This window comes from Bacteroides ndongoniae (genome assembly GCF_900108345.1).
In the GTDB taxonomy this organism is placed as follows: domain Bacteria; phylum Bacteroidota; class Bacteroidia; order Bacteroidales; family Bacteroidaceae; genus Bacteroides; species Bacteroides ndongoniae.
This window is the reverse complement of sequence record NZ_FNVV01000013.1, coordinates 1-57,671: the sequence shown is the minus strand read 5'-3', so window position 1 is coordinate 57,671 and position 57,671 is coordinate 1. Positions and strand designations below refer to the sequence as shown.

The 57,671-nt window shown below is 47.7% G+C and carries 55 protein-coding genes, 3 pseudogenes and 1 riboswitch (1 of these 59 running past the window's edge); of the genes and pseudogenes, 30 read left to right on the top strand and 28 right to left on the bottom strand.

The window, feature by feature from the left end; genetic code table 11:
* From BQ5591_RS04380 to BQ5591_RS04320, 13 genes are all read left to right on the top strand, one after another.
* On the top strand, positions 1-1,333 hold the 3' portion of the coding sequence (locus BQ5591_RS04380) for a hypothetical protein (protein ID WP_004320531.1). 245 nt of this gene lie to the left of the window's left edge; only the last 1,333 of its 1,578 coding nucleotides appear in the window; its start codon lies off the left edge, out of view; it ends in the stop codon at positions 1,331-1,333.
* A 3-nt stretch (positions 1,334-1,336) separates the two neighbouring features.
* Entirely contained in the window at positions 1,337-2,725 is a 1,389-nt protein-coding gene (locus BQ5591_RS04375; protein ID WP_004320533.1) for a toprim domain-containing protein, read from the top strand.
* Positions 2,722-3,219 (top strand): PH domain-containing protein, encoded by a 498-nt coding sequence (locus tag BQ5591_RS04370; protein ID WP_004320535.1) that lies wholly within the window; start codon positions 2,722-2,724, stop codon positions 3,217-3,219. Before BQ5591_RS04375 ends, BQ5591_RS04370 begins: the two co-directional genes overlap by 4 nt.
* Positions 3,200-3,889 (top strand): hypothetical protein, encoded by a 690-nt coding sequence (locus BQ5591_RS04365; protein WP_004320537.1) that lies wholly within the window; start codon positions 3,200-3,202, stop codon positions 3,887-3,889. Before BQ5591_RS04370 ends, BQ5591_RS04365 begins: the two co-directional genes overlap by 20 nt.
* Positions 3,890-3,902: 13 nt before the next feature.
* Positions 3,903-4,586: a hypothetical protein gene (locus BQ5591_RS04360; RefSeq protein WP_004320540.1), complete on the top strand. Its 684-nt coding sequence runs from the start codon at positions 3,903-3,905 to the stop codon at positions 4,584-4,586.
* Positions 4,587-4,599: 13 nt separating this feature from the next.
* Entirely contained in the window at positions 4,600-5,265 is a 666-nt protein-coding gene (locus BQ5591_RS04355; RefSeq protein WP_004320541.1) for a hypothetical protein, read from the top strand.
* A 25-nt stretch (positions 5,266-5,290) separates the two neighbouring features.
* Positions 5,291-6,121: a M23 family metallopeptidase gene (locus BQ5591_RS04350; RefSeq protein ID WP_004320543.1), complete on the top strand. Its 831-nt coding sequence runs from the start codon at positions 5,291-5,293 to the stop codon at positions 6,119-6,121.
* Positions 6,122-6,144: 23 nt separating this feature from the next.
* Complete coding sequence (locus tag BQ5591_RS04345; RefSeq protein ID WP_004301295.1) at positions 6,145-6,426, top strand: hypothetical protein; 282 nt, start codon at positions 6,145-6,147, stop codon at positions 6,424-6,426.
* An 8-nt stretch (positions 6,427-6,434) separates the two neighbouring features.
* Positions 6,435-8,234, top strand: coding sequence for a hypothetical protein (locus BQ5591_RS04340; RefSeq protein ID WP_004320545.1), 1,800 nt, complete (start codon positions 6,435-6,437; stop codon positions 8,232-8,234).
* Between the two features lie 27 nt (positions 8,235-8,261).
* Positions 8,262-10,523, top strand: coding sequence for a MutS N-terminal domain-containing protein (locus BQ5591_RS04335; RefSeq protein ID WP_004320548.1), 2,262 nt, complete (start codon positions 8,262-8,264; stop codon positions 10,521-10,523).
* Between the two features lie 12 nt (positions 10,524-10,535).
* Positions 10,536-12,092 carry a glucosaminidase domain-containing protein gene (locus tag BQ5591_RS04330; protein ID WP_004320549.1) on the top strand — a complete coding sequence of 519 codons (1,557 nt, stop codon included), beginning with the start codon at positions 10,536-10,538 and terminating at the stop codon, positions 12,090-12,092.
* Between the two features lie 272 nt (positions 12,093-12,364).
* Positions 12,365-12,973, top strand: coding sequence for a hypothetical protein (locus BQ5591_RS04325; RefSeq protein WP_004320554.1), 609 nt, complete (start codon positions 12,365-12,367; stop codon positions 12,971-12,973).
* Between the two features lie 5 nt (positions 12,974-12,978).
* On the top strand, positions 12,979-14,667 hold the full coding sequence (locus BQ5591_RS04320; RefSeq protein WP_071148615.1) for a zincin-like metallopeptidase domain-containing protein: 1,689 nt from the start codon (positions 12,979-12,981) through the stop codon (positions 14,665-14,667).
* A 52-nt stretch (positions 14,668-14,719) separates the two neighbouring features.
* On the opposite strand, the gene BQ5591_RS04315 is transcribed toward BQ5591_RS04320, so the two are convergent.
* The 4 genes and pseudogenes from BQ5591_RS04315 to BQ5591_RS04300 form a co-directional block, all read right to left on the bottom strand.
* Positions 14,720-15,094 (bottom strand): hypothetical protein, encoded by a 375-nt coding sequence (locus BQ5591_RS04315; protein ID WP_004320558.1) that lies wholly within the window; start codon positions 15,092-15,094, stop codon positions 14,720-14,722.
* 14 nt (positions 15,095-15,108) lie between these two features.
* Entirely contained in the window at positions 15,109-15,363 is a 255-nt protein-coding gene (locus BQ5591_RS04310; RefSeq protein WP_004320560.1) for a hypothetical protein, read from the bottom strand.
* Positions 15,360-15,827, bottom strand: coding sequence for a hypothetical protein (locus BQ5591_RS04305; RefSeq protein ID WP_004320562.1), 468 nt, complete (start codon positions 15,825-15,827; stop codon positions 15,360-15,362). Before BQ5591_RS04305 ends, BQ5591_RS04310 begins: the two co-directional genes overlap by 4 nt.
* 426 nt (positions 15,828-16,253) lie before the next feature.
* Positions 16,254-16,735, bottom strand: a pseudogene (locus BQ5591_RS04300) (hypothetical protein).
* A 514-nt stretch (positions 16,736-17,249) separates the two neighbouring features.
* Positions 17,250-17,441: riboswitch (cobalamin riboswitch) on the top strand.
* Between the two features lie 157 nt (positions 17,442-17,598).
* Here BQ5591_RS04300 and BQ5591_RS04295 point away from each other — a divergent pair.
* The 11 genes from BQ5591_RS04295 to BQ5591_RS04245 all read left to right on the top strand — a co-directional run bounded on the left by BQ5591_RS04295 (position 17,599) and on the right by BQ5591_RS04245 (position 30,900).
* Positions 17,599-18,567, top strand: a complete 969-nt coding sequence (locus tag BQ5591_RS04295; protein ID WP_004320565.1) for a DUF4465 domain-containing protein — start codon at positions 17,599-17,601, stop codon at positions 18,565-18,567.
* Positions 18,568-18,850: 283 nt separating this feature from the next.
* Complete coding sequence (locus tag BQ5591_RS04290; RefSeq protein WP_005794072.1) at positions 18,851-19,831, top strand: IS30-like element IS4351 family transposase; 981 nt, start codon at positions 18,851-18,853, stop codon at positions 19,829-19,831.
* Positions 19,832-19,852: 21 nt separating this feature from the next.
* On the top strand, positions 19,853-21,628 hold the full coding sequence (locus tag BQ5591_RS04285; RefSeq protein WP_005944261.1) for a PKD-like domain-containing protein: 1,776 nt from the start codon (positions 19,853-19,855) through the stop codon (positions 21,626-21,628).
* An 8-nt stretch (positions 21,629-21,636) separates the two neighbouring features.
* Entirely contained in the window at positions 21,637-23,691 is a 2,055-nt protein-coding gene (locus BQ5591_RS04280; RefSeq protein ID WP_071148614.1) for a DUF4971 domain-containing protein, read from the top strand.
* A gap of 84 nt (positions 23,692-23,775) precedes the next feature.
* Positions 23,776-24,855, top strand: a complete 1,080-nt coding sequence (locus tag BQ5591_RS04275) for a glutaminyl-peptide cyclotransferase (protein WP_004320571.1) — start codon at positions 23,776-23,778, stop codon at positions 24,853-24,855.
* A complete protein-coding gene (locus BQ5591_RS04270; RefSeq protein WP_004320573.1) occupies positions 24,852-25,352 on the top strand; it encodes a transposase in 501 nt (166 codons plus the stop codon). Before BQ5591_RS04275 ends, BQ5591_RS04270 begins: the two co-directional genes overlap by 4 nt.
* Complete coding sequence (locus BQ5591_RS04265; protein WP_004320575.1) at positions 25,349-27,427, top strand: TonB-dependent receptor; 2,079 nt, start codon at positions 25,349-25,351, stop codon at positions 27,425-27,427. Before BQ5591_RS04270 ends, BQ5591_RS04265 begins: the two co-directional genes overlap by 4 nt.
* 4 nt (positions 27,428-27,431) lie before the next feature.
* The gene (locus BQ5591_RS04260; protein ID WP_004320576.1) at positions 27,432-28,571 is read left to right on the top strand and encodes an ABC transporter substrate-binding protein; all 1,140 of its coding nucleotides are present in this window, start codon (positions 27,432-27,434) and stop codon (positions 28,569-28,571) included.
* A complete protein-coding gene (locus BQ5591_RS04255; RefSeq protein WP_004320577.1) occupies positions 28,572-29,552 on the top strand; it encodes a FecCD family ABC transporter permease in 981 nt (326 codons plus the stop codon).
* A complete protein-coding gene (locus BQ5591_RS04250) occupies positions 29,549-30,307 on the top strand; it encodes an ABC transporter ATP-binding protein (protein ID WP_071148613.1) in 759 nt (252 codons plus the stop codon). The genes BQ5591_RS04255 and BQ5591_RS04250 overlap by 4 nt, the downstream gene beginning before the upstream one ends.
* Positions 30,304-30,900: a DUF2284 domain-containing protein gene (locus tag BQ5591_RS04245; protein WP_004320579.1), complete on the top strand. Its 597-nt coding sequence runs from the start codon at positions 30,304-30,306 to the stop codon at positions 30,898-30,900. Before BQ5591_RS04250 ends, BQ5591_RS04245 begins: the two co-directional genes overlap by 4 nt.
* Positions 30,901-30,980: 80 nt before the next feature.
* On the opposite strand, the gene BQ5591_RS04240 is transcribed toward BQ5591_RS04245, so the two are convergent.
* The 7 genes from BQ5591_RS04240 to BQ5591_RS04210 all read right to left on the bottom strand — a co-directional run bounded on the left by BQ5591_RS04240 (position 30,981) and on the right by BQ5591_RS04210 (position 37,448).
* Positions 30,981-32,381, bottom strand: coding sequence for an OmpA family protein (locus BQ5591_RS04240; protein ID WP_005680020.1), 1,401 nt, complete (start codon positions 32,379-32,381; stop codon positions 30,981-30,983).
* A 54-nt stretch (positions 32,382-32,435) separates the two neighbouring features.
* Positions 32,436-33,893, bottom strand: a complete 1,458-nt coding sequence (gene mobV, locus BQ5591_RS04235) for a MobV family relaxase (RefSeq protein ID WP_007482776.1) — start codon at positions 33,891-33,893, stop codon at positions 32,436-32,438.
* A gap of 217 nt (positions 33,894-34,110) precedes the next feature.
* Complete coding sequence (locus tag BQ5591_RS04230; RefSeq protein WP_005680022.1) at positions 34,111-34,956, bottom strand: helix-turn-helix domain-containing protein; 846 nt, start codon at positions 34,954-34,956, stop codon at positions 34,111-34,113.
* Positions 34,946-35,536 carry a hypothetical protein gene (locus BQ5591_RS04225; RefSeq protein WP_005680023.1) on the bottom strand — a complete coding sequence of 197 codons (591 nt, stop codon included), beginning with the start codon at positions 35,534-35,536 and terminating at the stop codon, positions 34,946-34,948. The genes BQ5591_RS04230 and BQ5591_RS04225 overlap by 11 nt, the downstream gene beginning before the upstream one ends.
* Entirely contained in the window at positions 35,527-35,928 is a 402-nt protein-coding gene (locus BQ5591_RS04220; protein WP_005680024.1) for a hypothetical protein, read from the bottom strand. The genes BQ5591_RS04225 and BQ5591_RS04220 overlap by 10 nt, the downstream gene beginning before the upstream one ends.
* Positions 35,925-36,371, bottom strand: coding sequence for a hypothetical protein (locus tag BQ5591_RS04215; protein ID WP_005680025.1), 447 nt, complete (start codon positions 36,369-36,371; stop codon positions 35,925-35,927). The genes BQ5591_RS04220 and BQ5591_RS04215 overlap by 4 nt, the downstream gene beginning before the upstream one ends.
* A gap of 27 nt (positions 36,372-36,398) precedes the next feature.
* A complete protein-coding gene (locus BQ5591_RS04210) occupies positions 36,399-37,448 on the bottom strand; it encodes a hypothetical protein (RefSeq protein WP_005680026.1) in 1,050 nt (349 codons plus the stop codon).
* A 238-nt stretch (positions 37,449-37,686) separates the two neighbouring features.
* Here BQ5591_RS04210 and BQ5591_RS04205 point away from each other — a divergent pair, with 238 nt between their 5' ends.
* On the top strand, positions 37,687-38,298 hold the full coding sequence (locus BQ5591_RS04205) for a recombinase family protein (protein ID WP_005680028.1): 612 nt from the start codon (positions 37,687-37,689) through the stop codon (positions 38,296-38,298).
* A 263-nt stretch (positions 38,299-38,561) separates the two neighbouring features.
* Positions 38,562-38,855: an HU family DNA-binding protein gene (locus BQ5591_RS04200; protein ID WP_255204174.1), complete on the top strand. Its 294-nt coding sequence runs from the start codon at positions 38,562-38,564 to the stop codon at positions 38,853-38,855.
* A gap of 87 nt (positions 38,856-38,942) precedes the next feature.
* Here the strand turns inward: BQ5591_RS04200 and BQ5591_RS22145 are convergent.
* A pseudogene (locus BQ5591_RS22145) lies at positions 38,943-39,074 on the bottom strand (single-stranded DNA-binding protein); the annotation flags it as partial.
* 80 nt (positions 39,075-39,154) lie between these two features.
* Here BQ5591_RS22145 and tnpA point away from each other — a divergent pair.
* The 3 genes from tnpA to BQ5591_RS04185 all read left to right on the top strand — a co-directional run bounded on the left by tnpA (position 39,155) and on the right by BQ5591_RS04185 (position 41,629).
* Positions 39,155-39,511: an IS66 family insertion sequence element accessory protein TnpA gene (tnpA, locus tag BQ5591_RS04195; protein WP_004319780.1), complete on the top strand. Its 357-nt coding sequence runs from the start codon at positions 39,155-39,157 to the stop codon at positions 39,509-39,511.
* Between the two features lie 3 nt (positions 39,512-39,514).
* Positions 39,515-39,880, top strand: a complete 366-nt coding sequence (tnpB, locus tag BQ5591_RS04190; protein ID WP_004312010.1) for an IS66 family insertion sequence element accessory protein TnpB — start codon at positions 39,515-39,517, stop codon at positions 39,878-39,880.
* A 75-nt stretch (positions 39,881-39,955) separates the two neighbouring features.
* Positions 39,956-41,629 (top strand): IS66-like element ISBf10 family transposase, encoded by a 1,674-nt coding sequence (locus tag BQ5591_RS04185; RefSeq protein ID WP_004312011.1) that lies wholly within the window; start codon positions 39,956-39,958, stop codon positions 41,627-41,629.
* Between the two features lie 383 nt (positions 41,630-42,012).
* Here the strand turns inward: BQ5591_RS04185 and BQ5591_RS04180 are convergent.
* The 15 genes and pseudogenes from BQ5591_RS04180 to BQ5591_RS04105 all read right to left on the bottom strand — a co-directional run.
* Positions 42,013-42,270 (bottom strand): annotated as a pseudogene (locus BQ5591_RS04180) (single-stranded DNA-binding protein); the annotation flags it as partial.
* A gap of 683 nt (positions 42,271-42,953) precedes the next feature.
* On the bottom strand, positions 42,954-43,211 hold the full coding sequence (locus tag BQ5591_RS04170; RefSeq protein WP_005680032.1) for a hypothetical protein: 258 nt from the start codon (positions 43,209-43,211) through the stop codon (positions 42,954-42,956).
* Positions 43,195-43,554, bottom strand: a complete 360-nt coding sequence (locus BQ5591_RS04165) for a hypothetical protein (protein ID WP_005680034.1) — start codon at positions 43,552-43,554, stop codon at positions 43,195-43,197. Before BQ5591_RS04165 ends, BQ5591_RS04170 begins: the two co-directional genes overlap by 17 nt.
* Positions 43,555-43,565: 11 nt before the next feature.
* Positions 43,566-43,742 carry a hypothetical protein gene (locus BQ5591_RS04160; protein ID WP_005680036.1) on the bottom strand — a complete coding sequence of 59 codons (177 nt, stop codon included), beginning with the start codon at positions 43,740-43,742 and terminating at the stop codon, positions 43,566-43,568.
* Positions 43,743-43,761: 19 nt separating this feature from the next.
* A complete protein-coding gene (locus BQ5591_RS04155) occupies positions 43,762-44,055 on the bottom strand; it encodes a hypothetical protein (protein WP_005680037.1) in 294 nt (97 codons plus the stop codon).
* Between the two features lie 932 nt (positions 44,056-44,987).
* Positions 44,988-45,164 carry a histone H1 gene (locus BQ5591_RS04150; RefSeq protein ID WP_004293509.1) on the bottom strand — a complete coding sequence of 59 codons (177 nt, stop codon included), beginning with the start codon at positions 45,162-45,164 and terminating at the stop codon, positions 44,988-44,990.
* Between the two features lie 178 nt (positions 45,165-45,342).
* A complete protein-coding gene (locus tag BQ5591_RS04145) occupies positions 45,343-46,620 on the bottom strand; it encodes a phage integrase SAM-like domain-containing protein (protein ID WP_004293508.1) in 1,278 nt (425 codons plus the stop codon).
* A gap of 329 nt (positions 46,621-46,949) precedes the next feature.
* Positions 46,950-48,197, bottom strand: a complete 1,248-nt coding sequence (locus BQ5591_RS04140) for a uroporphyrinogen decarboxylase family protein (RefSeq protein ID WP_071148612.1) — start codon at positions 48,195-48,197, stop codon at positions 46,950-46,952.
* Between the two features lie 136 nt (positions 48,198-48,333).
* Positions 48,334-50,595, bottom strand: a complete 2,262-nt coding sequence (locus BQ5591_RS04135; RefSeq protein WP_159434431.1) for a glycosyl hydrolase family 95 catalytic domain-containing protein — start codon at positions 50,593-50,595, stop codon at positions 48,334-48,336.
* Positions 50,596-50,705: 110 nt separating this feature from the next.
* Complete coding sequence (locus BQ5591_RS04130; protein ID WP_071148610.1) at positions 50,706-51,731, bottom strand: L-rhamnose/proton symporter RhaT; 1,026 nt, start codon at positions 51,729-51,731, stop codon at positions 50,706-50,708.
* A gap of 15 nt (positions 51,732-51,746) precedes the next feature.
* The gene (locus BQ5591_RS04125) at positions 51,747-52,439 is read right to left on the bottom strand and encodes a vitamin B12 dependent-methionine synthase activation domain-containing protein (protein ID WP_071148609.1); all 693 of its coding nucleotides are present in this window, start codon (positions 52,437-52,439) and stop codon (positions 51,747-51,749) included.
* Positions 52,432-53,436 (bottom strand): uroporphyrinogen decarboxylase family protein, encoded by a 1,005-nt coding sequence (locus BQ5591_RS04120; RefSeq protein WP_071148608.1) that lies wholly within the window; start codon positions 53,434-53,436, stop codon positions 52,432-52,434. Before BQ5591_RS04120 ends, BQ5591_RS04125 begins: the two co-directional genes overlap by 8 nt.
* A 2-nt stretch (positions 53,437-53,438) precedes the next feature.
* On the bottom strand, positions 53,439-54,107 hold the full coding sequence (locus BQ5591_RS04115) for a cobalamin B12-binding domain-containing protein (RefSeq protein ID WP_071148607.1): 669 nt from the start codon (positions 54,105-54,107) through the stop codon (positions 53,439-53,441).
* Between the two features lie 27 nt (positions 54,108-54,134).
* Complete coding sequence (locus tag BQ5591_RS04110) at positions 54,135-55,184, bottom strand: alpha-L-fucosidase (protein WP_071148606.1); 1,050 nt, start codon at positions 55,182-55,184, stop codon at positions 54,135-54,137.
* A 33-nt stretch (positions 55,185-55,217) separates the two neighbouring features.
* Positions 55,218-55,541 carry an L-rhamnose mutarotase gene (locus BQ5591_RS04105; RefSeq protein ID WP_071148605.1) on the bottom strand — a complete coding sequence of 108 codons (324 nt, stop codon included), beginning with the start codon at positions 55,539-55,541 and terminating at the stop codon, positions 55,218-55,220.
* A gap of 162 nt (positions 55,542-55,703) precedes the next feature.
* Here BQ5591_RS04105 and BQ5591_RS04100 point away from each other — a divergent pair, with 162 nt between their 5' ends.
* A complete protein-coding gene (locus tag BQ5591_RS04100) occupies positions 55,704-56,579 on the top strand; it encodes an AraC family transcriptional regulator (RefSeq protein ID WP_071148604.1) in 876 nt (291 codons plus the stop codon).
* A gap of 333 nt (positions 56,580-56,912) precedes the next feature.
* Here BQ5591_RS04100 and BQ5591_RS04095 read toward each other — a convergent pair whose 3' ends face one another.
* Positions 56,913-57,533 carry a NanQ anomerase/TabA/YiaL family protein gene (locus BQ5591_RS04095; RefSeq protein ID WP_083380882.1) on the bottom strand — a complete coding sequence of 207 codons (621 nt, stop codon included), beginning with the start codon at positions 57,531-57,533 and terminating at the stop codon, positions 56,913-56,915.
* Between the last annotated feature and the right edge of the window lie 138 nt (positions 57,534-57,671).

Here is a 57,671-nt window from a genome sequence, read left to right as displayed (position 1 = left end):
GGGCAAGGACTTCTATATGCCCAAGAACTTCGTCCATGCCCGCAATGCCAACGGTCGTGTGGCTATGGGGCTGCACGGCTACCGCATCGTCATCGGCGAGTACGGGCGCATGGGGCGTATGGGAATGCCCCCGCCGTTCCTTGGCTGGACACCTCGCAACCAGTTGGGCTTCCACCTTCGCAGGGTCGGCGGCCAACTGTTCTTTCCGGGGCCGTCCATCGTACCCGAACGCCCCGACGGGCGCATGAAGCCCGGCGAACTGCAATCAGGCGGTTACGGCTTCTATTACAAGGGGCATCAACAGGAGCAGCCCGTACAGCAACGGGATGTGCTGCAGGACTTGCAGGCGGCTATCACGCCGATGGTCAGCCGTCCACGCAGCAAGGAACCGGCACGGCCGTACAAGGAGCTTATAGCCTCTCCGGTCTATTTCTCCAACGAGAAATGGGCGGAGTGCCTTGCCTCGCACGGTCTTGTCGTGGATGCGGAAAAGCAGACGCTGACCGTGCAGTCGGAAAGCGTCCAAGCCGATATGGTCTATGACCTGACGGAAGAGGAAGTGAGGACACTGGTTGCCGCACCCATCGAGGAGCAGCCCGTAGAGAAACGTCTGGAACTGCTGAACGGCATTATCGGGGCTGACTTTTCCGACAAAGTGACGATGGAGGCTCTCAACAGCGATCAACGCATCGCTATCGGTCTGCATCCCGAAGTACAGCAGGATTTGAAACAACGCCAACGGCAGGAGCAAGAGGCTTTTATGCCAGTGAAAACCTCGCTGCAACAGCAAGAGGAATCCGTACAGGGAAATATCGGTGCGGTAGTGGACGGGCGTGACCTCCAGTTTTTGAATGAAAACAAGGGATGGTATCGGGAAGAGAAACACGGGCGGGAAGTCGAAGTGAGCCAGATAGCCGTTCAACCGGCACAGACCGAGGGGAAATACAGGATGACCGCCGTTATCGACGGTCAGGCTATCAGCCATGAGATAACCCAACGGGACTACGACAAGTTCCTTGCTGTGGATGACTATCACCGGATGAAGCTCTTTTCCAAGATTTTCAGCGAAGTGGACATGAAAACACGCCCGGAAGCACAGCGGGGTCTCGGCACGAAAATCTTTGCCGCCCTCACCGCAGGTACGGTAGTCGCGGCGGGTGTCGCACACGGCATCCACCATCACTGCCATGCCCCGGAGTTCTACGGCGAGTGTTTCGGCGGTCCGCCACGCCCGTACTTCAAGCCGGGTGTCGATACGCCGAGGGATGTGGCCATCCGTTGTTTCGAGGCAGAGATGAACCGTGAAATCAATGATATGAGAATGGGGAGGTAAACCATGAGAGAGGGCGAACTGACTTATGACGATTTTCTGCGCAGGCTGAACATTCAGGACGTGCTTATCGACGCGGGCTATCACCTGAACCGGCGTGACGGCCTGCGCTATCCCTCGTATGTCCGGTTGGACAGCGAGGGGCGGCGCATCCGCAACGACAAATTCATTGTCACGCAGCAAGGGAAATGTTGTTTCAAACCGCAACAGCAGAAGTCGTATAACATCATTTCCTTTATCAAGGAGCATCCGCATTTTTTCGCGGAATACCATGCCGGTGTGTCTCCCGACCGACTGGTAAACCTTGTCTGCAACCGGTTGCTGAACCATCCCGTCGCTGACCGGGATACCCGGATTATCCAGCCTAAACGGGATGTGAAGCCGTTTGACATGGCGGATTACGACATTCACCAGTTCAATCCGCAGGATCGGGCGACACAAAAGAAGTTCTATCCGTTCTTCAAGCATCGGGGCATCGACCTTTACACGCAATACGCCTTCCACCGGAACTTTTGTCTGGCGACGAAACACCGTGAGGACGGCATGAAATACACCAACCTCGCCTTTCCGCTGACCGTTCCGAAAGATACGGGACAGGTTGTCGGTCTGGAAGAGCGAGGGCGCCCTCGCATGGATGGCAGCGGCAGTTATAAAGGGAAGGCGGAAGGGAGCAATTCGAGCCAAGGGCTATGGATTGCCAGCCCAGCCAAAACTACGCTTACCGAAGCCAAGCATATCTACTGGTTCGAGAGTGCATACGACGCGATGGCCTATTACCAGCTTCATCAGGCCAACGACAAGGATTTGCGGAAAGCGGTCTTCATATCTACCGGCGGTAACCCGACGGTGGAACAGATGCGGGGTGTCCTCACGCTCTCGCTTCCTGCCAAGCAACACATCTGTTTCGATACCGACCTTGCGGGAATCGAGTTTGCCAAGAACCTGCAACAGGAGATGTACCGGGCTGTCCGTTCCACCATCGAGGAGACACCGGAGCGGAAGCCTTATCTGGATTCCGTCGCTGACGGCAAGAACCTCGATGAAGGAGACATAGACCTGCTGCCCGACGCTTTGCGGTCGAGCTACGGGAAATATGAATCCGCATGGGAAGAAGCCATGTCGATGCGTTCGAGCGGCCTGTGCCATCCGGACGACATACGGGAACAGACGGATATCATGAACGGAAATTACAAGGAGTTCCGTGAAGGATTGCGGGAGTTCCTCGGTCTGGACAAGGCGAATGACGCCTCTTTTGTCCGTGAACAGCCTACCTATCCCAACAAGGACTGGAACGAACAGCTTTTGGCCGGGCAGAAACAGGAAGAGACGGTCGATGAGACACAGGCGAGAGAACAGTCACCGGAAGAGGAACAACAAACACACTTTCGCCGATGATGACCGATGCACCCACAGGACATTTCCAAAGCATCGTGCTGCAACCGCACGCCGGACAGTTCGTCATCGACGAGCTGCCCGCAATCGTATTGTGCTGTGCAGCATGGGTGTACGGTGGCATGGAGGGACTGCCTCTGACAGCTCTTGCCGTATCGGTTGCCGCATTGCTTTCTTTGGCATTGCTGTACCGTTTCATCTATCTGCGCCGGACACGCTACCACATCGGTAGCGAGCAGCTTATCAGCAGGCATGGGGTGCTGTCCCGGAAGACGGACTACATGGAACAATATCGTATCGTGGACTTTGTGGAACACCAAAGCCTCATGCAGCAGCTTTGCGGCCTAAAGACGGTACGCATCTTCTCGATGGACAGGAATACACCCCGGCTTGATTTGGTAGGCATCAGACACAACTTCGATGTGGTAACGCTTATCCGGGAACGGGTCGAGTATAACAAACGAAAAAAGGGAATATATGAAATCACGAATCATTAGTCTGGTCATTTTTGCCCTCTGCCTGATGCCACACTGGGCAAAAGCCCAAATCACGGCGTCCAATCCGTTGGAATGGATGGCGTTGGCCGAGGGCAACGAGGTTATCAATGACCAAATAGAGAAACAGATAAATGGTCAGACGAAGACAGCTATGCTGCAGAACAGCATCGCCGCCGAGTTTAACCGCATCCACAAATGGGAGAAGCAGTACAACAGTTATCTCAAGACGGTAAGCGGCTACGCTTCATCGCTGAAAGCCTGCACCCATCTCTACAACGACGGCGTGAGAATCTTTCTCACGTTAGGGAAATTGGGCAACGCCATCCGAAACAACCCGCAGGGCATCATCGCCTCCATGAGCATGAACAATCTGTATATCGAGACGGCAACGGAACTGGTATCGGTCTTCACGCTCCTGAATGACGCAGTGGCCAAGGGCGGCAAAGAGAATATGCTCACGGGTGCGGAACGCAGCAAGACCTTGTGGGCGTTGAACGACAAACTTTCGGTTTTCAGCCGGAAGCTGCACCTGCTCTACCTGAGCATACGGTACTATACCCTCAATGACGTGTGGAACAACGTGACGGCCGGGATGCTCGACCGCAACAACGGAGAGGCGGCACGGATGGCCATGTCCCGTTGGCGCAGGGCTGCCGTCCTTGCACGATAAAATCAGGTGAATGATGAAACGGACGATTTGGATAGGCATCTTATTGCTGTGCATCGGTATCGGCAAGGTTCGGGCACAGAACGACCCCGTGCTTGCCGGGATGATCCTGCTCTATACCGACAAGGCGGAAAAGGAGCTGAAGAACCAGGAGAAGGTCATGCTGATACAGACCACCGGACACCTGTGGACGAAAGAGGAAGTGAAAGCCACGACCGACCTGCAACGGGAGTTCAACAACTATTTGGACTCTTTCCGGTCGATAATCTGCTACGCAGCGCAGATATACGGTTTTTACCACGAAATATCAAGGCTGACGGACAATATGGGAGACTTTACCAGACAGGTAAGCCGCAATAGTCCCAACGCGCTGGCCGTTGCTCTCTCCACGCAACGGAACCGCATTTACCGGGAACTGATTATGAACAGCGTGGAGATTGTGAATGACATCCGCATGGCGTGCCTGTCAGACAACAAAATGACGGAGAAGGAGCGCATGGAAATCGTATTTGGCATCCGTCCGAAGCTCAAGATGATGAACAAGAAACTGCAACGGCTGACCAAGGCGGTGAAATACACGACGATGGGCGACATCTGGCGTGAAATCGACGAGGGGGCACGCCCGGCAGCCGACAAACGGGATATCGTGGAAGCCGCCAAAAGACGCTGGCGGCAGATAGGAAGAAATGTAAGACCTTAAAAACAGACAACGTATGGGCGTTTGGAGTACACTATTGAAATATGGCGGCAAGGCCATGAAAGGTGTCGGTACGGCTACAGCGACTACCGGCAAAAGTATGGGTAAGGCAGTGCTGCACCCTTCGCAGACCTTGCGTGGCGCGGGTCAGGCCGTCAAGACGGCGACCATCGGCGGTGCGGTCGGTTATGTGGGCTGGGAGAAGCTGACCACCGACAAAAGCGTGGTGCGTATCGTGAGCGATGCGGTCATCGGCGAACCGGCAACGAATACCCTCGCGGAGACGGCGGACGGAGTGCGTGAACTGACGGGCAAGGCCGGGGAAGCCGTCAGTTCGGTCAGCGGTGCGGTAACCGGCATCGACAACAAGCTGAACGGTGTGTCGAACTTTTTGCGCCAAGCCTCCGGTGGCGGAGGCCTTGATATGTTCGGCAACTTTTTCCGTAACCTCGGCAGCGGCAACGTGTCGGGGCTGAGTATTGCCGGGCTGGTTGCGGCGGCGTTCCTCATATTCGGACGCTTCGGCTGGCTGGGCAAGATTGCCGGCGCATTCCTCGGCATGATGCTCATCGGCAACAATGCGGGTGTCTTCCGAACGCCGGAGACAGAAAACGTGCAGCGCACCCGGACGCCCGAACTTCCGGCAGAGGAACAGACGCATGGCGGAGGGATGAGAAGATAGGGATATGAATCAATAGGTAAACAGCATGAAATATACAGAAGAAATGATCCTGCAATCCGATAGCGGTTATTGTATGCCTTTCGAGGAACAGCAGGGCAAAGACGTGGAGCTGTCGCTCGGCTACGGCGAACAGACCGACCCGGCGACGGGCGAGAAATTCTTTCATCACGGCATTGACTTCAACGTGCGGTGCTATATGCTTTCTGCCCTCGCCAGCGGCATTGTGTCGGGCGTGGGCAACGATTCCGGACACGGCATCTGCCAGACCATCCGCTACGGGGAGTATGAGGTGACATACGGAAATCTGTCCAATGTCTTCGCTCAATTCGGACAGCGTGTAAAGGCCGGACAGACGGTAGCTTTGAGCGGTGACAAACTGCACATGACCGTCCGCTTCAAGGGCGAGGAACTGAACCCGCTGGAGTTCCTGACGATGCTGTACGGGAACATACAGGCAATGCGTCAGGCCGGCGGACACGAGACAGACTATTTATCCGGCTTGGAGATGGAACTGAAAACCGATTATGAACGGGACAAAAGGGAGATAGAGGAACTGATGCTGCACTTCCTGCCGCACTATATGGAGGATTTGCGGCATGGAGCATACACCTTGCCCCGGAATACGGAGCAGTCGCTACGCCACATCTTCACGGTGGGCGCGATGAAGGAGTATTTCTACGAGAATATGCCGAGCATGGCCAATCCGCTCGGACTGGGACACAAGGCCATGCCGCTGGCCTGCAAGGTGCAGAACCTCCTTATTGCGGATTTCCTGCATTACCTCGCCCTGCGGCATGATGTGTACCTCTCCACTGCGAGCAGCGACATAAAAAAAAACTCCATGACGAAGCCCTGACCTATGGCGGCATCATAGACCCGTTGGCGGAACTGGACATCGACATACAGAGCTTCGACATACCGAGGCTTGTCACGGTCTATCCCGACCGGGCGGGTGTGCGCTGGTGGACCAAGGCATGGTTCAACAATCGGGAAGAGGGCGAGACATCCGTCGAAATCGAACGGGAGCAGGCGATACGGTTCATGCAGGACAACATCGAAAAGGACGCATGGCTGGAAGAGTTCTTTCCCCGGCAGATGGAGGTTTACCACAACGCCATCGAGCAGACGAAAGAACAGCTATTGAAACAGATAAATATATAATACACAACATGGATGGAATCAGACATAGCCGGCAATTCGCGGAAATAGAACGTCTTGTGAGCGATTATTTCCATTGCCATCTCGCTCCCGTCATGTCGAAAACGCAGGCTTTCCTCACGAAGAAGCAGGGCGAGGAAATGAGGGAGTATTCCACCTCATTGGGCGGCATACTCAGCGCAATGGCGTCTGCGGCACAGCCGATGGGCGACCCGTACCAGGTACTCAAGGTTACGGGCGAATGGAACTCGAAGACGACGGAGGACTACATCGGAATGTGCAAGGCGGAGATTACCGGCTCCAAGGAGATACAGCAAGACCTCGCATACATGGCCGGGCAATGGCGCGATACCGTCGTGCGGGAAATCGGGCGTGAACGGTACAACGAACTGTCGGAACAATTGGGCGGTGACCTTGCCTACGCCTATATGGACTACCGGGTAGAGGAACTGATGATCGACCGGCTGGTCAAGGAGCGAATGCCGAAATCGTCAGCCGACTACATCATCCGCAAAGCCGCAGAATCAAGCTTGCTCGGACTTTCGCAGACCTTGAACCGCTCGCCGCTTGCTGAGGAAATCGAGGCACGGGGCGAAGCGGCCTACCGTCCGAAAGGATGGGAAAAAGGTGCGGGTCGGGTATTGGGCGCAACGGCGGATGCCGTCATGATGGGTGGCGCAGGTTCGTGGGCGACATTGGCAAAGTTTGTCGGGGCGGACGTGGCTATCTCGGCAGTCGCCTCACGCTTCGAGCCTGAAAAGTCGCCCAAGCTCTCTGTGGAGCAATGTATCAGCAAAGGTGTGTTCGGTAGCGAACGGAACGTGTTTACGGACTTCCGTAAGGAGGCTGCAACAGTACAGACGGGTGATAGTGCGCTTATTGTGGCGGCCAACGAGCAGTTGAAGAAAAAAATACCTGTGATGAACTTTAATTTTTTGGAGTGGATGCAGACACCAAAGTTTACCCCTTTCCAAATGTCCGAAAAGCCCGGACACCCTGAAAAGAAAAATGAACGTGCCGAACGGTACAAGGATGTGCCGCTCATCGTCGCTCCCGGACAGGAAGAAGCCTATTTGAAGCATTTGGAGAAATATAAGAATGCAACGGCTGTAAAATCCACAAAGGAATCAACACAGCCGGAAATGGAACAGAGGGAAAAAGTGGAGAAAGAGGAACGGCAGGTGGTTATTCCACATGAGGAAGAAAAGCAAGAGAGAGAGGCTGTGCAGACCAACACGAACGGATGGAGCGGATTGCTCGGTACATTGGGATTAGAGGGATTGGGCGATATCACGGGCAACCTCGGATATGTCATGGCCATGCTGCCCGACATCCTGCTGGGAGCTTTTACCGGCAAGACGCAATCGTTGCGCTTTGGGGACAACCTGTTGCCGATAGCGAGTATTGTGGCCGGTCTGTTCGTGCGTAACCCGCTGCTGAAGATGCTCCTTGTCGGTCTGGGCGGCGCGAACTTGCTGAACAAGGCTGGACACGAGGCGTTGGGGCGTCCCATGCCGTCCGCCGACGTGCATACGGAAAACCAGTACCGCCGTTATCCCGACGAACCGCTCAATTCCCGTATCGTAAACCCTGTACTGCAAGGCAGCACGCTCATCGCCACGATAGACCGTGTGCCTTGTACCATCCAGCTCACGCCGACCGTCGCGGAGGCTTACCGTGCAGGGGCATTGCCGCTGAACACGCTGGCGAACGCCGTGCTTGCCAAGAGCGACCAGTTGCGCCATATTGCCTCGCAGAATTACGACGACGGACAGCGGGAGACGATTGTGCGCACACGGGGCATCCAATAAATCCATGAACAATAAAAGCATGATGATATGAAAGAAAAGTCGCAAATCGAAAAAAAAGCCGAAGAAAAGCAGACGGAACTGCTGTCTGCCGCACTGGGCGGGGCATCGAACGCCGGCGGCCATTGGCTCAACGTATCGGGCAAGGGATTTCCCCGGCTCTATCCGCAAGGGGTCTCGGCCAGCCCGTTCAATGCCCTCTTTATGGCCTTGCATTCGGACAATAACGGATGCAAGACCAACCTGTTCACGCTTTACAGTGAAACCAAGGCACGGGGGGCTGCGGTACGGGAGCATGAGCAGGGCGTACCGTTCCTGTTCTATAACTGGAACAAGTATGTCAACCGGAACAATCCGAATGAAACCATCGACCGTACCGCCTATCTCCAATTGGACGAAGAGCAGAAGGCACAGTTCAAGGGTGTCCACAACCGAGAAATCCGCACGCTTTTCAATATCGACCAGACGACGTTGCCCTACGTGGACAAGCCGGCTTACGAGGATGCGGTAAAGCAGGACGGCAGTGTTCAGGAAAGAGGATATGCCGAGGCGGACAACCGCAGGTTGCGCACTCGGTTCAACGACTTTCTATTGAAGATGCGGGACAACCTCGTTCCCGTGCGCTCGGACGGTAGCGGAGTTCCTCATTACGAGACGGACAAAGATGCGGTCTATATGCCGCGCCAAAAGGATTTTGAGCATTACCACGATTATGTGCAGGAAGCCTTGCGGCAGATCGTGAGTGCCACAGGACATCAACAACGACTTGCCCGTGAAGGCATGGTCATGAAGAATGGTGTGGCTCCGTCAGAGGATGCGGTAAAATATGAAAGGTTGGTTGTGGAACTGGCTTCGGGTATCAAGATGTTGGAACTGGGACTGCCCGCGCGTTTGTCCGATGCAAGCCTGAAGACGGTGGATTACTGGTGTCGGGAGTTCAAGGAAAACCCGTGTATAATGGACGCTCTCGAAAGCGACGTGAACAATGCGCTTGATGTTATCCGAAAAGCGGAACGGGGCGAGAAAATTGAGTACGCCACCCTGCGAAACAGACGGCAGACCACGACCATGCAGGAACAGATGCCCAAGCATTACTTTGTGGCGAATGAAATCCGCCAGCACCCGGACAAGGCGGCGAAAAGCATCGTCCTCGTCATCGACCGGGAGGCGAAATCGGCGGATGTCATTTTGCCGGCAGGAGCTTCGACCGAGGCGAACAACGAGATTCCCGGCATGAACAAGGGGCGTATCGAACGGGCATTGCAGAAAGAGGGTATCGAGCAGGTGCGTTTCTATAATACTGACGGTGCATTGGGTTACAGACCCGATGACAGCTATTTCAATGAAAAAATGGTGACACTGGCCCGGTTAAGGAACTACACGTTGGAAAAGCTCTCCACGCTGGACGTGTCGGAAGCTGTCAGACGGGCGAATGAGGTCGGGTTCGATGCCGTGCAGATGATTCAGGATGACAAGAACCGTTGGGCACTCTATATCAAGCCGGAAAACAAGGAGGGGTACAGCGTCTATCCCGACAAGGAGGATGTGAACCGTTTTTTCTCCACGCTCAAGCAGGCGATGGACAACATCGACAAGGTACGGATGGAGCTGGCGCACAAGTATTATGCACTGGCGGAGGTCAAACCCGACCTGAAAGTGGATTTGTTCGGCAGCGATACGCCGGAGATTGACCTGAACCGTATTCAGCGTGTTGCCATCTTCAAGACCAGGCAGGATGGAATCCAGTGTGTGGCAACCATCGACGGACAAAAGCTGCAGCCCCGCAGCGTCACTCCACAGCAGTGGCAACGGATGTGGGTGGCGGAAGACCGTGACGGCTACAAGCGGCATTTGGCGGCTACGCTGTTTGCCGATGTGCTGCAAAAGGGACAATCCGTCGGGGAACAGAAAGCGGAAGAGCAGGTACGGCAACAGAATGAGGTGGTGGCGGAAAATCGGTCGGAAGAGACGAATGATGAAAATATGTCTCCGAAACGGCAGTTTTGGGACAACCTCAAGGAAAAGCATCCCGACGCCCTGTATCTGATTCGTGCAGGAGAAGTCTATCGGCTTTATAATGAGGATGCGGCAAAGGGAGCTGATATATTGGGGATTACGATGAAGAAATATCCGGAACGTGGATTTTCGGCTTTCGCAGAGTTCCCAAGGACGCAACTGGACAGCTATCTGCCCAAACTTGTCCGTGCTGGTGAGCGTGTCGCCATCAGTGAGATAGAGCTACAGGATAAACGGCAGGACGAGCAGGAAACACATAGGGGTATTCATAGATAAGGAGTGACGATTATGACCAAGAATCAGGAATATGCACTGCAATACGCAGATTATGCGATGGCACAGATGCGAAGGTATGGCATCCCGGCTTCCGTCACATTGGCGCAAGGCATACTGGAAAGCAGCAACGGACAGAGCCGTCTGGCAAGGAACGAGAACAACCATTTCGGCATCAAGGCAACTTCCTCGTGGATTGCCGAAGGCGGCAAATACGGAATCTACACCGATGATAAGCCGAATGAAAAGTTCTGCAGCTATGACAGCGTGGGTGATTCATACGAGCATCATTCCCGCTTTTTGAAGGAGAACAGCCGCTATGCCGGTTGCTTCAAACTCTCCCCGGACGATTACAAGGGCTGGGCACAAAGCATTGAGAAAGCCGGTTACGCCACAGGCGGCAAGTATGCCGAGAACCTGCAGAAAATCATTGAGCAGAACGGCTTGCAGAAGTATGACAGACAGGTGATGCAGGAGATGACGGCACAAGGCCGGCAGTTCGGGGTGGAACACAATCCGCTCCAGACTTCCGAGAGTGCGGAACATGGAACGGGGTATTCGTTCCCGGTGGAACGGGAGGAATTTCTGTTCATTACCTCTCCGTTCGGAACACGGCAAGACCCGTTGGACAGCACAAAGCAACAGATGCACAAGGGCGTGGATATCCGTTGCAAAGCCGACGCGGTACTGGCTACGGAGAGCGGCGGCAAGGTCGTGGCGGTAAACCAGAACAAGAATACACCCGGCGGCAAGTCGCTGACGGTGGAATATGCTCGGACGGACGGCAGCAAGGTACAATGTACCTATATGCACCTCAAGGAGATTTCCGTCAAGGTCGGCGATACGGTACAGGCAGGCGGACGGCTTGGCACATCGGGCAATACGGGGACACGGACGACCGGGGAACATCTGCATTTCGGTGTGAAGAATATCTATGCCGACGGGACGAAACGGGATATAGACCCTGCGGCGTATCTGGCTGAAATCGCACAGAAAGGACATATCAAATTGCAAATGCTGCACAACGGAAATGACCTGCTCGTCAAATACAAGGCGGCGGAAGATACCGTGCCTGAAAAGAACCTTTCGCCAGACGGATGGATGAAAAAACTCCTTTCGTCGGAGGATAGCGGTGTGGGAATATCGGGATGCAACGACCCGATTGTGGAGATGGCGATGACCGCTTTCGCCTCCCTGATGCTTTTAGCCACACAGATTGATAACCGGGAGGAAGAGGAACAGAAGACGGCGATATCCGCCGCGATGGATCTTCGTACCATCGACCTGAAGCCGTTGTTGCCGAATATGAAGAACTGCGACCTGACTATCGGCGAGAACGGCAAGGCCATTCTGAAAGCGGACAACGGGGAACTGCATGTCTCGCGGGAGCTGACCGCTTCCGAGCTGAACCGGTTGTCTGCCACGTTGAACAACGGTACACTCACGGAAGAGGCCAAACAGATGCGTGTAACCGGTATGCTGAATACGGTTATCCTGTCGGAAGCGGCCTCACAGAATTTTGAGCAGGGGATGACCCGGCAACAGGGACAAACGGAAAACCTGCGAAGATAAAGGCATGGCGATATGATAAAATGCGTGATGATACAGCTATGCAAGTGTCTGGCGGGAGTTTCCCTCCTTGCGTTGCACCTCCGGTTCTGCTACCTGCTGTTGGGATGGATCGGGACGCTCGTTGTCGTGGGCGTGCAATTAGCCATCGCCGGATGGATGGTCTGGGCGATGATACGCGCACCCGACTGACCGCACTCTACAACAGTTCAACATCAATCAACCCATGTATCACTTGTCCGGATGATCCATGTATCATTAAAGACAAAAAACAGATGATTAAATGTAATGTTACGGTATGCGGCGTTATCGGCCGCGATGCGTCGGTTCGCAAGAATAAAGAAGAGAAAGAATTTCTGGTGTTTCCGCTCCGGGTACAGATTCCGGCGACGGGTGGCGGGCACACTATCGAGGTGGATGTCCGCAAGGAGGGCTGTCAGGAGGAAGCCGCCGGTTATCGGAACGGCTCCCGTGTAGAAGTGAGGGGTACGATGTATCTCAAACGCCGGGGCGACAAGCTATATTTCAACCTGTTCGCCGATGAAATCTGCAATGCCGCTACGGATGATGCGGATTGCGTCAAGGGCGAGCTGGTGTTTCGTGGTAAGGTCGGCCAGAACATCGAGGAAAAAAGGGATAAGAAAGACCAGCCTTATACGGTGTTCTCGGCGTTTAGCGCAGAGAAGGTCGATGACGGCTTCGAGTACCAGTGGGTGCGCTTCTTCTGTTTCGGTAAGGAGCGCGAAGCGTGGTTGCAGCCGGGTGTAAAGGTGGATGCCAAAGGTGAAATGAACCTGTCGGCACACAACGGGAAAATCAACCTTTCCTGCAAGATGGAGGAACTGACGCAATATGTGGCGGATTCGTCTAACTATAATCAATAAGGGTTATGGCCGGTTACAGAAAGAAGAATGCCGACGGACCGAACAGCGAGGACAAGGCTCTTGACCTGTTCGCCGAAATGATGATCGAGAAAATCGAGGGCATTCAAAAGGACTGGAAAAAGCCTTGGTTTACGGAGGGTACGCTACAGTGGCCCCGCAACCTTCACGGGCGCGAGTACAACGGGATGAATGCTTTTATGCTGCTTTTGCACTGCGAGAAAGAAGGGTACAAGATTCCCCGTTTCTGCACGTTCGATTGTGTTCAGAAGCTCAATAAGCCCGGAAAGGATAGAGAGGAACTGCCGCGTGTCTCCGTGCTTCGTGGTGAAAAATCCTTTCCGGTCATGCTCACCACGTTCACTTGTATCCATAAGGAGACTAAGGAGAAAATCAAGTATGACGATTACAAGAAACTCTCCGATGACGAAAAGGAACAATACAATGTCTATCCGAAGATGCAGGTGTTCCGGGTCTTCAATGTCGCGCAAACTAACTTGCAGGAAGCGAGACCGGAGCTGTGGCAAAAACTGGAGCGAGAAAATTCGCGTCCGGCAATCGAGGAGGGCGAGCATTTCAGTTTTGCCCCAGTCGATACGATGATAAGGGATAACCTGTGGATTTGTCCGATTACGCCGAAATATCAGAATGACGCCTACTATTCCATCACGAAGAACGAAATCATCGTACCCGAAAAGGAGCAGTTCAAATCGGGAGAATCGTTCTACGGGACACTGTTCCACGAGATGACGCACTCCACCGGAGCGGAAAACGTACTTGACAGGTTCAAGCCGACTACTTTCGGTTCTCCTGAATATGCCCGTGAGGAACTGGTGGCAGAGTTAGGCAGCGCACTGGTCGCACAGCGTTACGGCATGACCAAGCATATCAAGGAGGACAGTTGCGCGTATCTTAAAGGTTGGCTTGATGAGCTGAAGGAATCGCCACAGTTCATCAAGACAACGCTTCTGGACGTGAAAAGGGCAACCTCGATGATTACCCAGAAGGTGGATAAGATAGCGCAAGAACTGGAACAAAATGTCGGCGAGAAGCAGGAAAACGGAGCGGCAGCAAAGGAGAATACATTTTATTCTTCTGTTGCGTATCTCCAATTTTCGGATGACACGAGGCAGCTTGACGAACTTCGGGAGAAAGGCGATTACGAGGGATTGCTGACGCTTGCCAAGGAGTATTACGACGGCAATGGCATCAACGAACAGCATACTTATTTATCGGCCACGAACAACAAGGGTGACAGCCTTATTGCCGAGGATGAGAATTTCGCTGTCGTGTACAACGGGAGTGTCGGGGGAACCTACGAGGTGATGTTGAAATTCACGGAGCAGGAAATCCGAGACCATATCCGGCGTTACGGTGTCGATATCGCCGGAGATACAATAAAAGGGGTTGCCAGGGAGATGGCGGCGGAACAGTTCTCCGCTTTGGCGTATCAAAAGATTCCGGCCTTCGAGATGCCGAACGGTGAAGTGCTATATGTCGAATATAACAAGGAATCCGATACGCTTGATGTCGGGCAACCCACCAATGCCGGGCTGGTCGCGCAGCATCGTTTCCCTTACGACCACAATGTCGGGCTGGATGCCAATCTGCAAGCCGTGAACGAGAAGCTGAACGAGCTGGAAGAGTATCGGGCAGAACTACAAGAGGCAGAATACGGCAGCGGTATGCGCCGGTAAGGATGGAAAGAAAAAGATGCGGAACTGGTTGGCTCCGCATCTTTTTTGCAGTTTATTTCCCCAACAAACCGTCTATCATAGACTGTAAATTTGCTATGTCGCAATACTGGTTACATCCCCCTCGGTAGTCCTTTCCATTTTGAGCTGTCCGTATCAGAAACGAATCGAGTTCAATTCTTACGCCGCTGCCCATTCGTGACAGACCGGAAGAGTGGCTGATGTAAACGAACTTGCCGTTGCGCTCAATGAAGCAGGAGGTGTCATAATGCCCTTTTGAATTGGAAGCCACCTTTGCACCAACGGCTGCGGCATATTTGGAAATCTCACGCACCAATGCTGTCTGGAAACTGCGGTACTCTTTTGAAACATAGTCTCCTGCATCTGCAAGTATAGCGTCCTGCCATTTGGTATAAAAATTCTGTGCCATATTGATATTTATTATTATTCGTTCCGCAAATAACTTTTCCATTTCTCGCCGTCAATGGTCAGTTTGCCCATTTCCCAATCGTATTCCACTTCCGGTATATTGGTATAAGGGAAATGAACGGTGTAGCCTATCTGTCCGTAAGAGCAATGCAGAGGGGTAACGCAAATCTCCCAACCGAAGTAAGATTGCGGCGTGCAGTATTTTCGCCAGTTGAAACGACCTGCGGCAATATTGCCGCAAAGTCGTTTGAGTATGTCGTTTGTTGTCATTCTGTACCTCCTTTGCTGAGTATGGTGAGTTGTTCGGGACGGTCTGGAAACCAATAAGCATCACTGTCGATATATACGCATCTATAGCCATTCCAAGGTTTTCTGAAAGCTAATACTTCTTTGGGGCCAAATACCACCCCGTAGTCGTTTGTAAACGCCACCATATCGCCTACAGCCAAATCACTGTCTGTTTCCATGACTTCGGACAACCGGCTGAAAAACTCCATGCCCTCGGCTTCACGCTCTTTCTTCCAGCGCATAAACTCCTCTTTGTGGCTTCTTGATGAGCCAATAGGTAATAACTCCGATGCCAAAACCTCTGTCTCGGAAGAGCTTGTTGAGATTAAGATGATGCTGTCACTATCCACTTTTTCGGGAGTTGAGATAATTCGACATTCTATATCATTATCGGCAGTGTGCCAAAAAAGGAGGTTGCCTTGCTTGATGAAATCGTACTTGCTCATTGTCTTTTGATTTATTGTTTTTTTTATTTCCCTTTTCTTGAAGCCTTTTGACTTCGCCCAAAGGGGTTGTTTTCATGTGCGTCACAAACGGGGGGATGCAAGAACGATGAGCAAGGAACCTGCAATGAAATTTTATGAAATACCGTCATCTCCGATTACGGAAAGTTGTCGTCAAATTTTATTTCAGGTAGCGATAGCGGTACTTGGGCAATGTTCGTCCACCGTACCTTTGCACACGAAAACAGACCTGCGGCGTATGTCGGGGCTGTGAAGGGATTATACCCTTAAAACAGGAATATACCGGCTGTGAAACCGGTGGCGGAAGCTCTGCAGAGCATATTTATAAAAGTAACCGGGGAGCCTGTGCAAAAAAGAGAGCAACCACCCACTTTTGAGGCGGGTGGTTGCCAATGTTTCGGACAAACATCAGAAGTGGTAATCAACAACTCCTCCGATGTAGAGTATCGTTCCCGGTTCAAGCCTACAAACAAACTCCATAAACGTAAAGGACTGTTCGGCAAAAGACTGCAGCCATCGCCATCCAAATAGAAATGATAGGCGACATCCAACGGATTTTCCACTGCCTGTTTGAGATAATAGGTCGAACCCCATTCCAACATATTATCTGCCGTAAGAGCATTCGCTCTTTTTTTGATATTGGCGACATACTCCTCTTTCCATTGCTCTATTCCACCATTATAGCGCATGGTGTCATCGGATATAAGCTCGAACATTCCTTTGGGCAAGGCATGATTGACCAAATTGGCAATATCCTCTTTACGGTCTTCCTCGTCTATTTCTGAACAATAGTCATAGAAGCTCCCGTCTCCTTGCTGGAGTGTGTCCTCATTCAGATAGTTTTCTTTGTCTATCGGCTCCGTTGAAATTTGAAAAATCCTGCTGTGCATAATTGTAAATTTTAGATTGTCAAATATTTTCTTTTTTCCTTTTCTTGAAACTCTTTTGGCTTCTCGTCGGGGAATGATTTTTATGCAGGACTGACAGCGGGAAAAGGACGGATAAGGCAAGTAAACAGTGTACGGGATGAAACGGAATACCCAACCGCCCAATGTAAGAGCACAGTCAGGCTCGTCCGACTATGCCCTGCAACGAGGTGGGGAGTGAAAGTCAATCTTCGATTTGTGGAAGGCTGCCGTGAAGAATATCCGGGAACCGTTAGTGAAAGCGATACTTGACGACCAGACGCACGCTGTACCTTTGCATATAAAATCTCTCCGAAGAGAATTGCCGACGTGAGATGAAAAGAGACCATAATTGAGAAACGCTATTATTCATAAGGGGAAAAGACTATTCGTGGTTGTTATAAATGCTTGATTAACATGAAAATACAATTCGCGCCATAAAATAATCCTTTCTTGAAATAAAAATCACAGAAAAAGAAACAAGATTAAAAAATAACCATTAACTTTGCACCAGTCAAGTTTCCAATCGAAGCGTCGAACGGAATTAAAAGGGAATCCCGGTGAAAATCCGGAGCTGTACTCGCAGCTGTAAGTCCTATTAAAGTTTATCGCACTCTTTGCCACTGGTGAAAGCTGGGAAGGCGCGATAAGCGGGATGAGCCAGAAGACCTGCTTGATGAGATAGATTTAGTGACCACGGGATAATTGGCATTAGATTAAAATGAACAGAGGCTCGTCCACAGGCACCTATATTCTTTTTGATAACCGATTTCTCATTCGTTGCAAATCTGTCGCAATAAAAACGAATGTGTGTTTAAACTTTTTGTTTAACTTTTAATAATTAAGTTATGAAAAAGAATTTTAGATTCTTGGCAATGGCTGTTGTAGCAATGGCCGCCGCAGTGTTCACGGGATGTTCATCCGACGATGACTTCCTTGCTCCGTATGAGGAGAGTGCGATTCAAACCCGCGCGATAAGTTCTACCAATGCGCTTATCGATTTTGATAACGTACCTTCCAGCGTAATGGCTTCTGACCAGTATGGAAACAATCTCTATTCTGCCACGGCCAACGGCAAGCAGGTAACGACCGGCTACATCACTCAAATCGGGCAAACCGGTACGTACATTCAGTTCCCGATTAACTATTTGGAACAAGAATGGGTAAGCGGACAGCCTTGGGAATATGAATTTTGGAATGGTGGTTTTGCCATCTCTAATTTCCATAATCTGACACAGGGGGATTATCAAAACCAATGTAGCGTGTACTGGCCCAACGGCGGTCATAGCGGTAAAAATTTTGCTGTAGCTTTCGGTTATAGCGATTCATACAATGATTCACAAGCAACCTATGACAAATGTGCGAAGATTTACCTGACCGATGCAACCGGCTACAGAGTCGTTACCACAAACACTCCTGTCAAGGGTACACCGAAATATGGTAAATTCAACAGCGTATGGGTTTGTAATACGACTTATACCTACTTAGTCATGAAGGATGGCAACTCGTTTACACAAGGCTCTTTGTCGGCACAAAAAGGATGGTTTAAGGTGGTATTTGTTGCGTTGGATGCGACGGGTAAACCTACAGGTAAGGAAGTAGAATACTATTTGGCAAACTTCGATTCCAGTAAAGATGCAGAATCAGGTTTGACCAATAAAATCCGTACCGGATGGAATCAAGTGGATTTAAGCGGTTTAGGTGACAGCGTATGTACTGTAGCTATCAATTTCGAAGGAAGCGATTCAAGCGCATACGGATTGAACACTCCTGCTTACGTTGCTATAGACGATATTGATGTAACCGTAAACGAATAACATGAATTTGGGGCAAATGCTTTTTAACGGCAAGTGCAAAGTATTTGCCCCTTTTTATTATATCCCAATGGAGATTGGAATCAAATACTTTCTTCAAGGGAATTTCAGCATTAAAACTTGAGTTCAACTTATAAATGCAACTTTTTGGGTGCGGATAATAAGCAATAAAAACATTTATTTTTCAGAGAGGAAAGAGAGACAATGTCCCCCTTTCTCTCACTCTGAATGGATAAAGTTTGCTATCTTTGCTTTAATTGTCCGTCCAAAGAAAAAAAAGTTGCAGATGAGCAAACATATAACCGAGGAACAAAGGTATGCAATTTCTATGATGTTGCAAATACCGATGAGCAAAAAAGCAATAGCGGAAGCTATCGGAGTAGATAAAAGCACTGTTTACAGGGAGATAAAGCGCAATTGCGACGCCCGAAGTGGTAGCTATAGCATGGAGCTTGCCCAGCGAAAAGCAGACAGGCGCAAGCAGCAAAAACATCGCAAGGAAGTGCTTACACCGGCAATGAGAAAACGGATAATAAAGCTGTTGAAGAAAGGATTCAGCCCGGAGCAGATTGTCGGCAGGAGCCGCTTGGAGGGAATTGCGATGGTATCTCACGAAACGATATATCGCTGGATTTGGGAGGATAAGCGGCGGGGTGGCAAACTGCACAAATATCTTCGCAGACAAGGTCGCAGGTATGCCAAACGTGGTTCTAAAAATGCAGGGCGAGGATTTATCCCAGGCAGGGTGGATATTGATGAGCGTCCCGAGATAGTGGAACTGAAGGAGAGATTTGGTGATTTAGAGATAGATACAATTATTGGTAAGAACCACAAAGGTGCCATTCTTACCATTAACGACAGAGCAACAAGCAGGGTCTGGATACGCAAGTTGTCGGGAAAAGAAGCCATCCCGGTAGCTAAGATTGCAGTATGGGCACTGCGGAAAGTGAAAAACTTAATACACACAATTACGGCTGACAATGGAAAGGAGTTTGCAAAGCACGAGGAAATTGCGCAAAAATTGGAAATAAAATTCTATTTTTGCAAACCATACCACTCATGGGAACGTGGTGCCAATGAAAACACCAACGGGCTTATCAGGCAGTATATCCCAAAGGGTAAGGACTTTAGTGAAGTAACCAACAAACAGATTAAGTGGATTGAAAATAAACTCAATAATCGACCTCGTAAAAGACTTGGATACCTCACGCCAAACGAAAAATTTAAACAAATTATTAATCAGAATTCTGTTGCATTTGCAAGTTGAATTCAGCAAATTATAAATATAATGAAGAAGTATTTGCTTTTATTCTCCTTGACGATATTTCTATTTGCATGCAACAAAGACGAAGAAATATCGCAGGACGTGATATTGCCTCCTGTCATTGAGTTGGATAGCGAGGACGGAATCTACGTTGTAAAGATAGGAAAAGAGGTCGTTATTGAGCCGACCTATCAGAATGTCGATTACGCCGTTTATTCATGGAAATGCAACGGTCGTATCATTTCCGACGAGCCTCAATTGAAATACATTTTCAACGAATGCGGTTCGTATTACGTTACCCTGCGTGTGGATACGAGGGATGCCAGCACAGAGGAAGAAATTCGTGTGGATGTCAATGAATTGGCTCCGCCCGTTATTTCATTGGTAACCCCCTCTATAGGGCTTAAAGTTGTCGCAGGACGTGAGTATATCCTTACACCCGACATTCAAAATGCAGAAGGAGCTACTTATTTGTGGACTCTTAACGGAAACGAAGTCGGAACGGAAAATACTTATACATTCAAGCAAGATGAGTTGGGAACTTATGAACTGACCTTAACCGTAACAAATGAAGACGGACAATCAAAGAAGACAGTTTCTATTGAGGTTGTCGATAAACTTCCGATTGAAATCGTAGTTCCGTCATCTTTATATTTTACCGAGAATAATACCAAATACGTAGAATTAGGACGTACTTTGTTTGTCCGCCCCTTTGTATCAATAAGTGCCGAGCCTTCTTATCAATGGAGTTTGGACGGGCAACCGATTGAGGGAGCCAATTCTTTGGTTTACGGTTTCAAACCCGCTAAAACCGGAGAACACACGCTTACCTTTACTGTGAAATACGACAATCAAGATACAAAAGCAGTGCTCACCCGTAATATTTCGGTCTCCGGTGTCGATGAAGTCAGTGTCAATATTCCGGTGAAATGTTGTGAAGCGGCCGGAAAAAGACCTTTTGCTGCCGGAAATTCCATTTACAGCAATAAAGTATATGAATTTGTTCCGGCTCCGGGACAATTTGTAAACGAAACGAATACAGCAGGTTTCAATGGGGAAAGCACGCACGAAGCAGCCTGTGCTTACGCACAAAAACGTCTTGATAATGAACAATATGTTTCTCTCGGAGGTTGGGGAGGATATATTGTAGTAGGATTCGACCACAGTATCGAAAACAAAGGCGGTTATGATTTTTCCATCAAAGGAAATGCCTTTGATTCGTCAAATGAACCGGGCATTGTATGGGTAATGCAAGATGTCAATGGAGACGGCTTGCCCAACGATGAATGGTATGAACTGAAGGGTTCTGAATATGGAAAACCCGAAACCATTCAGGACTATGCCGTAACTTATTTCCGTCCCGGTCCCAACATGGACACCCAATGGCAAGACAACAAGGGAAATAAAGGGGCGATTGACCGTCTCGGCAACTATCACCCGCAAGAGTTTTATTATCCTTTGTGGATTGAAGAGGATTCCTATACGTTATACGGCACATGCCTGAAAGCACGTACCGAACAAAGCCCGTCGACAGGCATGTGGTCCAATAATCCGTTCGGGTGGGGATATGCCGATAATATTGGTGATGATATGCCCAATAAAGACAATCCTAACGCGGGAGCACTTGGAAACTATTTTAAGATTTCCGATGCGCTCAATATCGACGGCACGTCTGCAAACCTTTCCCATATCGACTTTATCAAGGTGCAGACCGGAGTCAATGTAAAAGCCGGATGGTTAGGGGAAAATTCCACGGAAGTTTTCAAGTTCTGTGATGAAAACAACAATAACGACAAATAAAATTCATTATGAACAAAATATATCATTTCATCCTATTCTGTTTCGCTACGCTCTGCCTTGCTGCATGTAGTGATGACGACCCTGAAGTAAGCGGAATAGACGGCAAGGATCACTTCATCTCCGAGTTTGCTCTAACTGTAGATGGCATTACCTATCAAGCCATGATAGTCGGGGACAAGATTACAGTTGAGATACCTTATAATACCAGTCTGAAAGGGGCTACCGTAGAGTATGCCCTTTGCGAGGGAGCCTCTATTAACCCGAATCCATCGACCATAGAGGATTGGGAGAATGAATGGAAATTCGTAGTTACCTCCAAAATGCAGGATAGCAAAGTATATTCCTATACTTATCAATATACAGACATCGAACAGAGCGGCAGCGTAGTACTTGCCACGCAAGCCGAGGTTGATAATTTTGCAAAGACAGGAATAAACAAAATCGAAGGCAGCCTGACCATCGGAACGGCAGACGGAGAAGAAATCACCAATCTGGACGGACTTGCCAACCTGAAACAAATCAGTAACTCCCTTGTCATCAATCCGTCTTACAAAGGAACGGATTTGACCGGGTTGGATAATCTGGAACAACTCGGAAGTTTCAAATTAGGTTCGACAACTTCTGCCAGTAAAAACATAATGCTCAAAACGGTTAATCTGCCCTCTTTGCTTGGAGTGACCGGTGATTTTGTCGTTAACAGTTCTGTCATTGAAAAAATATCTATACCCAAAGTCGAGTTCATTGGTGAGGATATGTATATAACTTCCGATGCTTTACTTGATTTGGATGCAAATGCCGTTGAATCTGTCGGAGCTTCCTTAATTGTCAAAGGTTCGGTAGCACAAAAAGAATCAGCGACAACCGAAGCCATTGTTTTCTCAGCGCTCAAACAGGTCGGGAATGAACTTACAATCCAATATTTTCCCAAACTGCAAGGAATTTATCTACCGGCATTGGAAAGTGTGGCCGGTACTGCCTCATTCTCCGATATGTCCTCCATCGGAAGTCTTGCAATGACCGAATTACATTCGGTTGGAGGACTAACTATAAAAAATTGCAAAGAAATTTCCATTGTTGAACTTCCCGGTCTTATTTCCTGCGGAGAGACCAGTGTGGATGCGAATAAAGTCAATAAACTCAATATAGCTTCTTTGAAAGATGTACTCGGTGATATGACTTTAACTAATCTGCTCATAGAAGAACTGGATTTGTCCCAGATAAATTTTAACGGAAATACACTTACCCTACAATGTAAGCAACTAAATAAAATCGTAGGATCGGAAACATTTAACGGTAGCCTTTTTCTACTTCCTAAAGATTGTCGATTGACAGAATTTACGTTGGAAGGAATCTCAAATATACAGGGTGACTTCCAATGCATAGATTATTTTTGTGTAAAAGAATTTGTTATGCCATTTATTCGTGTGGCAGGAGATATGACTATTGCATTGAATTCGGGAAGTGTTAATACGGCGGCGGAAATCGAATTTCCTAAATTGCAGGAAATTGGAGGGACCTTAACATTAGGGACAAATAGGAATGCAAATAATATTACCTTCCCGTTATTGAAAAAAATTCTCGGTTCATGTTCAGTTACGACTTACAAACTTAAGAATGATATTGAGTTTACCAATCTGGAAAGCATTGGAACGGATGGAGCTGATGCACAAATTAAGTTTGAGATTGAGGCTACTAATATTCTATGTCCCAAATTAAAAACGATAAATGGGAAGTTTGATATTGCAACATCTTCTTTTATGTTTGATATGGAAGTAGATAAAGTATCTTATCCTAACGTAGAATCAATATCCGAAAATCTTTCAATAACATGCCCGTATTCTGATTTTGGTTCTAATGGTATTTTGTCCATTGATTTTTCAGGTCTCAAATCAGCAAAAGGGATTAGTATAAGCGGGCAAGGAGATGTTACTGATTTCAGTTCTTTCAAATACCTGTTTGAAAACAATGTTCTAACAGGAGAATCTCAATGGTCTGTCAAAGAATGTGGTTACAACCCCACTTTCCAAGAGATGAAAGACGGGAAGTACAAGCTTGCCGAATAGATAACGAAACAATAAATTTTCTGCCAATCCTCGGTATGCTTACCGTAAGGTAAGCTGCCGGGGATTAACTATAAAAATAACGGTATGACCTATCACCAATTGAAATATCTGCTATGGAGCGTAGTTGTCGGAGTGACACTATCCTTGACATCCTGCATGAAGTGGGACTACGGCGATGCCGTGGAAGATTTCAACGCCACGGGAGCCGGACTGTTCATCACCAACGAGGGCAACTTCCAGTACGGCAATGCTACCTTGTCCTATTACGACCCGGCAACCAAACAGGTGCAGAACGAAATCTTCTTCCGTGCCAACGGCATGAAACTCGGCGACGTGGCACAGTCGATGACCATCTACGACAACAAGGGCTGGGTCGTGGTGAACAACTCCCACGTGATTTTCGCCATCGACCTGAACACCTTCAAGGAGGTAGGACGCATCGAGAACCTGACCTCACCGCGCTACATTCATTTCCTAAGCGACGAAAAAGCATACGTCACCCAATTGTGGGACAACCGCATCTTCATCATCAACCCGAAGAAATACGAAATTACCGGCTATATTCAAGTGCCGGACATGACGATGGAAAGCGGCTCGACGGAGCAAATGGTGCAGTACGGCAAATACGTCTATTGCAACTGCTGGAGTTACCAGAACCGCATCATCAAAATCGACACCGAAACCGATCAAGTAGTCGATGAACTGAAGGTCGGCATACAACCGACATCGCTGGTCATGGACAAGTACAACAAAATGTGGACGGTGACCGACGGCGGTTATGAGGGCAGCCCCTACGGTTACGAAGCCCCGTCGCTCTACCGCATCGATGCCGAGACCTTCACCGTGGAGAAGCAGTTCAAGTTCAAGTTGGGCGACTGGCCCTCGGAGGTGCAGCTCAATGGCGACAGGGACAAACTCTACTGGATCAACAAGGCCATTTGGAGCATGGACGTGACAGCCAGCCATGTGCCGGTACGTCCGTTCCTCGAATACAGCGGCACGATTTATTACGGACTGACGGTAAACCCCGCCAACGGAGAAGTGTACATCGCCGATGCCATCGATTACCAGCAGCAGGGCATGATATACCGCTACTCGCCCGAAGGGAAATTGATAGATGAATTTTATGTCGGGATTATCCCCGGTGCATTTTGTTGGAAATGAAGAATAAATTGCGGCATATATACCATATTATTTTCATCACGAAAAGACAGGAGATGACGATTCCAATGACAACCAAAGGAATGATTCTCGATCAGATGGTACAAATTTTCACAAGGAAAGGCTGTCATGTCTATGCCTGCAATGCTTTTCTCAATCATGTTCATATACTTGTAGAGATACCATCTCCCACGGACTTCGCAAAGATTATCAATAAAGTAAAAAGTTCTACAGGCGTTGTCTATCGAAAATATCCGGAATATGCGGATTTTTCAGGATGGGCAGCCGGATTTGATTCGTTTAGCGTGTCATTCAATGATCTGAATCGGGTAAAACACCACATTGAGAAACAAGAGACGGTTCATCAGGAACTTTCATTCGAGGACGAATACGACCAACTGCTTGAAGAAAACGGATTCAATGCCTATCAAGATTTTATGCGGGCATCATTCTCTGCATATGCTGCGGTAAATAACCATATTAAAAACAAAAGGAAATGACATATACAAAATATTTACTTTTCTCAATATTGGTTGTCTGTCCATCCGTGCTGTCTGCGCAGGGAATCACCCGGCGTATTCACCAGATAGACGAGGTGACCGTATGGGGCAAACGGCCGATGAAGGAAATCGGCGTGCAGAAGACGAAGTTCGATTCACTCGCACTGAAAGAAAATATCGCCCTCTCGATGGCGGACATCCTGACGTTCAACTCGTCCGTGTTTGTCAAGAGCTACGGCCGCGCCACGCTCTCGACCGTCGCCTTCCGAGGCACGTCGCCCAGCCATACGCAGGTGACGTGGAACGGGATGCGCATCAACAACCCCATGCTCGGCATGACCGACTTCTCCACCATTCCGTCCTACTTCATCGACCAGGCATCGCTGCTGCACGGTACTTCATCGGTGAACGAAACGGGCGGTGGACTGGGCGGTCTGGTCAAACTCGGCACGGCTCCTGAAGTCGCTGAAGGGTTCAACGCCCAGTACGTGCAGGGCATCGGCTCGTTCAAGACCTTCGATGAGTTCGCCCGCTTCACCTACGGAAGTGAGCGGTGGCACGTCTCCACCCGTGCGGTCTATTCTTCCTCGCCTAACGATTACAAGTACACCAACCACGACAAAAAGATAAACATCTACGACGAGGATAAGAACATCGTCGGACAGTATCACCCGAAAGAGCGCAACCGCTCCGGGGCGTTCAAGGACCTGCATTTGCTTCAGGAAGTGTATTACAATACCGGGAAAGGCGACCGTTTCGGGCTGAACGCCTGGTATATCAACTCCAACCGGGAACTTCCGATGTTGACGACCGACTATGGAGATGCAACCGACTTCGAGAACCGCCAGCGAGAACAGACGTTCCGCAGCGTCTTGTCCTGGGATCACATGAAAAGCAACTGGAAACTCGGCGTGAAAGGCGGTTACATACACACATGGATGGCCTACGACTACAAGCGTGAGGTCGCACCTGACAACTGGGCGTCGATGACCCGCTCCCGCAGCAAGGTAAACACGTTTTACGGTCAGGCGGAGGGAGAGTATTCTTTGGATAAAAAATGGTTTTTCACCGCCAATGTATCGGCACACCAGCATTTGGTACGGAGCGAGGACAAGAACATCATCTTGCAGGACGGTGGCAAGGCCATCGTGGGCTATGACAAGGGGCGCGTGGAACTCTCCGGCTCCGTATCCGCCAAGTGGCAGCCGATAGACCGCTTGGGTATGTCGGTGGTACTGCGGGAAGAGATGTATGGTTCCGATTGGATTCCACTCATTCCGGCTTTCTTCATTGACGGTATCATTTCCCCGAAAGGAAATGTGATGCTGAAAGCATCCATATCGCGTAACTACCGTTTCCCAACTCTGAACGACCTATACTTTTTGCCGGGAGGTAATCCCAACCTGAAAAACGAACAAGGTTTCAGTTATGATGCCGGGGTGAGTTTCGATGTCGGCAAGAAAGGCATTTACAAGTTGAGCGGCGGTGCGAACTGGTTCGACTCCTACATCGACGACTGGATTATCTGGCTGCCCACCACCAAGGGCTTCTTCTCGCCCCGCAACGTAAAGAAGGTCCACGCCTACGGCGTCGAGGTCAAAGCGAACTTCGCCGTGCAGCCGGCGAAAGATTGGCTCATCGACTTGAACGGGTCCTATTCGTGGACACCCTCCATCAATGAAGGTGAGAAGATGTCGCCTGCTGACCAGTCAGTGGGCAAGCAGTTACCCTACGTGCCGAAGCACTCCGCATCGCTGACCGGACGGTTGTCGTGGCGGACTTGGGCGTTCCTTTACAAATGGGCGTTCTACTCGGAACGTTACACCATGTCGAGCAACGACTATACGCTGACAGGACACCTGCCCGAATATTTCATGAGCAATGTCTCGTTGGAGAAAAACCTGTTTTTCAAACCGGTGGACATCCAGTTAAAATTCGCCGTCAACAACCTCTTCAACGAGGACTACCTTTCGGTACTCTCGCGCCCCATGCCCGGCATCAACTTCGAGTTCTTCATCGGCATTACCCCGAAGTTCGGGAAAAACAAGAAAAAGTCCGAAAATACAAATATGTAACGATATGAAAGCATTAAAGAATTTAAGCCTGCTGTTGCTACTTGTATTAGCATTCACAGGCTGCCACAATAAAAGTTCAAAACTCGCCGATTTCAACCGAACGGTCTATACACCTGAATACGCTTCGGGGTTTGACATAAAAGGTGCAGACGGCAAAAAGAGCGTATTGGTTACCGTCACGAACCCTTGGCAGGGCGCCGACAGCATCACTACGAACCTGTTCATTGCCCGTGATGACGAAGAGGTTCCGGCGGATTTCACCGGTCAGATGCTCAAGGGGGATGCCGAGCGCATCGTCTGCATGTCCTCGACCCATATCGCCATGCTCGACGCAATCGGCGAAACGGGACGCGTAGTCGGCGTGTCAGGCATCGACTACATCTCCAATCCCGACATTCAGGCACGGCGGGACAGCGTTGGAGATGTGGGCTACGAAGGGAACATCAATTACGAACTGCTGCTCTCGCTTGACCCCGACCTCGTGTTGCTTTACGGCGTGAACGGGGCAAGCTCGATGGAGGGTAAGCTCAAAGAGTTGGATATCCCGTTCATGTATGTCGGCGATTACCTCGAAGAGTCTCCGCTGGGCAAAGCCGAATGGCTGGTGGCACTTTCGGAGGTTATCGGAAAACGGGCGGAGGGCGAAAAAGTATTCGCGGAAATCCCCGTCAGATACAATGTCCTGAAAAAGAAAGTAGCGGACAATATCCTCGACGCTCCGTCAGTCATGCTCAACACGCCTTACGGCGACAGCTGGTTCATGCCCTCGACCGAAAGCTATGTCGCCCGGTTAATCAAAGATGCCGGAGGCGATTACATCTACAAGAAGAACACAGGAAACGCTTCCGCGCCCATCGACCTCGAAGAGGCGTATCTGCTGGCCTCGCAAGCCGATATGTGGCTGCATGTGGGGATGGCGAACACGCTTGATGAACTGAAAGCCGCATGCCCGAAGTTCATCGACACCCGCTGTTTCCGTGGTGGACAGGTCTATAACAACAACGCCCGCACCAATGCTGCTGGCGGCAACGACTACTATGAGTCGGCGGTCGTAAATCCCGACCTCGTGCTGCGAGACCTCGTGAAGATATTCCACCCCGAACTGGTCGAGGAAGATTTCGTCTATTACAAGCAACTGAAATAGATGCGCTCCCGTTCCGCCATATTGTTTGCCATGCTGGCCGCCCTCACCCTTTTCCTGTTTCTGCTGGATTTGGCGGTGGGGGCAGTCGCCGTACCGCTCGGCGATGTATGGGCGGCTTTGACGGGCGGCGACTGCCCGCGGGCGACGGCGAAAATTATACTGAATATCCGACTGATTAAGGCGGTGGTCGCGTTGCTGGCCGGAGCAGCTCTGTCGGTCAGCGGTCTTCAGATGCAAACCCTCTTCCGCAATCCTCTTGCCGGCCCCTACGTGCTCGGCATCAGTTCGGGCGCGAGCCTCGGCGTGGCACTCGTCGTGCTTGCAGGCTTCGGTTCGTCGATAGGCATTGCCGGGGCGGCTTGGCTCGGAGCGGCGCTCGTGCTGGTCGTCATCGCCGCCGTCGGCCACCGCATCAAGGACATCATGGTGATTCTGATTCTCGGCATGATGTTCTCGTCGGGAGTCGGCGCGATTGTACAGATATTGCAATATCTCAGCAAGGAAGAATCCCTGAAAGCCTTTGTCATTTGGACGATGGGGTCGCTCGGCGACGTGACCTTCGACCAGCTTGCGGTACTCGTCCCGTCGATTATCGCCGGACTGTTGTTGGCGGTGGTGACGATCAAGCCGCTCAACTTACTGCTGTTCGGCGAGGAGTATGCCGTGACGATGGGGCTGAACATCCGACGCTCGCGCGGGCTGCTGTTCCTCTCCACGACGCTGCTTGCTGGTACGGTGACCGCCTTTTGCGGTCCGATAGGCTTCATCGGACTGGCCATGCCCCACGTCACGAGAATGCTGTTCCGCAACAGCGACCATCGGGTACTCGTACCGGGAACCGTTCTTTCGGGTGCGGCGGTGCTGCTTCTTTGCGACCTCGTTTCTAAAATGTTCACCCTGCCGATCAACGCCATCACCGCATTGCTGGGAATCCCCATCGTGGTGTGGGTGGTCTTGCGCAATAAATCCGTCACCGCATGATAAAGTTACACGATTTTTCCATAGGCTACGGCGAGCGCACCTTGCTCTGCGAGGTGGAAACCACCATAGAAAAGGGCAGGCTGACTGCCCTTATCGGGCGCAACGGCACGGGCAAATCGACACTGCTTCGAGCCATCGCCGGACTGAACCGCCGTTATACCGGCCGAATCCTGCTCGACGGGCATAACGCCGCCGATATGCGAGCAGCAGAAATGGCCAGAACGCTGGCATTCGTCACGACCGAGCGCACACGCATCGCCAATCTCAAATGCAAGGATGTCGTGGCTATCGGCCGCGCACCCTATACCAACTGGATTGGAAAGATGCAGGAGGTCGACAAGGAGATCGTCATGCGGTCGCTCGCCTCGGTGGGCATGGAGGCTTATGCGGAGCGCACGATGGACAAGATGTCGGACGGCGAGTGCCAGCGCATCATGATCGCACGGGCGTTGGCGCAGGATACGCCGATTATCCTGCTCGACGAACCCACCTCGTTTCTCGATATGCCCAACCGCTACGAATTGTGTACACTGCTGGCACGGCTGGCGCATGAAGAAAACAAGTGCATCCTTTTTTCCACGCACGAGCTGGATATCGCCCTCTCGCTTGCCGATGCGATAGCCCTTATCGACCCACCCCAGTTGTCGTATATGTCGACCGAAGAGATGCGCCGGAGCGGCTGCATCGAGCGGCTGTTCCGAAATAATTGTGTGACGTTCGATGCCACGACAGGATTCATAAAAGTGGGACAATGACTAAGGAATATATCATAGAGAATTTCACAGCAAATATCAGCGTGGACGAATATATTTCACGCTTCCGGGACGAAAAACGTTTTGTCGAATTTTGCAAACAATGCCCCAACTACGGTAATAGTTGGGGATGCCCGCCGTTCGATTTCGATACCGGAGAATTTCTGCGCCAATATGAATATGCCCACCTGATGGCCACGAAAATAATTCCGGTCGAGAAAAATATTCCGATAGACAGAACGCAGGAATTGATTAAACCGGAACGGCTCAGGATAGAAAGGGAATTGCTGGAAATGGAGCACAGATACGGAGGTCGGGCATTCGCCTATGTAGGAAAATGCCTATACTGTCCCGATTCCGAATGCGCCCGCAAATGCAACCGTCCTTGCCTGCATCCGGACAAAGTACGTCCCTCGCTTGAAGCATTCGGGTTCGATATGACACGAACACTCTCGGAACTTTTCGGGATAGAGCTGCTTTGGGGAAAGGATGGTATTCTACCGGAATATCTTGTGATTGTAAGCGGATTATTTCATAATTCGGCAGAAAATATTATCAGTCATACGAAGCGTAATCAGGATTCAGGAAACCTATAATCTTATTACCCTCATTGATAACAAAAGTCCCTGCAATCCGAATTATAGATTGAGGGACTCGATGAAAGTGAATGTAAAAACTAAAAGAACAACTCTACTTTCGTATGCCTGTTGACTTCGACCGGTACATGGTCGGCTATGCCGCCTCTGCTTACCTTGACGATGCGTTCGATCGGTATGCCACGCTTTTTCAATTCTGCAACGATATAATCCGCTCTCGATGTACTTAATGAACCATTAAGCACAGGAGTTCCAGTCGAACTGTCGGCCGCACCGGTTACTCTCAAGGATAATCCGTATTTCTTGGCCACGCGAGCCAGTTCATCAAGGTTAAGCATTTGGGAAGCATCCGTCAGGTGCGCCGTATTGAGGTTAAAAAAGAAATAGACAGGCGACCCGATGCAATTCCCGGCTTGTATGAGTTCCGTCCTTTCAGAGACGATTATGCCCGGTTTCTCGGCATCATCTCCGTTGTTGCCATATCCAATACTTGCAGAATCAAGCGGCGAGATTCCATCCCAATGCCGGTTTTTCAATCTTGCCCGTAGTGAGTTCAATCCGCTGTAATTATTTCTGGGATAACCTTGACGGCGGTCGGTCTCATCGTCATTAACCAGATGACCGTACTTGTCAAGCAATCCTTCTATTTCCAGAATTTTCTTCAATTCTGCGACCGTCCGTCGGTTGCGGTCGTACCAGTCTTTATAACGCTTGTTTTCTCCGGATAAGATATTGGCATGATCCACGAGCCACTCATTCTGACGAATGTAAGATGTCGCATCAACCGCGCGTTTCCAACCGACCTTTCCGAGATGAAACGTGAAACCGGCGGTCAGCGATACCATGTGGTCGCCGAGGCGGTTCGGGCGTCCGTAACCATCGAAGTCCTGAAAGGTGGTCGTGCCGGAGAGTTCCAACATGGCACTTACTCGTTTGGAAATCCGATATTCTCCCTGTACGCCATACGAAACAGTAAAGGGATTATTCCCGTTAGAGGCATTGTGCAACAGGCCGACACCGGCAAAGGGAGCAAGATTCCAGCGTACCTGTTCTTGCCGGGCATATCTGCAGCCAAGGACATTCCACAGCAGATCCGCATGGATATGGTGGTAGTCCTGATTGGACAATGTTCCATCTTTGAACTGCACACCGCTGTAATTGATACGTGCGCCGACGGACGGAGTGAACCATTTTCCGACTGCGAAACTGTACGAGGGTTTCAAGCGTCCGAAGAGGTCTTCGCAGCCGAGAGGTGTGCCGAGAAAGGCGGACGTACCCCCGGCAATACTGACAAACCAGTTGCCAGTCAGGGATGCCGGAAGTACCACTCCGTCAAGATAGACGGGCTGTATCGGTTGCAGTTCCTCCGAGACATTATAGTACGGTGTATGTTGTACAGTATCCACCTGTACGGGTTGTATACTTGCCTGTGCCTGCAACGTGCAAAGCACGGCCAATATAAAAAAGATTTGTTTCGTCATATTCCAATGATATTATTCGTTATACTTTTTGATTTGTCATGAGACGTATGCCACTTACCGTTTGGGTTTCTTGCCAATGGCCGGACGCATCATGCGGCTCGCCATCCTCATGCTGCGGAGTGCCCATGCACGGTTGTCCTCGTCCTCATCGCGCCCCCATTTCAGGTCGCTGCCGCCACCTCCGCCGCCACGAGTTTCGGCAAAAGTGGTGGCATCATCGACCATACCGAGAAACAGCATCGTCGCGCAGTGCATCACGTCTGTACCTTGTTCCGCTATGGACTGGACGAGCGAGCCGTCGAACAGTTGCCGTTCCGCCACGTCCATCTGTGCCGATACGTTCCTATACTCGCCGACCACATTTTCCAGCAGGACATCCTTGAGCAACGTGTCCACTTTGGAATGTATATCATGGGAGTATTTGTAGGCTTCCTCCTTGAGTTCCCCGGTACGTTCCTCAATGGCATCCATGTTCTCTTTCAGCTCGGCAAGCTGCCGGTCAGCCGTCTGTAACTTCTCCTGCTTGTCTGCCAGTTGCCTGTTGATGCCTGCCAGCTCTTTCTCCAGACTTTTAACTTGTGCGGCTAATTGTTCCGCATCGCCCTTGTTCGCTTTCAAATCCTGTTCGGCTGCCGATAGCAGAGCCTCTTTTTCGGCTTTCGACTTCTCAAGGTTATCGACCATTGTCGTAAGCCCCTTGACCCTGCGCTCTGCCAGACGGATGTCCGATTGAAGGGTTGCCAGCACCTTTTGGTGGCGGTCTATATTTTCCTCGATGGTCGTACATTCTTCCGATAGCATACGGCGGTATTCTTCGGTAGTCCTGTGCCGTGCGCCTGTTTCGGATATGCTTGTTCCTCTCGACATTCCCCACCTTGTATTGACTTCGGCGAAAAAGTCGGTATGAAGCTGTTTCATCCTTGCGCTGTATTCAAACTTGTCCTTTCCGGCGAATATTTCCTTGTACGCAAAGCGGCCGTCTTTGATTGGCAACAAAGTACAATGCACATGAGGGTTCAATTCGTCAAGGTGTACGATGAATGCGGCGATGTTCTGCTCGCCATATTTGCCACTCACGAATGAATAGACGTCTTTCGCCCAGCGTTCAATATCGCTCATTCTTTTGATACGGGTATTGTTCGCACCTTCATCAAAATCCACGTTCTGCGTGCCGAACGCGAGTTCGTGCATCCGCTTACGGGAACCGCCGAAAATGAAGTTCACCACCGTGCGGTACTTCGGTTCTGCCAGTCCTTCGTTGGGGTCTTTGATTCCACGCCTCTCCAATATGTCCGCCATCCGTTCGGGAATGTTGCGGCTCGTGTCAATGGGACGTACCTTGCCTCCGGGCGCAATCTCGAAGTTCAGGTGTTTGCGTGTGGGGTCGTAATTCCCCTTATTCATAGCGTACTTTTCCGCCCTTTCACTGCGGTCACGCAAATGTTCGTTGCTTTGGGCTGCGGTGATGCCTTTCGACACCTGCATATCAAGTACCTGTTTTTGATCTGCCATACTCTTTTCGTGTTGTTTGGACAATCCGTCCTGTCCCAGCTTGCTGCTTGCCCGGACAGCCTACCGACGGTCGGAGACCTATCGGGGTATTAGGCTCCCCCTTCCCTTTGTTTCGTGGCAGACGGGCAAGCCCGTGTGCCTCCTATAACCGGCAGGATAACCGTTAAGGGATGGAGGTGGATTGTTCGCGTTATACAATCTGTTTTCGACTCCCGGTTCAATCCACCATCGCCTGTGCCTTTGCCAGAAGCGATAAAAAAGGTTTGCGAAGCGATTTGAGGCGTTCTTGGTCTTCGTCCATGTCGAAGTCCGTCACTGATGCCTCGGTGTCGAGAATCAGCCCGGCGAGGTCTTTGGCGGACTCGATGAAAGCAGCCCATTCTTCACCGAGGTCAAACCGGAAGAAATCCACAAGCGGCGAACTGTCATCGAATCTCGACTTGTGCAGGATTTTTTGCAGGGCGGCGTGGGCGATGCAGCACAAGGCTGTTTCACGATGTTCCGTGACCAAAGTGCCGGAATGTGCGGAGGTCGTGTTGGAATGGGTGTCCAAACAGAGTCCGGTGTCACGGTCGGCAATTTCAGTCTTTGCCAGACTTACGAGTTGTCCACATATTACGCCAGTTTCGGCAGCGGTCGTTTTGCCGATTACCCAATCGGACAATACCTCACGGAGCTGTCTGGCAAAGTCCGGCTGCTCCTGTGCATTGCGGGGCTGTGCTGCCTGACCGGATTGTACGGTCATGGTAATGACCACGCTTTTGGGAAGCTGGATGCGGGTCAGCAAACCGAATGCCTCCATTGCACTCAAAAAAGAACGGACGGTAGCCCTGTGCCAATGCCACTCCGATGCGAGGTCGGAAACGGTCAGGTGGCACTGGTTGGGTTGCAGCACGTAGGCCTTCTTTCTTAAAAACGGAGAAACGAAACCTGCCAGTGATTTGTCCAACAGGTCACAGTACGCTTCGGTGCGTGTTTTGCGTTCATCCCCTTTCTCCTTGAGATATTCGAATACCTCCCTGTCTGCCAATATGGAAACAGGTATCTTTTGGTTATTTTTCATTTTCATTCGGTTTTAATGATTCATATTGTGCGGATATATCAGTGTTGCCGCTGTCCGCTTCATGCGGCAGATTTGCGTGATGATTCTCGTGATAGGATTCTGACAACATTCCGGGATGCTTTGCCCATCCGGAAAGTGTGTCCGTATCCTTGCATTCGGACATGACCCGAACGGAGGGATAGAACAGGGCTGCCAGAAGAAGATAGGCAATGGTTATCGCCAAGGTGTACAGATGCGGCACAAAGCCGATGACCAGTGCGCCCGATGCGAGTGTGACAAATGCACGGGGGCGGTCAAGCAACCTGCGTAACCAGTTGTCCGTCCGTCGGAACGAAAACATTGCGGCACAGACACCGGTAGAGAGTAGGATTCCAAACTCACCCATATGTCCACAGGCATATACATAATGGAAAAGAAGCAGGCATATCAGCCATACTTGCACATACAGTTTACGGGCGTTGCCGCTTCGTGCCATTGCCATGTAAAAGGGTGTCATGAACCGCTTGTTGTTCTTGTACAATGACATTGATACCCCGAAAGGTATCGCGCAGAAAATGAGTAGCAGGATATTCAGTAACATAAGTAATAGGGCTTTTCGGGTATGGGAGTGGGACGCACAATGAGTTCCAACTGGACAATACCGTATGTCGCCAGCCGGATAAGGGTTTCGGCATCCTTGGGCGAAAAGTACATGGCCGCTTTCTTGATGCGCTGCTTGAATGTAATGTCTTGCTTTCGGTAGATGGCCAAAGCCTTGTCCAGTTCGTGTTCGGGAATAGTCCATGTCGTACCCTCGGCGTGTATGCCGTTCGTCTTGAAGGCACGCAGTACCAATGTACGGGAAACGAGGTAGTCGGTGCGGTCGGTTCTTGAGATGATATGCTCCTTGTAGAGATTGTCATCGGCAACCTCTATCCACGTCCGGTAGGCATTGATGCAATAGACCATCTGTCGGTATAAGGTGTTTCTCATATAAAATTCATCAGCACGTCGGACTTGTCTTTCTTGTATTTCAGGAACCCGCTTTTGGAGTGTAGTTCCAAGTCGAGGCATAAGTCCCCGTACATCTGCTCCAAAGAATCATAGATGGTGACAAGGATGCTGTTTACATTGCCCTCCGTATCCGTCTTGGCGTTCATCTTGAACATCTGTCCGAAAGCGGGATTCGAGTATGCACAAGTGCTGTGACCGAATTTTTCCGTCCGCATCGGAATATGGTGGTAGAGCGTGATCAACTCCATGTCGTCCTCGAACATATCCATTACTTCGTCCAGTTCGTAAGGGGTGCGCAACGGAAACGTAAGCAGCACATAGTCGCCGTAGAACTGCGGTTCTTCCATCGTCGTCACATCGAGCAACTGCGGAAGTTGCAGGGGGACGAATGCCATGAAGTCATTATAAAAATGTCGTAACATATTCATATCTTTTTCTGTTGTTATATTTTACAGCGTGTGTATGAATGCCTCCATCAGCATTCCGGGCAGCTCGTCCAAGCGGTTGTCTCCGGGGTGCAGCATCCTGCCCAACTCCCTGAAAGCGTCGGGTGTCTGCGAGGCAAGCATATCGAGTTGCTCTCTTTCTTCGGCTGAAAGCAACGCCAGGCAGAAACCGTCCAACGACGAATAAGGCTGGAGAAGCATCCAGATGTAGGCTTGTGCCTGTGCCGGTGTCTTGACTTTTTTATTGCAGATGTCGTCGATACAGGTTCGGATATTCTGAATCAGCCTGCGGTTGGTGCGCATGGCCAGATAAATCATGGCATTGCGATAGGTGATGTCGTTCCGTTCGGCGGCAAGGAATATCTGTGCACAGCATCGTTCCGTGTCATGAGTGATGTCGGAAAGATTCTCGCCGTCGAAATCAGGCAGACGTGAAAGGAATGCCCGGTACACGGCATCCTCCTTTTCGATAAAGGTCGTCAGGTCTGCCATACAATGAATACCGTAATCAATCGTTTCAGCAAGGGTAGTTCGATAAGTGGCAAGAATGTGTTGTCGGTTTCTCTGACTGACGGGCCGGTTATCCAATGAGGCAAAGAACGGTCGGATTGTTTCAGCCGCACGATGCAACTCTTTGTCTTCAAGATGCGGTGAGATTTGTTCTTTTACCCACAGTATATCCTTATAAGTGCGTGTTTGAGACAGCACCATCCGTGAAAATTCCATGCGGATGGAATCATGTATCTGTTCACACTCTTCTCTTACAGTGGAATGAAGCCGGCCAAGCGTATCACATTCGAGATGCAGGAATACGGAATCCCTCAATGTTTGCCATTGCTTGAGGTGTCCGGCCAATTCTTTAATGGAGAGTTTTTTCTGCCTGCGTATGTCGGACAGGTATTCCCTGTATGTTCCGGCAGGGTCATTCTTGGCTTTCGCCAATCGTTTGCCATTGCCGTTGTCGCATGACGCGCATAGGAATATGGCAATCGAAACGGCAATTATTTTGGCAAAGATTATCGGCTGTTTTAAGTTCGATTTTAATGTTTTCATACTATATCATTTCGTACTATTTAGTGCAAAACTATATATTATTTTTGATACTTCGCATCCGAAAAACCGTATTTTGTGCATTTTTTAATATCGTACTTAATAGTATGATTACCAATGAAAACAAGTGAAGATAAAACACGTGGAAATGTACGATTTTCGTTTTTTAATATAGTATGATTCATATACTCGAATAAAACTTGTATATTTGCACTTGTTATCATGAATATTGTATATTGATATGGCAAAAGTCGGTTATATATTCGAGGCTAATTCCTACGATGCGTTTGATGCGGATAAGGAATGGATGCGCCAATATGGGTGTGTACAGGTGGTTGAAGAATCGGTCGGACACGAGACGCTTAGGCCGAGATGGAAACAACTGATGTCGAATCTTGAAAGAGGAGACGAATTGGTGATGTCAAAATTCAGCAATGCCGTTCGTGGTTTACGGGAACTATCGGCATTGATTGAGCTATGCCGCATCAAGGTCGTGCGTATTATCTCCATTCACGATAAAATTGACACCGACAACAAATTGTTTCCGGACACGACACCGGCGGAAGTATTGGCCATGTTCGGGGCATTACCGGAGGAAGTGGCTGTTTTGCGGAAGTCGTCGGATAAAATTATACGCCTGCAGCAGAGTATCAGTATTCCGATTTCCAAAAAAAGTATGAGTAAAACTGAACGGGACAAAAAAATCGTGGATATGTATAACAATGGGTATTCAATCCGTGATATTTGGAAAGAAAGCGGTGTCCAAAGTAAAAGCACCGTGTACAGCATTCTCAATAAATACAAGGTTCAGCTTAACCGAACACCGGGACGAGTGCCGGGCATCCGGAAATAGAACTTATAAATCAATATGGATATTGAAAATCAATAGATTGCTTGCGTAATTCATCGTTTTTTCGTATCTTTAAGTTGGATATAACTATATAAAAACAAGACCTATGGGAGATATTATAATTTTATTGCTGGTGTTCTTGGTAGTGGGCAGGCTTTTGAGGGGCGTGTTCGGAGGATTCAGCAAAAGCAGTTTTCGGGATGACAAATAACTCCGGATTGTTGTAACTGGCAGATATTTGTTAATTTTGCACCGTATTCATAAAAATCAAGAACAATATGACAAAAGCGGAAATTGTCGCTCAGATCTCACGGCAGAGCGGAATAGAGAAAACGGTGGTGATGACTGTGATAGAATCATTCATGGAAAATGTAAAAGAGTCGATGGTTGCGGGAAACGAGGTGTTCTTGCGCGGGTTCGGTAGCTTTATCATCAAACGGAGAGCTGAAAAGACGGCCCGGAACATTTCGAAGAATACGACAATTAAAATTCCCGCTCACAATATCCCTGCATTCAAACCTGCCAAAGCATTTCTGAATGCGGTAAAAGAGAACAAGTAGAGTATAAAAGTACAGATGGTGCAACAACACCGTAATGAGTAAAACAAAAGCGACCCGAAGGCCGCTTTTGTCGTGATAAGGCAAGGATTATTTCTTGCCTTTTTTCGCTGGTTTGGCCGGCTTTTCAGGAGTTTCCTCCTTCTCGACGGGCGGATAGAACTTGACGGCGACCATCACGATACGGTTGTGTTTCACACCGCTTTGGTCGCTCCATTCTTCGTAAGCATTCGATAAACTCCCCCTTTCATTCTAAAAATGTGATATTACTTTTGTAATCAAAGTAAAAAAGCTCAATTGTTATGTCACATCAATGGACCATGGAAGATTTTGAATCTATTTATTCCCGTTTCAAGTCGAGCGGACTGTCAGTTATGGATTTTTGTTCGAATGAATGTATTCGTCCCAAACGTTTCTACGAGTGGCGTTCCAAGCTGTTGCGCAAAGGCGGCTTTATCCCGGTAAAGGTAAACAGTAAGGGCCAGGTCAGTCTTCCCCATAAGGAGAAATCCCTGCTGTCTGCCCCTCCGGTCAGCCCGTCGCCAATTCCCCAGCCGCTATGTGAGATCTCCTATCCCAATGGCGTCACAGTCCGCTTGAACAGCCCTTTGTCACCGGAGGTATTGCAAACCCTGATATTTTTGAATTCAAACCGTTAGCCTATGTTTTCTTTGAATGAATCCAACAGATATTATCTTTACCCGTATCCGACAGACATGCGTAAGAGTTTTTATACGCTTAGCGGCATCGTGACCAACCAGATGGGAAAGAATGTACGGGACGGTGACGCTTTCATTTTTATCAATGCGAATTGTACCTGTATGAAAATCCTCCATATGGAATATGGTGGTCTGGTGATATACCATATGAGGCTGGAACATGGGCACTTCCATCTGCCGGTCATAAATACGGAGGAAGGTCGGATTAAAGCGATTGAAACCTTCTGGAATGACCTTGTGATGATGGTTCAAGGAATGGACGGCAGCAAGGTCAGGCGTTATAAAAGGAGTGGTTTCCATGGGTTGTAGTTGTAACAAATTATAACATATACAATGCCGTATTCCGGCTGTTTTTTAGTATCTTAGCATCATATTTAAACGATTATGCCAACCGATAAGGAATTACTGATAAAGGATCTCATGCACAAATGCGACTGTCTGTATAGAGAAAACAGCCGGTTGAAGGAGATGGTGTCCACGCAGCCCCTTAAAGCTGCGGACAAAGAGGTGTATGAGGCTTTATTGTCTGACAAGGATGCCATAATCGCCCAAAAGGAAGCAAAAATCAACAGTCTGGAGCAACGTGTATCCTATCTTGAACGGCAGTTGTACGGTAAGAAGGCGGAAAAGTTCATAAAGCCTGACGCCCAGGACCGCTGGCTGGATTTTGAAGGCTTTGACATGCTTCCCCAGGAGGCTGAAGCCGCAGAAGAAGCAGAAAAGGAGTTGAAGGCTACCAGAGAAGCGATCATCGCCCGTAAAAAAGCGGGGAAGCAGCATCCTGCGAGAAAATCCCTTCCGGAGAATCTTGAGCGTGAGGTGGTCCATATATATCCCGAAGGGTATAATCCGGAAGAGTGGACGCTCCTTCCCGGAGAGGAAGTGACCGAGATCCTTATGCACGAGCCCGAGAAGTTCTATATCCGCAGGATAGTGCGCCATACAGCCAAACGGAAGGGTACAAACGAGTTCAAGACCGGCCCGCTTCCCGTCATGCCAATAGCAAAGAGCTATGCCTCTGCCTCATTGCTGGCAGACATGATGATAGGGAAATATGTGGATCACATACCGTTCCACAGGCAACTGGAACAGTTCAAACGTGTGGGGGTACATCTCCCCGCGTCAACGGTCAACGACTGGTTCAAGGATGTGGCGGATTTGCTAAGGCCCCTTTACTTCCGATTATGGGAGCTGGTGATGCAGACTGACTACATACAGTCGGATGAAACGACAATCCCCGTGATGAATGACGAGAGACACAAGACGGTCAAAGGTTATATCTGGCTTGTGCGCAGTGTCATGACCGGACGTCAGTTCTTTTACTATGACAAGGGTTCCCGAAGTGGAAAGGTGGTGCTGAAACTCTTCGGCAAGTTCCGGGGAGCCATACAGACGGACGGATACGAAAGGTACGAGATGCTGGACGCCAAGAAAGGTATTATCCTTCTTGGCTGTTGGGCCCATGCACGCAGACATTTTTGGGAGGCAAGAAAGAATGACATGCAGCGTGCCGACTATGCGCTCGCACAGATACAGTTGCTTTATGACGTGGAGCGTAAGGCTGACGATGAACGCCTGACTTACGAACAGAGGGCTGAACTTAGGGCACGTCTTGCATATCCCATACTTGTGCGCTTCGAGAAATGGCTGGTCAATGAATATCCCAAAGTAATGAAAGACAGTCCGATCGGAAAAGCCATAAAATATACATACGGAAGGTTCGACAAACTCTCCAGGTACCATCTGGACGGTCGTTACAGACCGGATAATAACGAGATAGAAAATAAAGTGCGGCCTGTCGCGTGCGGCAGACGTAATTACCTGTTCTGTGGCAATAATGATGCCGCTGAAGATGCGGCGGTGCTCTACTCGTTCTTCGGCTGCTGCAAGGCTGCCGGGGCTGACTTCCGCACGTGGCTGATCTACTTCCTTGAACATATACATGATTATGACGATGACTACTCGATGGATCTGGCCGAATTGTTACCTGACAATCTGTTATCCAAGGGCAAGATATTATCCGTTACGTCACCGGAATCTCCCAAGAAAGACTCCTGATACCTTCGTAAATCTCGCCTAAACACGGGAAAACTACCGTTTTATGCCAATCAAGACGGGAAAATAGGGAATAAAGTGCCGTTTTTATCTTCATTATCCCCGATAAATAGGGAAAATAAGGGAAAGAATACCCTTTTATACCAATTATGGCGGGAAAGTAGGGATAAAAATATCGCTTTATCACATTTGTCACAGGAAAATAAGGGGCAAAGGGGAAAAACTTCCTTTTATCCGCTCCATTAGTAGGGATAATATCAATTACTATAGAACCCGCACATCTTTGGGTTGAATTGATGTAACAATAAATCATAGAACGATAAAATGAATAAACGACATTATGAACATACGTTACCCAATATACGAGGGAGTTTATCGAATACTTACCATTCTTCGGGCTTGAAATACCCCTCGACGGTCAGCATCGTACCCTTGGTCAGTTGGTCGAACGACCCGGTGTTCTCGTTTTTACGCCACGCCTCAAAATTCATAAAGGCGGAAACGCGTTTGGATTCCTCGCCATTATTCTCCAATCGGCTTACTGCCAGAGGGAAACGTGCTACACTTGCGTTGGTGAACTGACGGATTTCTGCATCCTTTCCTACGAAACCGGTTACTACGAAATTGTTTTCAATCTTTTTCATAATGAATTGTTTTTAGAAGTTATTAAATCAATTTTACGCTGCCTCAAAAAGTAGGTGCAGTTAAGGGGATGCACCAAGGCCGGACGCATCAATACTCTTTATTTTTGTCCGTAGGCAAAACCGGAAGGCTCGATAAAGGAAGATTGTACGGCTGCGCCATTGGTCAAGACTTCCAAAGTCGTTCCCGTCTGCATACTATCTTTGCATCGGAAAATGATGATGACTTCGGCGGAAAACTATTCTGAAAATGAGCGGAAAACCGTAGTTGCAGGGGAAGTGAAAGTGCAATCCGTCCACCGGCACAATGGTGCGCGTTTCGGCTGTAAGTCCGCAGAATCGGCAGGTATTTTCGTGTAATTCGGTCGGACTGAATTGAGGTGGCTACAAACAGAACACTGAACTGACAACAGGTTGCGGTACCGCAGAAGGGAATATCAACGAAGTGGCGACAAAAGGCGGAACGGGGTATCGGGGTACTGCCATGTTCCCGTCCGGCAGAAAGAAAAGGGGACAAAAGGGAAAAAGGAAAGAACCCTGCTTTTCGGAAAAGCGGACGGAGCTTTTCACGAATGGCTGTTTTTTACAAAAGGATATGGCGCAGCCAAAAGAGAGAGATAGATGTAAAAAAGGGAATGCGGCGTGGCAGGAATGGAAGATTATCCCGTTCCTGCCTGCCTGTATCATCAAAATTCTGCCATGATTACCCGATGCTCGAAAATCTTTTTTTGATTACTGGGACGTCTTTGGCAAACCCATAGGTGATGCTTGCCATAGCCGAAGACGAAATAATCATCAAGGCGTGTTTTTTCTTGTAGGCGTTCCATGCCGGTACGCAGTTCCGCTTCATCGGTTGAGAAAAGAATCGTGTTGATGATACGGAAGTAGAGTTCTGTTACCTCGTCACAATAAGGACAAAAGCTATGCTCAATCGTTGCTTTCATGTTTCTTTGATTTTAATTCTACTTCTACTATGTCTTCTATTCGACCATACAGGACAGAGCGCAACGCTGTTTTGTCAATGGCGTAATACTCGGCGATATGTCCGTGCTGTTTTACGAAATATCGTTTGAGAACATCGGAGAAATCAAAGAAGTAGCCCATCAATGCGATACCTCTTTTGAAATGGATGCACTCTTTCACGTTTCGGGTAATCCAGTTCTTGTCTTCACGGCTCAACTTGTCTCCGTTATCAAGTTGTTCCCGTAACTGGTAAACCCTGCTGTCTTTCAGCTTCTCTAATTCGGGTACGTCCCATTGGACGAATTTCATTGCTATCTGCTGCATCGCTCTTGTATTTAATCGTAAATAATCACTTCATCACGATACTCGACCACCTCTTTGCCACTACTAAGACGCACCACTATTTTATTGCCGAAGTCGCCGACAACTGTTCCCTCAGAGTAGCCTTTATAGGGGGTAAGCAAGGTGCAGTGCGCACCTATAATTTCGCTATTTTCTTCGTATTCGTACATAAGTCATGTCATTTTACGGTTACAACTTGATATCCCATTTCCCCTGTGAGAAGATTCTGAAGCTCACGTATTCGTCTGTAAATTCGTAGGACAGAATTTTGATATAAGTTTTGTCTTTGGCTTCCAACGAAGCTATCAGTCTGTCGATTTCTTCTTCCGGATAAACCCAACGAGAGGTAAACTCCGCATCCACGCTATCGCTGTGTCTATTGACAAAGCCGTCGAAAGTGTCATCCAAGAATGCCTCTATCTTGTCGAGGTCTGCTTTGTTTTCCGTCCTTGCGTAGAAAATGTTTGTTGCATAGTTTGCCATAATCCTAAGTTTTAAGTTTTTTATTTTCCCTCTTTTAGCATTTCAGCTACTTTCGGGCTTGATTGAAAATTATGTCGCCTCAAAAGGTGTTATGGCTCTTTATGCAGGGTTTCACGACCAAATACGACCTCTGCAAAGCGGAGCGTGGAGATTTTGTCGGGAACCGTCAGGCTGTGACCTTGAATACAAGAAAGACATGACAAGTACCTTTGCGACACAATTCTCATCAGGCAGACCGAAAGTTGGGATGCGAGGATAGAATGCCTATGGCAGAAGTTACGATAAAAGGAACTTCCGTAAAATTGGGATGCAGCGAAAAAAGAAAATATCGGTGCGATTATCTTCTCTTTTGACTGTGAATATAAAAGTAAGGGGGAGAACTTCGGTAAAGGTTTAGTTTAGTCTATTAGCTTATATATATGCTAAACTAAAGTAAACTAAATATAGGCAGATATATTGGACTGCCTGTATAGGTGTTTTGAGGGAAATGGTTACCTTTGCAAAAAACAATGTTCCTTGAAAGAAACAGAGATTTGTCCTTTTTTCTTTTGGCTGTAGTTATTCATCCATAGATGACTGCAACAATCACTCTTGGCGAGAGGATGAAAATCGTGTGAAAAGACTTGGAAAAATACTCAAAGTACGAACAAGTGAAGAGAAAGAAAGGTAGTGCAAACAAAAAAACAAGAAAATAAGATAATTCGTGTTTCTGTTCCTAATTTGTTTCTTGATAAAAACACATCACAATATAAACTATTAATTTACAAGATATTATGATGTGAAATTTTGAGATATAACTAAATTTTCCAGATTTCGGTGCATGACAAAAGCTAACGCTTTCCGTATTTTATTATGTCGTTCTGCCAATATGGTTTTTATGCCGCATCTGCAGAAGAACCGGCATTATGTGATAACGACCGGACGTGTAAAGGCTATTTCTTGGATTCTTCCAAGGAAACCTTACGAAACTCTTTCATCAGTTTTTCCAATTCCAACGAAGTCTTGCGGGCACGGGTACCTGCGGCCTTGTTGCCTTTTTCAATCTGAAGTGCCGCATCCGTGGAGAATGTAGCATATACTTCCTGTATCTTTGAAACCAACTCTTTCATATAAATATTATTTAAGTTATTGACTACAAAGGTAGTGAAAATAATCAAGAATAAGAGCGATTCTGTCAATATAATAAATATCACATTGGTAATCAATGACTTTTAACAGCCATTATACCGTATGATTTATCCATCAGAGAAATTGTCAAGGTGTTTACAACTTTATGGATATGTCTGGTCAGAACATTTCTTCCATCTGCCGCTTGATTTCTTCCCGCTTTGTATTCTTGTAGTAATGCTTATAGATGGTCAATGGGCTGTTACCAGCCATCTCTGCAACCACATACGGATTATTACCGGCATCTACCATCTTCGATATGAAAGAGCCACGGGCGGAATACCATGTGATGTTTTCTTTAATGCGCAACATCTTGCATGCTTTCGTCAAGGTTTGTGAAAGGCGTGTGGAAATTTGCTTGACACGTGTAGTCTTCTTGGAAGTGGTCGTGTGTTTATGAGTAAAAACAGGAAATACATAATTTCCATAACTTTGCCCACGGTATTTATTCATGATGGCTTTTGCTTTACTGAGTAATTCCGGTTTGGCTGTTTTGGGAAACTTGATACGTTCATAGACGATGCGGTCTTCCTGGACCAAATCCCATGTCAGGTTACATACATCGACATTCGCCATACCTCCGGTATAGTAGCTGAACAGGAACAAATCAAGATGCAACTGCTCTTTTTTCGTAAACAAGGTACGGTCAACATTTGCGATTTTAGCTATGACTGTTTCCGGAACTGCTCTTGAAGTGGTTTCCGGCCAATTAATATCATCACCGAGACAGAGGAAGTTATCCATATTCACCCCGTACATCTCTTTCTTTTCTGCCTGCCTGCATACGGCACGGAGCAACCTTAGTTTGTGTGTAAGTCCGGCCTTGTTGCCATTTCTGATACCTCTTTCTTTAAGCCAAAACGCAAAGTCAAGAAGAAACTCTTCTGTAATATCCGTAAAGAAATAAGAGGAAAAGGCTTTTTCATATTTTTCCTTTGTAAACGCCTGCAGTTCACGCTTGAGATAGACATACCGTTTAGCATTGGTCGTGCTGTCGACAATCTGACCGTTCTTGATGCGTTTCTTGTTTTTGAATGTCTCTTCAAGATAATCGATCATCTGCTGGACACTCTTTACTTTGACCTCGGGTTTGGCCGCCTTGATTTCATCGAAGCAATGTGATAGCTGGACGGGCGACCAGTTCCTGCCTTCCATCTCCCAGGTATCGGCGACATGCAGATATTTGGTTCGCAAATCGAAAAGCAGTTTGTTCTTGGTAGTGGCCTCCGCACTCCCTACACGGAAACTCTGAGACTTGACATCCCAGTCTTTTAATAGCCCTGTGATGTTTATAACCTTCGGCACACGGGCGTAACCGGTCTTGAAGAAAATTATCTCCAGCTTGACCATCTTGGTGTCTTTCGGGTTCTGCTTACCCCTGATGTTAATCGTGTACATAGACTGATAACGAGTTAGTTAATGACTTATTATTAATTCGCATTAGTAGGAATCAATTGGTATTAATTAACCTACATAGAAACCTACATGAAAAGAGTAGTTTCCTTAGCGAAATAATGTTTATACGGATAAATCCGTACTTGTGTCATTTACTAACTCGTTATCAATCAACTATTTTCCCTAATCACAAAAGTTGTGTCCGAAAAAAGGGTGTGCCAGATAGACACACCTTCTTTTTTTATTTTCCCCAGTTAGGAAATAAAATTTCTCTAACTGGAAAAAAAATAAAGGGTCAGCGGATATTACACAACAGGTCCGAGCATAAAGGATTAGCACTTATTAAACTCCTTCACTGCATCAAACATAGCCAACACATTCTGAGGCGGAACATCCGGCAAAATATTGTGTACCGTATTAAATACAAAACCACCTCCTTTTGACATAATCTCCAGACGTTCCAATACCTGTTTCCGAACCTCCTCTGGAGTACCATTGTTCAACGTACCGACTGTTTCGACTCCTCCGCCCCAGAAAGTGCAATCCTTTCCGAACTCCCGTTTCAGGAATTCAGGCTCCATGTTCAAAGAATTAGTTTGTACAGGGTTGAAAATCTCGATTCCGGCATCTATCAGATCCGGCATCAAACTGGATATAGAACCACAAGAATGAATAAAAGTATGCATGTTACTATGCGACTTGACATAATCGCACAACTGCTTATGCCGCGGCTTAAACAGAGTTTTGTAAGTATCCACATCCATAAACGGGCCAGTCGTCATACCCAAATCGTCGCCAAAGCGAATGATATCTACAATGTCACCCACCGAAGCACACACTTTCTCCAATGTAGCCAAATGACGCTCCAACAACTGGTCCAGCATTCGAGCAACTTCATCCGGATCGCAAAGTAAATCCATCAAGAAATTATCCATACGCCGCAAGAATGTACCCCATTCAAAGAGATTACACCCACAGACAATCATTAAGGCCTTATCCGTCGTTTCGCGCAAATGAAGAGTGCGTTTGCGCAACTCATTCCAAAAATCGGGATCGGAGGCATGATCCCAAGGACTGTGTACATAACGCGACCACAAAACCTTCCCCATCTCATTGTCCAACGTAGAATAATCAGTAGGGAAACCGTCTACATAAGGGAAATAAGTCTGATCGAAAAAAGTCGCTCCTTTGGGCATCCGAGCCAATACACGCACACCATCGTCATCGTAACACGAATAAGAGCCATCTGTTTGCTTCACCGGATGAAAACTTTGAGGATAAAAAGCCTTGTCGCCATTGGCCAATACCGTTTCGTGCCAATCCTCGGGACGAGTATTGAAAGCTCGGCCAACGTCTATAACATCCACACCAAACTGATCGAGTACAGCCATGTCCGGTTGAGCCAACTGCTGTACCACATCATAAATCCATACCGGCAAGTCATCCCGCCCTATCGCTTTAAGTAAATTAGAGTAAGCGATGGCCGATATACCCGAACTAGGAGTTGCCCCCATATCTACAGGAACCCTATCGGGCTCTTTATGAGCTATTGCTACTAAAACACGTTCCCTTGAAGTCATATTCTTATTCTACTTTTTAAATATAATTGTAAATTCTGTCACATCAATACATATATTCATTTCCACATATATAAATTATATCAGCTTCACACTCGGCGTAAACCAAAAGCTAAGGCTTGAATATACCTATTATAAATCACCGTTTTCCAGCAGCTTTTGCACTATCTGGCCAGTCCATCTGCTTCGGAAGTCCCTTTCCTAGTTTCACCCCATAGAAATTGCCTGCACCACTCTTCGAATACAGACAATCAAACTGAAGCTTGACAGATTGCTCTCCCGACAAAGTAACAGTTTTCCCCCGAGGTAAACTGATGGTATAATATCCATCCCCTTCCGGCGAAATACGTGCCTGATAACCTTCTATTACATACACTTGTTTCCAATCAGGAAGATAGATCCTACACTCCTGACCTGCATCACTGTGAATACGAACCCACTCTGTTTGTCCTTTTTTGCGCAAAGCTGATACAACAAATCCACCTTCCGCCCTAAGATCATGAAAGGAGCAATCCTGCCATTCGGCAGGTATGGCAGGGAAAATTCTTAAAGTCTCTCCCCATCCCTGAAGAAGCATTTCTGTAATAGCCGTGGCTGCACTAAGCGGAGTTTCTATCACAGGGTTCTTACCTCCACTTTCTACATACATTGTGTTAGGCAGAAGAAGGCTGATTCCTATAGGCTTATTCAAATAATGATATAACTGCGCATATGCTTTCTCACCATTCCCCTGATATGCATAAAGCGAAGCCGCTCCCGTATAAGAATAACCAGCCAATCCTTTCCCATCACCAATAGTCATCCAATGATCAATAGATTTCTCCAATAGAGCGTTAATTTTGGGACGTGTCGTGTCCTGTAGTCTTAACGGATAGAACGAAAGCAGATGCGAGTAATGTCTGTGCGACTTTGCCAAAGGCTTATCACTGGCTATCATATATCCATTTTCATCCACCGGACAGGGATGAAGTTTTTCCAAAATATTCTTCCATTCGACATATTCTTGCGGTTTCTCTCCTGTACGGTCGCTCAGCTCTATCATTGTCTGCAACAGCCATCGGAGCGCCGCCAAATTATAGTTACTGTTATTATACGTTTTAAATCCCTCATATTCAGGAGACTCTGTATCCAGCAAATGAATAATTCCATTCTGCTCCTTCAAATGAGGTACATAAAGCTTGAACAATTCACTCACCTTAGGCATAAAACCATCTTTAATCTTCTTCCAATCTTCTCCGGCATAGCGCATGTAGGAATAATAAGTGTGAAGTGCCCAGGCAAAATCTCCACATCGTGCAGGACCATAAGCAGTCATAATATCAACAAACAACTCATCCAATAACTTCTGATAGTTGACACCTTGCTGCAACCGATTGGTAGCATGGGTTGCCATATAAGTAAGCTGAACATTCAGATTCCACCAGATTCCCGGCCATTGGCTGGTTTTATAGAAAGTTCCGAATGTATCCATAACCGGTCCTTCCGGATGAGAACATGTAGCCAACTTATACAACTGAATATGATAAAAGTTTTCCATTCGTTTATCTGGGATGTTTATCATTCCAGTCCGATAATAAGCATGCCACCAGGCTTGCATATCCTTCATCAACTTCTCCTTTCCTTTCTTAATAGCCTTTTTCACCTCACGTTTGGCTTGGGGAAGCGAACGGTCGGACAGCGGAACCTGATTCATCGTCGAAAGGAACAAAGTCGATCCGCCACTGGTAGAAACTTCCTTCCAATAAGTTGCATAATCGCCACCAGCGAGCAACGGATGCACACTCCAGCCCTCGTGTCTGCCAGCAGTCTGTTGTGGCGCCGGGTTGTCTTCATAACCCATCTCTTTTTTAAGATGGGGAAAAACCTGTATACGAGGCGAACTGGGACTGCCAGGATGAAGCTTCCAGACATACGGAACAGAGGTCTTGATATCTACAACATTCACCTCCATATCATAGGGAGTGAAAGCTGTCAATGAGATATCACCTTGTTCGGTATGCAAAACACCAGTCAGAGTTGCATCATAGATATCCAATCGCATCGTACCCGAAAGTATTTTCGCTTCAGGATATAACTTCATCTTGCCGACATCCATTCGGCAATAATCTGTCATGACAGAAGCCCCCTTAATCCCCAAAGAACTTTTACGGTCAGGAGCCAACCGATGATCCGTAACATCCGGACGCCCCAACCAAAGAGTCAGCGAATTGTCTACAGAATCGACGTATACCATCATACCGATCCTACCATTACCCAGGAAAGCACCTTCGTTCCATTGCATAGGCAATTGCTCCCATTGCAATGCCTGAGTTTCCATATAACTTCCAATGTTATCAGTAGTCTGACTACATAGACCACCAAAAACAAGCGTAAAAACAAAAAGCAGAATTATTTTTTTCATAGCAGACATTTTATAAGAGGAAATAGCAATAGTTATTCCTCAAAGAATAAATCAACAATATTAAATGAATACCTCACAAGACATCAAACAAGTTAAAGTGCAGCTTCACATTAATTACTGCTCATTCCTATAATAAAAGAAGATGTTACCAAAATAGACAGACCGATATACATCCATACGCGCACCCGAGGTGCTACCTGTTTCCACTCTCCCCGGTACAGTCCCCAAATCGTAGCAAAAACAATGGTCAGAGACATCAGGATTCCCCATGCTGTAAAGGAATACTCTCCCATAAAACTCTTCCCCATGCCATACGTAATCATATTGAGAAACCAGAGAAAACCAGACAGGGCACAAAACAGATAGTTCGGTATCAGCTTTCCCGCACCTGCACTGGCAAACAATTTCAGACTGCCATTTTTATAACCGACCCAAACGCACCATATCAGAGTAATCAGAAAAGAGCCGGCAAACAAAACGGTTACCGTGGGAAGCATAACAAACAGCTCATCTACTCCCCGCTCCAGAAGAATACGCGAAATCCCATTACCCTGTTCAATGCCCAAAGCCTGCGAGGCTCCTGTCAGACCAACAAACAAAGCCAACAGGATGCCTTTCCTAAAGTTGAGTGTCGGCTCCTGCCCATTACCGGACTGAGTATCCTTTTTATAACCGGCATAAGCACTTACCAATACGCCTATTATACCTATTGAAAGTCCCCAAACCAGCATCACCCCGCCAGCACCGCTGAACATACCGATAATCCGTCCATCAAGTACAGGAGGAATTACCGTACCCAATACCATCATCAGTCCCAACGAAATAATAAATCCTAAAGATACCCCCAAATATTTCAGCGACAGACCAAAGGTGAGATTACAGATTCCATACAGAACTCCTAACAGGAAAATCCTTCCGAGCAATCCCGGCGGACACACAGAAAGCACCGACAGAAAGTCTGGACAGAAAACCAAGCAAGACAACAGGGGAACCACAACATAAGCAAACAAACTGTATACCAGCCAATGGTTCTCCCACTTCCAGCCTTTCACCTTCTCGAACGGCATAGAAAAGCTTCCTGAAGCAAAGGCTCCGACTGCAATTAAAGCTATTCCAGATAACAAATCTACATTCATAGGCTAAAATCAAAATCACTTATGCTTAATCCGACGATAAACACACGTGGAGCTGTGACAAATACTGCATCCGTATGGGCGCTTCTGCATATCCACACCGATCCCTATTATTCCGCTAACCGACTTAATCGGTTGCATCAGACACGATGCTGTCAACGTTACTCCTGTATGATTATCGTCTATCAAAGAAAATAAAGCCTGCTGTCCGCTTACATGCCATTCGCAATAGCCCGGACTATACCGGTTACTAATCTTCATCTCCTGAAGATTCATCTCCGTCTCCAAAGCCTGCTGAATGCGGTCCATTGCATTTTCAACCGTCACCGACCCTATTGCATCGGCAATAAAAGCTTCCGGCAAATCTCCCTGTTTCAGATATTCGTTTGCCAAATCTGTAAAAAGCGATCCAGCGGTACATACAAAAACCGCCAAGGCGGAGGCTTCCTTCATATAAGAAGCGATTCTCTTGCCTGCCTCTAGCTTTGTTTGGCCACAATAGATCAGTCCGTTTTTTACGTCCACCCCATCGCAAGGACAAATAGTATAACCGCCTACGATACCCGGATTCTCCTGCAGACGTCCAAGTACACCACGGATCACCGGAAGCAAATCCTGATAGGCCTCTTCGTCCGTTATCTGAAGAGCGGCTTCAAGCATTTTGTCATCCGGACAGACATCGGCAAAACGAAATCTATATTCTCTAAACATGACACATTTCTCTATTATAATCGGTCAATGCCTTGATAAAGGCCTCTATATTCTCTACCGGTACTCCTGGAGGCATATCGCACCCTGAAGAAATAACAAGATTCCGATAGCAAGAAGTCTCTTTTAACAAAGTATATGTTTCCTGATAGACCCGATCCGGCGAAGCCTGTTTGAACAAACCGACCGGATCCAGGTTTCCCATCACCAAAACCGAATCAGGACACTCCTCCAATGCACGTTTCATATCTATTGCATTGCCGAAATGTAAAGCGGAAGCACCTGTTTTCAACATGGCATCCGTGCACTGCCCCGTATTGCCACAATTATGAAGTATCACCACAAAATCATCATCCTGAACAGCTTCCACAATCTGACGGACATACTTCGTAGAATATTCCAGGCAATCATCATTCGACAACAAGCCGGCTGCAGGTTCGGCAATAATAACACCTGTAGCCCCCAAAGCCTTAAAGGCCTTACAATAATCTATAATAAAACGGGTACATTTGTCCAGTAACAGACAAACGGCTTCCGTATCAATATAGATGCCTACCATAATTTCCGACATGTCATATAAGCGTCCCGCCAGCGAAAACGGACCGATACATCCCGAGAAGACCGGCTTGCCCGTATGCTGCACAGCCAACCGATTCGCTTTCAAATATTCCGGCACACGGGCTGAGTCAAGCGAAGGGAGTTCCAACTGCATCACGCTATCCAAATCGGAAACCAACCTCCCCGTCACATTGGGTATTTCGTGTTCGGGCATCAGAACTTCTGCCCCAAAAGCCTCAGCCTCTACTGTAAGATCCATGATAACCGTACAGGCAGATGTTCTATAAGTGTCCATCACATTCTTAATGGCCTGATAATGTATTTCGCCATCAGTAACAGCCTCACGAATCGTATGTCCTGTGGCTTCGATACCCGGATGAGTCATTATCAGCATGGCTTGCCGCTCTTTTCCGTTTACAATCTTTTCAACCCACTTATTCATTTTTACGAAGCTAAAGAGTTCAACCAGTTAATATTATCCTGCGGATCACGGGCATACGCATCGGCTCCTATTTCAGCAGCAAACTGAGCGTTAAGAGGTGCACCGCCTACCACAATTTTCGTTTCAGGATGTTTGGCACGAATGGCCGTAATCATCGGCTTCATGTTGCTCATAGTTGTTGTAAGCAGAGCCGACATACCACACACAGCACCAGGATGAGCATCCAAAGCCGAAATATATTTCTCTGCCGGCACATCCGTACCCAGGTCTATAACCTCCCATCCGGCACCTTCCACCATCATGGCTACCAGATTTTTCCCAATATCATGCAAATCACCTGCAACAGTACCTACAATAAACACTCCCTTACGTTGGATGTCTCCGCAAAGGAAAAAAGTCTTCAAATGTTTCATAGCCTCATTCATGGCCTTGGCAGAAAGTAGCATCTGAGGAACAAAAATCTTGCCTTCTGCAAATTTCTCCCCCACTCTGGCCATGGCAGGAATCAACGACTCATCCAGAATTGTCTGCGGTGTCACACCCGCATCAAGTGCCTCTTTCGCTAATTCAAAAGCACCAGGCATTCCTTTCATTGCAGGAGGATAAGGCGATGCTTGATTAATTTTCCCCATCTCCACGCATGTCTGCAGTTTAGTCAATAAATCTATCATAATTATTCTTTTTTATATTATAAGCAATCACATCACCCGCTTACGTAACTCCTTCAATATCTCAACATCCTTTTGCCTCAACTTGCCATCACGCCCTGGAGGGCAGTTCAGAATGAGGATGTTATTGTTTTTGGTGCATTGACGATACAGTTTGGCCAATTCATCCACACTCTTATAAGTATGATCCTGAGTATGGTAAAACCATCGACTACTGATACAAACTGTAGACTCCCACGGCATATAGTAGAGATGTCCATTGTACGAAAACAGTTTCGGGTCATTGTCTGTCGGCAAATACGGATCTCCCAGACGGAAATCACTTGGAAAATATCGAATGGGGAAGCCTGCCTGTTGCTTGTCTGGCGTAATTGCCTGAGCATTCGGATTGTCCTTAGAACCGATAGTCCAGTTAACCCCTACAAGGCAATGAGGTTCTCTTGATTTAATTGTCTGGTAAATATCCATAATCGGCCAGCGGTAGTTCTCTTTCACCCAACCTCCATCGAACCAGAATTCTACAATATGCACATATTTCTTCGTTATGTCAATCAGCTCATCCAGCTGTTTAAGCATATATTCATTATACGCCCCGTCCAATTGCAAATCTCCAACATCCGCATTGGTTTTCCGACCCCACAGAGAATAATAGAGTCCTAAAGCTATATTGTGTTTCTTACAGGCCTTTGCTACCTCTTCGACCACATTTGTCTTATTCGAAGAATTAGCCACATCGTATTCTGTATATTTGCTGTCCCACAAACAAAATCCGTCATGATGCTTAGCCACCAATATCACATACTTCATTCCCCCGGCTTTGGCAGCTTCCACCCATTGCTCGGCATCGATAGCCGTAGGAGCATAAGAAGACGCCGGCTTACTTCCATCCGTCCATTCTTCATCGTGGAACGTATTAATGCCAAAATGGATGAACATACCGTATTTACGGTTTATCTGTTCCAACTGTACCTTACTTGGCTGCAAGGACGGTTCAGGCAATATCAGTTTTTTCCGCACCTGACCATAAGACGGTGTCACTGCCAACAGCAAAATAGCCAAGCATATATTTCTCATTTTCATACGTAACGGTTATTTAGAAAGATACAATAAAATTCAGTCACAATGGAATACCTCTTCCATTTCGGCCCACCACTCACCCGGTTTCCTGTCTTCCAAGGGGCGCTGACACGGACCACAAAGTTTCCACCACTCCTGCGTCACCGGATCGGCAGCCATACGGGCCATATCTGCTTCATAATCTTCCCCTACATACTCATAATAGCTATAAAGCATGCCGTTTCTATAATAAATGGAATAATTGCGTATATTACACAAACGAATCATTTCCAGAACTTGCGGCCATACAGCAGAATGGAGCTTCTTATATTCCTCCAGTTTTTCAATATCCACACCGATAATACTTCCTACGCGTTTCATTGTCAGATTTCAATTAAAAAGTTAACGATTTGTTTTTTTACAAAGATAAGTGTTACACAACAGCGCGAAGAATAAAAAATATTCCAAAACTTTGCAAAATCCGACATAAATCATGAATATATGCCTATATTTACAACCGACAATCAAAAGCGCTAACTCACTATGAAATACGCCAATTACCAAAATACACTTTCATTGCACATGATTTATACCGGCCACTGCGAAGTCGGCAAAGAGTGGTGTTATCGAAATATTATCAGTCCTTTCACCCGTCTGTACCTCATAGATAAAGGAACGGCCAACGTCTACATGAATCAAAAAAAGTATGAGCTTTCCGAAGGAGACATGTTCATTATCCCCAAATTCACTTTTCATACATACGAGTGCATTGAATACATGAGCCATTATTATATCTGCTTTCTTGACCAGCTGATCGGAGGGAAAAACCTTTTTGAATACGCCGACATTTTATATAAAGTCCGAGCTACAACACTAGACGAATGCCTAATGAAACGTTTCTTGGAGCTAAATCCCAACTGTTACATCACCAACCCCGACCCCAAAGCATACGACAACAGACCTGAACTCTTCAACATCAATCGTGAAAACATCCACCAGGAATTCAAAAGCGATCTCGAAAGCAACGGTATACTACTCCAACTATTCTCCAAATTTATCGGCACAAGCTCTCAACCAATAGCCAATGCCAAGAACCCATACAAACGAATGATTAAGGTATTCAATTACATCAATAATAACCTAAGCAAAAACATTCACGTGGCAGAACTCTCAGAAATCATGTGCATGACACCCGATCACTTTACACGCATATTTAAAAACCTGAATGGCATGACACCCAACCAGTATCTGCAATTCAAACGAATAGAACGGGCACAGACACTCATGCTATCGTCCGGCATGAATATCAAAGAGATAGCTGAAGAAATCGGTATCCCTAACCTCTCTCAGTTTTCCAAATTATTCCACAAGCAAACAGGGATGAGTCCCAGCTGCTATCTGCGAAAACAAAACTCCTGAAATTAGAAACAACCAACACTGACAGAGCATCAGTAAGTTAGTTAGGGATATTCAGTAAATGTCCCTAAATAAACATCAGATATTTCTGTATGATTCCCCTCATAGGCATAAAGTCGCGTTATACTTACCAAAATGGCTAAATATATAAAACTGTAACATTTTAAATATGTATTTCTCATATTCAGTATTTACACTTTATGCAAACCATCGTAAATCATATAAATCCGCAACTTAAAACAGCTTGATGCTCAAAGCAAAGGACTTAATTCACATATAAGGCAATACAGATATTTCTCCTTAACAACTGTCAACCGCGCAGTAACGGAACTTGGGTTATTTTACATAATCCAACTTGACCACTACAACTCTGATTTTTTGATCTTCTTTATCTGTCTGTATTTTAGCTATATGCCAATCAGATGGAAAAAACAAAAAGAAGCGCTCAGGAGTAGAATCTATAAACATGGCCTTAGACACATCATAAGAGTAACCTATAATATCCGGCACATATGCCTTATTAGGATATGAAGTATCATGATGAAGCAATGCAAAGCGCTCTGTTCCCTTAACAACGTACTGAAGATCAATATGATGATAATGCGATTCAGATCCACGTTTATCCAAAGGCTCATTTACACCATCCTCCACATTGGCATATAAATCCGTATTAGGTATGGAATATTTTCCAGCAGAAATTGTTTGCAAATCAGTCTGAGCCAACCATAAGAATACGGCATCCCATTGTGCTTTATTCTTATGATACTGCGAATAGAACTCAGCCAAATTTGTACTTACGTCAGGCAAAGCCTTAAATCCGTTACTCCATTCCTTCTGCAGAACCCAATAAGTATAATCTACCTGAGATTTGCAGCAGTTTTGGGAATATGATGCATTACAACAGAATACAAAAATAATAACGCAAATAAGAAAGTTTAAGTTTTTCCACATATTCATCTGTTTAAGTTCAATAGTTCGTTAAAAATTAGCCTAGCCTAAGCGGCTCTGGCAGTAAATAAAATGAGTTCTTTGAAAAGTTTGTCAATTAATTGCGTGTTTGGTTCAATCCCAGACACGCAAATAAATCGTTCAAGC

What these genes read in the sequence shown, in the direction of transcription:
- BQ5591_RS04375 (WP_004320533.1), top strand. Translation starts at nt 1,337, where the DNA reads ATGAGAGAGGGCGAACTGACTTATGACGATTTTCTGCGCAGGCTGAAC.
- BQ5591_RS04370 (WP_004320535.1), top strand. Translation starts at nt 2,722, where the DNA reads ATGATGACCGATGCACCCACAGGACATTTCCAAAGCATCGTGCTGCAA.
- BQ5591_RS04365 (WP_004320537.1), top strand. Translation starts at nt 3,200, where the DNA reads ATGAAATCACGAATCATTAGTCTGGTCATTTTTGCCCTCTGCCTGATG.
- BQ5591_RS04360 (WP_004320540.1), top strand. Translation starts at nt 3,903, where the DNA reads ATGAAACGGACGATTTGGATAGGCATCTTATTGCTGTGCATCGGTATC.
- BQ5591_RS04355 (WP_004320541.1), top strand. Translation starts at nt 4,600, where the DNA reads ATGGGCGTTTGGAGTACACTATTGAAATATGGCGGCAAGGCCATGAAA.
- BQ5591_RS04350 (WP_004320543.1), top strand. Translation starts at nt 5,291, where the DNA reads ATGAAATATACAGAAGAAATGATCCTGCAATCCGATAGCGGTTATTGT.
- BQ5591_RS04340 (WP_004320545.1), top strand. Translation starts at nt 6,435, where the DNA reads ATGGATGGAATCAGACATAGCCGGCAATTCGCGGAAATAGAACGTCTT.
- BQ5591_RS04335 (WP_004320548.1), top strand. Translation starts at nt 8,262, where the DNA reads ATGAAAGAAAAGTCGCAAATCGAAAAAAAAGCCGAAGAAAAGCAGACG.
- BQ5591_RS04330 (WP_004320549.1), top strand. Translation starts at nt 10,536, where the DNA reads ATGACCAAGAATCAGGAATATGCACTGCAATACGCAGATTATGCGATG.
- BQ5591_RS04325 (WP_004320554.1), top strand. Translation starts at nt 12,365, where the DNA reads ATGATTAAATGTAATGTTACGGTATGCGGCGTTATCGGCCGCGATGCG.
- BQ5591_RS04320 (WP_071148615.1), top strand. Translation starts at nt 12,979, where the DNA reads ATGGCCGGTTACAGAAAGAAGAATGCCGACGGACCGAACAGCGAGGAC.
- BQ5591_RS04315 (WP_004320558.1), bottom strand. Translation starts at nt 15,094, where the DNA reads ATGGCACAGAATTTTTATACCAAATGGCAGGACGCTATACTTGCAGAT.
- BQ5591_RS04310 (WP_004320560.1), bottom strand. Translation starts at nt 15,363, where the DNA reads ATGACAACAAACGACATACTCAAACGACTTTGCGGCAATATTGCCGCA.
- BQ5591_RS04305 (WP_004320562.1), bottom strand. Translation starts at nt 15,827, where the DNA reads ATGAGCAAGTACGATTTCATCAAGCAAGGCAACCTCCTTTTTTGGCAC.
- BQ5591_RS04295 (WP_004320565.1), top strand. Translation starts at nt 17,599, where the DNA reads ATGAAAAAGAATTTTAGATTCTTGGCAATGGCTGTTGTAGCAATGGCC.
- BQ5591_RS04290 (WP_005794072.1), top strand. Translation starts at nt 18,851, where the DNA reads ATGAGCAAACATATAACCGAGGAACAAAGGTATGCAATTTCTATGATG.
- BQ5591_RS04285 (WP_005944261.1), top strand. Translation starts at nt 19,853, where the DNA reads ATGAAGAAGTATTTGCTTTTATTCTCCTTGACGATATTTCTATTTGCA.
- BQ5591_RS04280 (WP_071148614.1), top strand. Translation starts at nt 21,637, where the DNA reads ATGAACAAAATATATCATTTCATCCTATTCTGTTTCGCTACGCTCTGC.
- BQ5591_RS04275 (WP_004320571.1), top strand. Translation starts at nt 23,776, where the DNA reads ATGACCTATCACCAATTGAAATATCTGCTATGGAGCGTAGTTGTCGGA.
- BQ5591_RS04270 (WP_004320573.1), top strand. Translation starts at nt 24,852, where the DNA reads ATGAAGAATAAATTGCGGCATATATACCATATTATTTTCATCACGAAA.
- BQ5591_RS04265 (WP_004320575.1), top strand. Translation starts at nt 25,349, where the DNA reads ATGACATATACAAAATATTTACTTTTCTCAATATTGGTTGTCTGTCCA.
- BQ5591_RS04260 (WP_004320576.1), top strand. Translation starts at nt 27,432, where the DNA reads ATGAAAGCATTAAAGAATTTAAGCCTGCTGTTGCTACTTGTATTAGCA.
- BQ5591_RS04255 (WP_004320577.1), top strand. Translation starts at nt 28,572, where the DNA reads ATGCGCTCCCGTTCCGCCATATTGTTTGCCATGCTGGCCGCCCTCACC.
- BQ5591_RS04250 (WP_071148613.1), top strand. Translation starts at nt 29,549, where the DNA reads ATGATAAAGTTACACGATTTTTCCATAGGCTACGGCGAGCGCACCTTG.
- BQ5591_RS04245 (WP_004320579.1), top strand. Translation starts at nt 30,304, where the DNA reads ATGACTAAGGAATATATCATAGAGAATTTCACAGCAAATATCAGCGTG.
- BQ5591_RS04240 (WP_005680020.1), bottom strand. Translation starts at nt 32,381, where the DNA reads ATGACGAAACAAATCTTTTTTATATTGGCCGTGCTTTGCACGTTGCAG.
- mobV (WP_007482776.1), bottom strand. Translation starts at nt 33,893, where the DNA reads ATGGCAGATCAAAAACAGGTACTTGATATGCAGGTGTCGAAAGGCATC.
- BQ5591_RS04230 (WP_005680022.1), bottom strand. Translation starts at nt 34,956, where the DNA reads ATGAAAAATAACCAAAAGATACCTGTTTCCATATTGGCAGACAGGGAG.
- BQ5591_RS04225 (WP_005680023.1), bottom strand. Translation starts at nt 35,536, where the DNA reads ATGTTACTGAATATCCTGCTACTCATTTTCTGCGCGATACCTTTCGGG.
- BQ5591_RS04220 (WP_005680024.1), bottom strand. Translation starts at nt 35,928, where the DNA reads ATGAGAAACACCTTATACCGACAGATGGTCTATTGCATCAATGCCTAC.
- BQ5591_RS04215 (WP_005680025.1), bottom strand. Translation starts at nt 36,371, where the DNA reads ATGTTACGACATTTTTATAATGACTTCATGGCATTCGTCCCCCTGCAA.
- BQ5591_RS04210 (WP_005680026.1), bottom strand. Translation starts at nt 37,448, where the DNA reads ATGAAAACATTAAAATCGAACTTAAAACAGCCGATAATCTTTGCCAAA.
- BQ5591_RS04205 (WP_005680028.1), top strand. Translation starts at nt 37,687, where the DNA reads ATGGCAAAAGTCGGTTATATATTCGAGGCTAATTCCTACGATGCGTTT.
- tnpA (WP_004319780.1), top strand. Translation starts at nt 39,155, where the DNA reads ATGTCACATCAATGGACCATGGAAGATTTTGAATCTATTTATTCCCGT.
- tnpB (WP_004312010.1), top strand. Translation starts at nt 39,515, where the DNA reads ATGTTTTCTTTGAATGAATCCAACAGATATTATCTTTACCCGTATCCG.
- BQ5591_RS04185 (WP_004312011.1), top strand. Translation starts at nt 39,956, where the DNA reads ATGCCAACCGATAAGGAATTACTGATAAAGGATCTCATGCACAAATGC.
- BQ5591_RS04170 (WP_005680032.1), bottom strand. Translation starts at nt 43,211, where the DNA reads ATGAAAGCAACGATTGAGCATAGCTTTTGTCCTTATTGTGACGAGGTA.
- BQ5591_RS04165 (WP_005680034.1), bottom strand. Translation starts at nt 43,554, where the DNA reads ATGCAGCAGATAGCAATGAAATTCGTCCAATGGGACGTACCCGAATTA.
- BQ5591_RS04160 (WP_005680036.1), bottom strand. Translation starts at nt 43,742, where the DNA reads ATGTACGAATACGAAGAAAATAGCGAAATTATAGGTGCGCACTGCACC.
- BQ5591_RS04155 (WP_005680037.1), bottom strand. Translation starts at nt 44,055, where the DNA reads ATGGCAAACTATGCAACAAACATTTTCTACGCAAGGACGGAAAACAAA.
- BQ5591_RS04150 (WP_004293509.1), bottom strand. Translation starts at nt 45,164, where the DNA reads ATGAAAGAGTTGGTTTCAAAGATACAGGAAGTATATGCTACATTCTCC.
- BQ5591_RS04145 (WP_004293508.1), bottom strand. Translation starts at nt 46,620, where the DNA reads ATGTACACGATTAACATCAGGGGTAAGCAGAACCCGAAAGACACCAAG.
- BQ5591_RS04140 (WP_071148612.1), bottom strand. Translation starts at nt 48,197, where the DNA reads ATGACTTCAAGGGAACGTGTTTTAGTAGCAATAGCTCATAAAGAGCCC.
- BQ5591_RS04135 (WP_159434431.1), bottom strand. Translation starts at nt 50,595, where the DNA reads ATGAAAAAAATAATTCTGCTTTTTGTTTTTACGCTTGTTTTTGGTGGT.
- BQ5591_RS04130 (WP_071148610.1), bottom strand. Translation starts at nt 51,731, where the DNA reads ATGAATGTAGATTTGTTATCTGGAATAGCTTTAATTGCAGTCGGAGCC.
- BQ5591_RS04125 (WP_071148609.1), bottom strand. Translation starts at nt 52,439, where the DNA reads ATGTTTAGAGAATATAGATTTCGTTTTGCCGATGTCTGTCCGGATGAC.
- BQ5591_RS04120 (WP_071148608.1), bottom strand. Translation starts at nt 53,436, where the DNA reads ATGAATAAGTGGGTTGAAAAGATTGTAAACGGAAAAGAGCGGCAAGCC.
- BQ5591_RS04115 (WP_071148607.1), bottom strand. Translation starts at nt 54,107, where the DNA reads ATGATAGATTTATTGACTAAACTGCAGACATGCGTGGAGATGGGGAAA.
- BQ5591_RS04110 (WP_071148606.1), bottom strand. Translation starts at nt 55,184, where the DNA reads ATGAAAATGAGAAATATATGCTTGGCTATTTTGCTGTTGGCAGTGACA.
- BQ5591_RS04105 (WP_071148605.1), bottom strand. Translation starts at nt 55,541, where the DNA reads ATGAAACGCGTAGGAAGTATTATCGGTGTGGATATTGAAAAACTGGAG.
- BQ5591_RS04100 (WP_071148604.1), top strand. Translation starts at nt 55,704, where the DNA reads ATGAAATACGCCAATTACCAAAATACACTTTCATTGCACATGATTTAT.
- BQ5591_RS04095 (WP_083380882.1), bottom strand. Translation starts at nt 57,533, where the DNA reads ATGAATATGTGGAAAAACTTAAACTTTCTTATTTGCGTTATTATTTTT.